56 protein-coding genes (2 of these 56 running past the window's edge) are annotated in these 55,512 nt (G+C 70.8%); 30 read left to right on the forward strand and 26 right to left on the reverse strand.

What is annotated here, in order from left to right; all coding sequences use genetic code 11:
• The 4 genes in view from JKJ07_RS51965 to JKJ07_RS35075 are tightly spaced (at most 19 nt apart) and all read left to right on the forward strand, a layout consistent with a single transcriptional unit that may run on beyond the window.
• Window positions 1-1,731: the 3' portion of a rhamnogalacturonan lyase gene (locus tag JKJ07_RS51965; RefSeq protein WP_202996245.1), read on the forward strand. 522 nt of this gene lie to the left of the window's left edge; only the last 1,731 of its 2,253 coding nucleotides appear in the window; the start codon falls outside the window, past its left edge; the stop codon is at window positions 1,729-1,731.
• Window positions 1,732-1,750: 19 nt separating this feature from the next.
• On the forward strand, window positions 1,751-4,438 hold the full coding sequence (locus tag JKJ07_RS35065) for a hypothetical protein (protein WP_202996246.1): 2,688 nt from the start codon (window positions 1,751-1,753) through the stop codon (window positions 4,436-4,438).
• Window positions 4,425-5,057, forward strand: a complete 633-nt coding sequence (locus JKJ07_RS35070; protein ID WP_202996247.1) for an ABC transporter ATP-binding protein — start codon at window positions 4,425-4,427, stop codon at window positions 5,055-5,057. Before JKJ07_RS35065 ends, JKJ07_RS35070 begins: the two co-directional genes overlap by 14 nt.
• 15 nt (window positions 5,058-5,072) lie before the next feature.
• Entirely contained in the window at window positions 5,073-5,747 is a 675-nt protein-coding gene (locus tag JKJ07_RS35075) for a maleylpyruvate isomerase family mycothiol-dependent enzyme (protein ID WP_202996248.1), read from the forward strand.
• Here the strand turns inward: JKJ07_RS35075 and JKJ07_RS35080 are convergent, their stop codons facing one another.
• From JKJ07_RS35080 to JKJ07_RS35105, 6 genes are all read right to left on the reverse strand, one after another.
• Entirely contained in the window at window positions 5,748-6,521 is a 774-nt protein-coding gene (locus tag JKJ07_RS35080) for an SDR family NAD(P)-dependent oxidoreductase (protein WP_202996249.1), read from the reverse strand.
• Between the two features lie 58 nt (window positions 6,522-6,579).
• Window positions 6,580-7,215: a TetR family transcriptional regulator gene (locus JKJ07_RS35085; protein ID WP_202996250.1), complete on the reverse strand. Its 636-nt coding sequence runs from the start codon at window positions 7,213-7,215 to the stop codon at window positions 6,580-6,582.
• Window positions 7,212-7,874 (reverse strand): hypothetical protein, encoded by a 663-nt coding sequence (locus JKJ07_RS35090; RefSeq protein ID WP_202996251.1) that lies wholly within the window; start codon window positions 7,872-7,874, stop codon window positions 7,212-7,214. The genes JKJ07_RS35085 and JKJ07_RS35090 overlap by 4 nt, the downstream gene beginning before the upstream one ends.
• 59 nt (window positions 7,875-7,933) lie before the next feature.
• Window positions 7,934-9,445, reverse strand: a complete 1,512-nt coding sequence (locus JKJ07_RS35095) for a glycosyltransferase family 2 protein (RefSeq protein WP_202996252.1) — start codon at window positions 9,443-9,445, stop codon at window positions 7,934-7,936.
• Complete coding sequence (locus JKJ07_RS35100; RefSeq protein WP_236030397.1) at window positions 9,442-10,089, reverse strand: hypothetical protein; 648 nt, start codon at window positions 10,087-10,089, stop codon at window positions 9,442-9,444. The genes JKJ07_RS35095 and JKJ07_RS35100 overlap by 4 nt, the downstream gene beginning before the upstream one ends.
• Window positions 10,090-10,181: 92 nt before the next feature.
• A complete protein-coding gene (locus tag JKJ07_RS35105; protein ID WP_202996253.1) occupies window positions 10,182-11,114 on the reverse strand; it encodes a helix-turn-helix transcriptional regulator in 933 nt (310 codons plus the stop codon).
• 61 nt (window positions 11,115-11,175) lie between these two features.
• Between JKJ07_RS35105 and JKJ07_RS35110 the strand changes: the two genes are divergently transcribed.
• The gene (locus JKJ07_RS35110) at window positions 11,176-11,574 is read left to right on the forward strand and encodes a VOC family protein (RefSeq protein ID WP_202996254.1); all 399 of its coding nucleotides are present in this window, start codon (window positions 11,176-11,178) and stop codon (window positions 11,572-11,574) included.
• 116 nt (window positions 11,575-11,690) lie between these two features.
• Here JKJ07_RS35110 and JKJ07_RS35115 read toward each other — a convergent pair whose 3' ends face one another.
• Window positions 11,691-11,975, reverse strand: coding sequence for a hypothetical protein (locus JKJ07_RS35115; RefSeq protein ID WP_202996255.1), 285 nt, complete (start codon window positions 11,973-11,975; stop codon window positions 11,691-11,693).
• A 22-nt stretch (window positions 11,976-11,997) separates the two neighbouring features.
• Here JKJ07_RS35115 and JKJ07_RS35120 point away from each other — a divergent pair, with 22 nt between their 5' ends.
• On the forward strand, window positions 11,998-12,339 hold the full coding sequence (locus JKJ07_RS35120; RefSeq protein WP_202996256.1) for a ParB N-terminal domain-containing protein: 342 nt from the start codon (window positions 11,998-12,000) through the stop codon (window positions 12,337-12,339).
• On the opposite strand, the gene JKJ07_RS35125 is transcribed toward JKJ07_RS35120, so the two are convergent.
• From JKJ07_RS35125 to JKJ07_RS35140, 4 genes are read right to left on the reverse strand one after another with little or no spacing between them, the layout of a single operon-like run.
• Entirely contained in the window at window positions 12,263-12,790 is a 528-nt protein-coding gene (locus JKJ07_RS35125; protein WP_202996257.1) for a GNAT family N-acetyltransferase, read from the reverse strand. The genes JKJ07_RS35120 and JKJ07_RS35125 overlap by 77 nt on opposite strands.
• Window positions 12,787-13,482: a Clp protease N-terminal domain-containing protein gene (locus JKJ07_RS35130; RefSeq protein WP_202996258.1), complete on the reverse strand. Its 696-nt coding sequence runs from the start codon at window positions 13,480-13,482 to the stop codon at window positions 12,787-12,789. The genes JKJ07_RS35125 and JKJ07_RS35130 overlap by 4 nt, the downstream gene beginning before the upstream one ends.
• A gap of 51 nt (window positions 13,483-13,533) precedes the next feature.
• Window positions 13,534-15,300, reverse strand: coding sequence for a hypothetical protein (locus tag JKJ07_RS35135; RefSeq protein ID WP_202996259.1), 1,767 nt, complete (start codon window positions 15,298-15,300; stop codon window positions 13,534-13,536).
• 7 nt (window positions 15,301-15,307) lie between these two features.
• Window positions 15,308-16,399 (reverse strand): MerR family transcriptional regulator, encoded by a 1,092-nt coding sequence (locus JKJ07_RS35140; protein ID WP_202996260.1) that lies wholly within the window; start codon window positions 16,397-16,399, stop codon window positions 15,308-15,310.
• A 93-nt stretch (window positions 16,400-16,492) separates the two neighbouring features.
• Here JKJ07_RS35140 and JKJ07_RS51970 point away from each other — a divergent pair, with 93 nt between their 5' ends.
• Window positions 16,493-16,834, forward strand: a complete 342-nt coding sequence (locus JKJ07_RS51970) for a ClpX C4-type zinc finger protein (protein ID WP_202996261.1) — start codon at window positions 16,493-16,495, stop codon at window positions 16,832-16,834.
• On the opposite strand, the gene JKJ07_RS35150 is transcribed toward JKJ07_RS51970, so the two are convergent.
• Window positions 16,831-17,982, reverse strand: a complete 1,152-nt coding sequence (locus JKJ07_RS35150) for a hypothetical protein (protein WP_202996262.1) — start codon at window positions 17,980-17,982, stop codon at window positions 16,831-16,833. The two genes, JKJ07_RS51970 and JKJ07_RS35150, sit on opposite strands and share 4 nt — an antisense overlap.
• 103 nt (window positions 17,983-18,085) lie before the next feature.
• Between JKJ07_RS35150 and JKJ07_RS35155 the strand changes: the two genes are divergently transcribed.
• Window positions 18,086-18,736, forward strand: coding sequence for an ATP-binding cassette domain-containing protein (locus tag JKJ07_RS35155; protein WP_202996263.1), 651 nt, complete (start codon window positions 18,086-18,088; stop codon window positions 18,734-18,736).
• A gap of 214 nt (window positions 18,737-18,950) precedes the next feature.
• On the forward strand, window positions 18,951-19,718 hold the full coding sequence (locus tag JKJ07_RS35160; RefSeq protein ID WP_202996264.1) for an SDR family NAD(P)-dependent oxidoreductase: 768 nt from the start codon (window positions 18,951-18,953) through the stop codon (window positions 19,716-19,718).
• On the opposite strand, the gene JKJ07_RS35165 is transcribed toward JKJ07_RS35160, so the two are convergent.
• Window positions 19,642-20,823: an MFS transporter gene (locus JKJ07_RS35165; RefSeq protein ID WP_202996265.1), complete on the reverse strand. Its 1,182-nt coding sequence runs from the start codon at window positions 20,821-20,823 to the stop codon at window positions 19,642-19,644. The genes JKJ07_RS35160 and JKJ07_RS35165 overlap by 77 nt on opposite strands.
• Window positions 20,824-20,869: 46 nt before the next feature.
• Here JKJ07_RS35165 and JKJ07_RS35170 point away from each other — a divergent pair, with 46 nt between their 5' ends.
• On the forward strand, window positions 20,870-21,196 hold the full coding sequence (locus JKJ07_RS35170) for a helix-turn-helix domain-containing protein (protein WP_202996266.1): 327 nt from the start codon (window positions 20,870-20,872) through the stop codon (window positions 21,194-21,196).
• On the opposite strand, the gene JKJ07_RS35175 is transcribed toward JKJ07_RS35170, so the two are convergent.
• Window positions 21,174-21,581, reverse strand: a complete 408-nt coding sequence (locus tag JKJ07_RS35175) for a peptidoglycan-binding domain-containing protein (RefSeq protein ID WP_307834563.1) — start codon at window positions 21,579-21,581, stop codon at window positions 21,174-21,176. The genes JKJ07_RS35170 and JKJ07_RS35175 overlap by 23 nt on opposite strands.
• A gap of 144 nt (window positions 21,582-21,725) precedes the next feature.
• A complete protein-coding gene (locus JKJ07_RS35180) occupies window positions 21,726-22,730 on the reverse strand; it encodes a LacI family DNA-binding transcriptional regulator (protein ID WP_236030398.1) in 1,005 nt (334 codons plus the stop codon).
• A 174-nt stretch (window positions 22,731-22,904) separates the two neighbouring features.
• Between JKJ07_RS35180 and JKJ07_RS35185 the strand changes: the two genes are divergently transcribed.
• The 4 genes from JKJ07_RS35185 to JKJ07_RS35200 all read left to right on the forward strand — a co-directional run bounded on the left by JKJ07_RS35185 (window position 22,905) and on the right by JKJ07_RS35200 (window position 28,260).
• Window positions 22,905-24,188, forward strand: coding sequence for an ABC transporter substrate-binding protein (locus JKJ07_RS35185; RefSeq protein ID WP_202996372.1), 1,284 nt, complete (start codon window positions 22,905-22,907; stop codon window positions 24,186-24,188).
• A 106-nt stretch (window positions 24,189-24,294) separates the two neighbouring features.
• Window positions 24,295-25,068 (forward strand): carbohydrate ABC transporter permease, encoded by a 774-nt coding sequence (locus JKJ07_RS35190; protein ID WP_307834564.1) that lies wholly within the window; start codon window positions 24,295-24,297, stop codon window positions 25,066-25,068.
• A 2-nt stretch (window positions 25,069-25,070) separates the two neighbouring features.
• The gene (locus tag JKJ07_RS35195) at window positions 25,071-25,889 is read left to right on the forward strand and encodes a carbohydrate ABC transporter permease (protein ID WP_307834565.1); all 819 of its coding nucleotides are present in this window, start codon (window positions 25,071-25,073) and stop codon (window positions 25,887-25,889) included.
• Window positions 25,890-26,256: 367 nt separating this feature from the next.
• On the forward strand, window positions 26,257-28,260 hold the full coding sequence (locus tag JKJ07_RS35200) for a glycoside hydrolase family 127 protein (RefSeq protein ID WP_202996270.1): 2,004 nt from the start codon (window positions 26,257-26,259) through the stop codon (window positions 28,258-28,260).
• Here JKJ07_RS35200 and JKJ07_RS35205 read toward each other — a convergent pair.
• Window positions 28,195-29,091: a helix-turn-helix transcriptional regulator gene (locus tag JKJ07_RS35205; protein WP_202996271.1), complete on the reverse strand. Its 897-nt coding sequence runs from the start codon at window positions 29,089-29,091 to the stop codon at window positions 28,195-28,197. The two genes, JKJ07_RS35200 and JKJ07_RS35205, sit on opposite strands and share 66 nt — an antisense overlap.
• Window positions 29,092-29,193: 102 nt before the next feature.
• On the opposite strand from JKJ07_RS35205, the gene JKJ07_RS35210 reads away from it, so the two are divergent.
• Window positions 29,194-30,117, forward strand: coding sequence for an alpha/beta hydrolase family protein (locus JKJ07_RS35210; protein WP_236030399.1), 924 nt, complete (start codon window positions 29,194-29,196; stop codon window positions 30,115-30,117).
• Window positions 30,118-30,187: 70 nt separating this feature from the next.
• Here JKJ07_RS35210 and JKJ07_RS35215 read toward each other — a convergent pair whose 3' ends face one another.
• Entirely contained in the window at window positions 30,188-32,164 is a 1,977-nt protein-coding gene (locus tag JKJ07_RS35215; RefSeq protein WP_202996272.1) for an AAA family ATPase, read from the reverse strand.
• 85 nt (window positions 32,165-32,249) lie between these two features.
• Here JKJ07_RS35215 and JKJ07_RS35220 point away from each other — a divergent pair, with 85 nt between their 5' ends.
• Genes JKJ07_RS35220 through JKJ07_RS35240 form a run of 5 tightly spaced genes read left to right on the forward strand, consistent with a single transcriptional unit; the run spans window position 32,250 to window position 37,337 of the window.
• Window positions 32,250-32,765 (forward strand): RNA polymerase sigma factor, encoded by a 516-nt coding sequence (locus JKJ07_RS35220; protein ID WP_202996273.1) that lies wholly within the window; start codon window positions 32,250-32,252, stop codon window positions 32,763-32,765.
• Entirely contained in the window at window positions 32,762-33,850 is a 1,089-nt protein-coding gene (locus tag JKJ07_RS35225) for a hypothetical protein (RefSeq protein ID WP_202996274.1), read from the forward strand. Before JKJ07_RS35220 ends, JKJ07_RS35225 begins: the two co-directional genes overlap by 4 nt.
• A 46-nt stretch (window positions 33,851-33,896) precedes the next feature.
• Window positions 33,897-34,424: a PadR family transcriptional regulator gene (locus tag JKJ07_RS35230; RefSeq protein ID WP_202996275.1), complete on the forward strand. Its 528-nt coding sequence runs from the start codon at window positions 33,897-33,899 to the stop codon at window positions 34,422-34,424.
• A 28-nt stretch (window positions 34,425-34,452) separates the two neighbouring features.
• Window positions 34,453-35,139 carry an ABC transporter ATP-binding protein gene (locus tag JKJ07_RS35235; RefSeq protein ID WP_202996276.1) on the forward strand — a complete coding sequence of 229 codons (687 nt, stop codon included), beginning with the start codon at window positions 34,453-34,455 and terminating at the stop codon, window positions 35,137-35,139.
• Window positions 35,136-37,337, forward strand: coding sequence for an FtsX-like permease family protein (locus tag JKJ07_RS35240; RefSeq protein WP_202996277.1), 2,202 nt, complete (start codon window positions 35,136-35,138; stop codon window positions 37,335-37,337). The genes JKJ07_RS35235 and JKJ07_RS35240 overlap by 4 nt, the downstream gene beginning before the upstream one ends.
• A gap of 13 nt (window positions 37,338-37,350) precedes the next feature.
• Here JKJ07_RS35240 and JKJ07_RS35245 read toward each other — a convergent pair whose 3' ends face one another.
• Complete coding sequence (locus tag JKJ07_RS35245) at window positions 37,351-37,806, reverse strand: SRPBCC domain-containing protein (RefSeq protein WP_202996278.1); 456 nt, start codon at window positions 37,804-37,806, stop codon at window positions 37,351-37,353.
• A 15-nt stretch (window positions 37,807-37,821) separates the two neighbouring features.
• Complete coding sequence (locus tag JKJ07_RS35250) at window positions 37,822-38,673, reverse strand: helix-turn-helix transcriptional regulator (RefSeq protein ID WP_202996279.1); 852 nt, start codon at window positions 38,671-38,673, stop codon at window positions 37,822-37,824.
• Window positions 38,674-38,776: 103 nt separating this feature from the next.
• Between JKJ07_RS35250 and JKJ07_RS35255 the strand changes: the two genes are divergently transcribed.
• Window positions 38,777-39,679, forward strand: coding sequence for an SDR family NAD(P)-dependent oxidoreductase (locus JKJ07_RS35255; protein WP_202996280.1), 903 nt, complete (start codon window positions 38,777-38,779; stop codon window positions 39,677-39,679).
• A gap of 73 nt (window positions 39,680-39,752) precedes the next feature.
• Window positions 39,753-40,466 (forward strand): copper homeostasis protein CutC, encoded by a 714-nt coding sequence (locus JKJ07_RS35260; protein ID WP_202996281.1) that lies wholly within the window; start codon window positions 39,753-39,755, stop codon window positions 40,464-40,466.
• Here JKJ07_RS35260 and JKJ07_RS35265 read toward each other — a convergent pair.
• Window positions 40,435-42,654, reverse strand: coding sequence for a putative bifunctional diguanylate cyclase/phosphodiesterase (locus JKJ07_RS35265; protein WP_236030400.1), 2,220 nt, complete (start codon window positions 42,652-42,654; stop codon window positions 40,435-40,437). The genes JKJ07_RS35260 and JKJ07_RS35265 overlap by 32 nt on opposite strands.
• An 82-nt stretch (window positions 42,655-42,736) precedes the next feature.
• Between JKJ07_RS35265 and yiaA the strand changes: the two genes are divergently transcribed.
• Window positions 42,737-43,159 carry an inner membrane protein YiaA gene (gene yiaA / locus JKJ07_RS35270; protein ID WP_202996282.1) on the forward strand — a complete coding sequence of 141 codons (423 nt, stop codon included), beginning with the start codon at window positions 42,737-42,739 and terminating at the stop codon, window positions 43,157-43,159.
• Here yiaA and JKJ07_RS35275 read toward each other — a convergent pair.
• From JKJ07_RS35275 to JKJ07_RS35290, 4 genes are all read right to left on the reverse strand, one after another.
• The gene (locus tag JKJ07_RS35275; protein WP_202996283.1) at window positions 43,156-43,953 is read right to left on the reverse strand and encodes an SDR family oxidoreductase; all 798 of its coding nucleotides are present in this window, start codon (window positions 43,951-43,953) and stop codon (window positions 43,156-43,158) included. The two genes, yiaA and JKJ07_RS35275, sit on opposite strands and share 4 nt — an antisense overlap.
• Window positions 43,954-43,962: 9 nt before the next feature.
• The gene (locus JKJ07_RS35280; protein ID WP_202996284.1) at window positions 43,963-45,009 is read right to left on the reverse strand and encodes an aldo/keto reductase; all 1,047 of its coding nucleotides are present in this window, start codon (window positions 45,007-45,009) and stop codon (window positions 43,963-43,965) included.
• Window positions 45,010-45,084: 75 nt separating this feature from the next.
• The gene (locus JKJ07_RS35285) at window positions 45,085-45,654 is read right to left on the reverse strand and encodes a TetR/AcrR family transcriptional regulator (RefSeq protein WP_202996285.1); all 570 of its coding nucleotides are present in this window, start codon (window positions 45,652-45,654) and stop codon (window positions 45,085-45,087) included.
• 37 nt (window positions 45,655-45,691) lie between these two features.
• Window positions 45,692-46,030: an ArsR/SmtB family transcription factor gene (locus JKJ07_RS35290; protein WP_202996286.1), complete on the reverse strand. Its 339-nt coding sequence runs from the start codon at window positions 46,028-46,030 to the stop codon at window positions 45,692-45,694.
• A 244-nt stretch (window positions 46,031-46,274) separates the two neighbouring features.
• Here JKJ07_RS35290 and JKJ07_RS35295 point away from each other — a divergent pair, with 244 nt between their 5' ends.
• From JKJ07_RS35295 to JKJ07_RS35305, 3 genes are all read left to right on the forward strand, one after another.
• The gene (locus JKJ07_RS35295; protein WP_202996287.1) at window positions 46,275-46,646 is read left to right on the forward strand and encodes a hypothetical protein; all 372 of its coding nucleotides are present in this window, start codon (window positions 46,275-46,277) and stop codon (window positions 46,644-46,646) included.
• Window positions 46,647-46,752: 106 nt separating this feature from the next.
• A complete protein-coding gene (locus JKJ07_RS35300; protein WP_202996288.1) occupies window positions 46,753-48,384 on the forward strand; it encodes a fatty acyl-AMP ligase in 1,632 nt (543 codons plus the stop codon).
• Window positions 48,385-48,495: 111 nt separating this feature from the next.
• Window positions 48,496-48,711 (forward strand): DUF397 domain-containing protein, encoded by a 216-nt coding sequence (locus tag JKJ07_RS35305; RefSeq protein ID WP_202996289.1) that lies wholly within the window; start codon window positions 48,496-48,498, stop codon window positions 48,709-48,711.
• A 53-nt stretch (window positions 48,712-48,764) separates the two neighbouring features.
• On the opposite strand, the gene JKJ07_RS35310 is transcribed toward JKJ07_RS35305, so the two are convergent.
• Window positions 48,765-49,508, reverse strand: coding sequence for a class I SAM-dependent methyltransferase (locus JKJ07_RS35310; protein ID WP_202996290.1), 744 nt, complete (start codon window positions 49,506-49,508; stop codon window positions 48,765-48,767).
• 212 nt (window positions 49,509-49,720) lie between these two features.
• On the opposite strand from JKJ07_RS35310, the gene larE reads away from it, so the two are divergent.
• The 4 genes from larE (at window position 49,721) to JKJ07_RS35330 (ending at window position 54,233) form a co-directional block, all read left to right on the forward strand.
• The gene (larE, locus tag JKJ07_RS35315; RefSeq protein ID WP_307834566.1) at window positions 49,721-50,578 is read left to right on the forward strand and encodes an ATP-dependent sacrificial sulfur transferase LarE; all 858 of its coding nucleotides are present in this window, start codon (window positions 49,721-49,723) and stop codon (window positions 50,576-50,578) included.
• A gap of 382 nt (window positions 50,579-50,960) precedes the next feature.
• Window positions 50,961-52,133, forward strand: coding sequence for a nickel pincer cofactor biosynthesis protein LarB (gene larB, locus JKJ07_RS50435; RefSeq protein ID WP_236030402.1), 1,173 nt, complete (start codon window positions 50,961-50,963; stop codon window positions 52,131-52,133).
• Window positions 52,130-53,383: a nickel pincer cofactor biosynthesis protein LarC gene (larC, locus tag JKJ07_RS35325; RefSeq protein ID WP_307834567.1), complete on the forward strand. Its 1,254-nt coding sequence runs from the start codon at window positions 52,130-52,132 to the stop codon at window positions 53,381-53,383. The genes larB and larC overlap by 4 nt, the downstream gene beginning before the upstream one ends.
• A gap of 10 nt (window positions 53,384-53,393) precedes the next feature.
• On the forward strand, window positions 53,394-54,233 hold the full coding sequence (locus tag JKJ07_RS35330; RefSeq protein WP_202996292.1) for an alpha/beta fold hydrolase: 840 nt from the start codon (window positions 53,394-53,396) through the stop codon (window positions 54,231-54,233).
• Window positions 54,234-54,724: 491 nt separating this feature from the next.
• Here JKJ07_RS35330 and JKJ07_RS50440 read toward each other — a convergent pair whose 3' ends face one another.
• Window positions 54,725-55,512 carry the 3' portion of a mannitol dehydrogenase family protein gene (locus JKJ07_RS50440; RefSeq protein WP_307834568.1) on the reverse strand. The gene runs 472 nt beyond the window's last position, so the window shows 788 of its 1,260 coding nt (coding positions 473-1,260); its start codon lies beyond the right edge, outside the window; the stop codon is at window positions 54,725-54,727.

A 55,512-nucleotide genomic window follows, 5' to 3' on the forward strand; every position in this document is an offset into this window, starting at 1 on the left:
GTAGTCAAGTGGGACCCGTCGAACTCCAAGGACGTCTCGCAGGTCGGCTACACCGGCCCGGTCCTCGTCGACACGTACGAGCTCGACGGCACCCTGCGGCACCGCATCGACCTCGGCGTCAACATCCGGGCCGGCGCGCACTACACGCAGTTCCTGGTCTACGACTTCGACGGCGACGGCCGCGCCGAGATCATGATGAAGACGGCGCCCGGCACGCGCACTTTGCGCAACGGCCGGTCGCGCTACATCACCATGCTCGCCGCCGATCTGAAGGCCGGCTACCGCAACACCGACGACTACCGATTGAGCGCCGCCGACTACTACGCACACGTGGTCGAGATGTTCCGCGGCTGGGCCCGGCACCCCGAGGTCGTAGCCAAGCGATGGCCGGCCACCCCGGAACAGGCCCTCGGCATCGAGCCCCTCCCGAGCGCCGAGGCCGTCGCCGACTACTTCATCGACGTCTACGCACCTTCGCGCAGCACTCGCAATCAACTTCGCGCATTCCAGGGCTTCATAGTCGACGGCCCCGAATACTTGACCGTCTTCGAGGGCGCCACCGGCCGCGAGCTGCAGACGGTCCGCTACAAGCCCGGCCGCACCGACGACGGGTTCATGTGGGGCGACTACGCCATGCCGCGGATCGAGCCCGCCAACCGGGTCGACCGTTTCCTGGCCGGAGTTGCGTATTTGGACGGCCGGCACCCGAGCGCCGTGTTCGCGCGCGGCTATTACACGCGATCGACCTTGATCGCGTACGGCTGGAACGGACGGAGGCTGACCGAGAACTGGTACGTGGACAGTGGCTGGGTGCCGATGTCGAACCCGTTCAACGACTCGCCGCACGGACGCGACGGCACCGATCCGCGCTTCAGGACGCTGACGACGCAGGGCTTCCACTCGCTCAGCGCGGCCGACGTGGACAACGACGGCAGGCAGGAGATCGTGTACGGCTCGGCCACGATCGACGACGACGGCAGCCTGCTCTATTCCTCGTACGACGTCTTGCCGCCGGGCAGCGCGGCGCCGGGTGAGCGGGTGCGGCTCGGCCACGGCGACGCCATGCACGTCACGGACATCGACCCCGGCCGCCCCGGCCTCGAGATCTTCACCGTACACGAGAACGGCACGATGGCCCCGTACGGGATGGCGATGCGCGATGCCCGTACGGGAGAGGTGTTGTTCGGTTCTTACTCCGGCCGCGACACGGGACGGGGCATGGTCGGCGACGTGCTGCCCGACGTGCCCGGGGTCGAGTCGTGGGCCAGCATGCCGGGCGGCTCCGAGGCGCTGGGCCTGCACACGGCGAAGGGCGAAGTGCTGCCGGGCGCCATTCCGGGCACCAACATGAGCATCCGCTGGGCGGCCGACCTGACCACGCAGATCGTCAACGGCGCGGGCGACGTCACCCCGACGATCGACGACTGGCAACGCGGCACTGTCCTGGTCGCCGAGGGCACGCGAGCGAACAACGGCACGAAGGGCAATCCGAGCCTGGTGGCCGACATCTTCGGCGATTGGCGCGAAGAGCTTCTCGTACGCACCACTGACAGCTCGGCCGTGCGCATTTACCTGAGCACCGAGGTCACCGATCACAAGCTGTACACGCTGATGCAAGACGCGCAATATCGCGCAGAAGTCGCGCGTCAGCAGACAACGTACAACCAGCCGTCGTACCCGAGCTTCTATCTGGCCTCGGACACCGATTGGGGGCACGTGCCGCTGCGCTGATTAGGGCAGGATGGCTCGCATGCTGGTGAGGGCCGCGTTCGGTGCGCTGTTTCGCGCCGGTCTGTGGTCGGTGCTGGTCGTCCTGGCCTTCGTGGTGGCCGGCACTGCCTGCGCCGCCCCGGCCATGTTCGCCGAGGCCGGGCGTAACGCGGCCTTCCAGGCGGGCCGCGACGCGGTGCCCGGCACGGCCAGGCAGGACGACGCGGCCCTGGTCCGGCTGACCGGCTCCCGCTCCCCGCGCAGCGCCGGCCAGCAACGGCTGCTCACCGAGCTGCGCACAATCCCGCACCTGTCCGAGCCACGGCTCGACGGCGGCTCGGCCGGCAAGGAGCTCTCCTGGTCCAAACCGTGGTCGTCGACAGTCGAGACCGGCGCGAAGAAGGAGCAGGCCCGGCTCTACGCGGTCACCGACCCCGCCGCCGAGCTGGTCGTGGCCGACGCCGGCGGACCCCCGGGCGGTGTCTGGCTCCCCGAGCCGCTGGGATTCCGCCCCGGCGAGACTGTCACGATCACGGTCGACAAGAACCGCGCCACCGCCACAGTCACCGGCCTCTACACGGTCGTTCCCGGCGGACGCCGCCCCGCCGACCTGCCGGGCAGCCAGTCGTGGGCCCTGCGCGACCGTGACCTGCCGTTCGACTCGAAGTCGACCTCGGTCAAGGCCAACCTGATCATCGCGGACGTGCCCACCACCGAGCGCCTGGCCGAGCAGATCCACGACCAGATCCTGTGGTCCGCCGAATCCACCCTCGATCCGGGCGTCACCCTGGAGGAGGCGCGCGAGACCGGCCGCGGCGTCGCCCAGCTGCGGCGGCGGGTGGCCGGGCAGAGTTTCGACGGCGGGCAGGACGCGGTCGAGGGCCGGCTCGCCAGCGGCATCGGCACCATCGCCGAGCAGGCCCGCGTGGCCTCCGAGACCGTACGGCAACGCACGCGCCCGATCGAGTGGGCCGCCATCACCGTCGCGCTCGGAACCGTCCTCGCGATGGTGCTGCTGTCGGTGCGCCGCCGCGTCGTCGAGGTGCGGCACGCGGTCGGCTCCGGGGTCGTGCCCGCCGCCGTGGGCGGGCTGTGGCTGGCCGAGCATCTGCTGCCCGCCCTGCTCGGGTCGGCCGCCGGCTGGGGTGTCGCCTGGCTGCTCGTCACGCAGGCTGGGCCGCCGGGTCCGGTCACCGCCACGTCGATGCTGCCCGCGCTCGGCGCGGCCGGGCTCGCGGCCCTGGCCGGGCTCGTCATCGCGGCCGTGGTGCCCGCGCTGGCCGCGGCCCGGTACGTTCGCCCGCTGCCCCCGGCCACCCCGCGCCGGCCGCTGCCGTGGGCGACCCCGGTGCTCGTGATCGCGCTGGCCGCGGGCGCCGGGCTGGCCGGGTCGCAGGATCAAGCCGTACGGAATGTGGATCTGCTCGTGCCTTTGCTGGCCCTCGCGGCCGCCGGTGTGCTGGCCGGGCTGCTGCTGACCCGGCTGACAGGATTGCGCCGCTCGTTCCGCGCCGGTCGGCTGCGTGGGGCCGGCTGGCTGACCCGGCGGCGCCTGGCCGACAACTCGGGCGAACGACGGCTCGCGGTGGCCGTGATGACCGCCGGGCTGGGCATGCTGCTGTTCGCTTTGTGCGCGATGACCGCGGCCGCCACGACTGTCGACGATCGGGTGGCCGTGCAGGCCGGCGCCGAGTTCGTGGCGGTCCTCGACGGCGGCTCGGCCCAGCTCGACCCCGGCGCGGCCGAGGTGCCGGAAGAGCCAACCAAAGATCCAGTTCCCGGCGTACGCACCCCGCCGCTGCCCGCGTACGCGACCGTGGTCTGGCGTTACGACCTCTACTCCGACCTCGACGGCACGCAGCGCGACCTGCTCGTGGTCGACCCGGTCAAGTTCCGCGAGCTCGCCCTGTGGGGCAGCGGCCCCGACCTGGCCCAGGCCCGCGCCGCGCTGGCCCGGCTCGAAGCCGCCCCGGAGGCCGGCCGGATCCTCGCGATCGCCGCCGCCGACCCGGCCGCGGCCACCGAGAGCCGCCTCCCCGCCGACACCGGCTCCTGGAAGGGCATGCTCGACGTCGTGGCCCACGTCGCTGCCTTCCCCGGGCTCGACGCCAAACCCACGTACGTGGTCTCCGAAAGCTCTTTCTTCCCGCACCTCGGCTCGGCCGACCCGCGCCTGGCCGCGCGCGACCCCAACGCCGCCGACGGGGCCTTCGTCCGTACGCTGATCTGGAGCTCGCAGGGCATCGACAAGCTCGACGTCCAGCCGGAGAGGGTCAACACCGCGGCCGCCGTACGCCAGCGCGACATCTACGTGGCGGCGAACCGGGCTCGCGGCTATCAGGTCGCCGTCGCCGCCTACCTCGCCCTGCTCGCCGTCCTCGCCCTCTGCGTGCACGCCCAGCGCACCGCCGCCACCCGCCGGGCCAGCGACCTCATGCTGATCCGGGTCGGCCTCGGCCGTGGCCGTGCCCTGCGCGCCCGCCTGCTCGAACTGTCCCTGCTCGCCGCCGTCGCCCTGGCCGGTGCCGTCGCCGGCGTGGCCGCGCTGCTCCCCCTGGGCACCCGCCTGCTCGACGACGAGCCCCTCCGTCTCCCGCCGCTCCACTTCGACCTGACCGTTCCCGCGCTGGCCATCACCGCCGCCGTGACCATGGCCGCCGTCTTCCTGGCCGCCCTGTTCACCACCAGCCGCTCTGCCGAGGAGGCCTCCTACCGTGACGACGGCTGATCTCGTACGCCTCGACCAAGTCACCCACGTGCGCGGCGCCACCACCGTGCTCAGCGACGTCTCGTTGTCACTGCCGTCGGCCCGCCTCGCCGTCCTGGCCGGCCGCTCCGGCTCGGGCAAGTCCACCCTGCTGCACCTGATGGCGGGCGTCATGCCCCCCACCTCGGGCACGGTGCTGGTCGACGGCAAACCCGCGGTCTCGCACCACGAGTGGGACAGGGTGGCCCTGCTCCCCCAGCGCCCCGCCCTGGCCCCCGAGCTCACGGTCGCCGAAAACGCGCACCTCCCCGCCCGGCTGCGCGGCCGCACCCCACCTCCCGACCTGCTGACCCGCCTCGGCCTCGACCCCCTGGCCGACCGCCCCACCCACGACACATCCCTCGGCGAACAACAACGCACAGCCATCGCGCGCACCCTGGTTCTGACCCCCGCGGTCGCCCTGCTCGACGAGCCCACCGCCCACCAGGACGACGAACACGTGTCCCTGGTCCTCGACGCCCTCACGTCGGCGGTCACCGAGGGCACCCTGGTGCTGGTCGCCACGCACGACCAACGCATCATCGACCTGGCCGACGACCTGCTCCCCCTGCACTCGGGCCGCCTCGAGGTCCCCGCCTAGCGATTGCGAGAACCCATGGCCCTCGACCATCTGGCGCTCCTGCACGACGAGCTCGCCGCCTTTCAGAACTGCCTGACCGGCGACCTCTCGGCTCCCGTCGAGCATTGTGGCGACTGGACGCTGCGCGATCTCGTCGTGCATCTGGGGCAGGAGAACCTGTGGGCGGCCACCGCGGTCAGCGAGCGCCGGGGTGACTACGTCGCGGAACCGCCGCCGGCCGACCTCGTGGGATGGTTCGCCGGCACGGCCCGTACGCTCACCGCCACGCTCGCCGTGGACCCCGCGACCGAGGCGTGGACGTTCTTCCCGCCGAGCACGGTCGGCTTCTGGCGACGCCGCCGCTGCCTCGAGACGCTCGTGCACCGCTGGGACGCCGAGCAGGCCCTCGGCCGGCCGGGCCCGCTCGATCCCGAGCTGAGCGGCGACGGCATCGCCGAGGTCGTCGACGGCTTCGTGCCCAGGCAGATCCGGTTGCGCCGGATGAGTCCGTTCCGGGCCGCCGTCCGGCTCAACGCCACCGATCTGCCGGCGTACTGGATCCTGGGGCACGGTGACCCGGTTGCCGAGCTCTCCGGGACGGCGGCCGACCTGCTGCTGATGCTCTGGGGTCGCCGGCCCGTGCCCTGGGACAGCCTGTCCGGCGACGAGGCGGCCGCGCGTGAGGTGCTCCGCGGTCCGCTCGTGCCCTGATCAGCCGCCGAACGTGCGGTTGCCCATCGCGAGCACCATGCGCCGGGGCGCGAACCGGGAGCTGTTGGCCACCACCGCGTTGAGCATGCCGTCGATCCGGCTCGGGCGGCCACGGTCCAGCGCCTGCATGGTGCTGGCGACGACCTGTCGCACGTTGCGGCGGCGGCCGAACGCGGCCTGCTCGCCGGCCACCTCGAAGAACTGGGTCTGCGTGGCGCCCGGGCTGATTGCCAGGACCCGTACGCCGGACGGCTTGACCTCGGCGTGCAGCGCCTCGGTGAAGGACAGGACGAACGCCTTGGTCGCGGCGTAGACGGCCAGATGCGGCACCGGCTGATAGGCGGCCGTGCTGGCCACGTTGATCACCGTGCCCCGGCGGCGGGTCACCATGCCGGGCAGCAGGCGCCGGGTCAGGTCGACCAGCGCCACGCAGTTGAGCTGGACCATGGTGGTCAGCCGGGCCGGGTCGGCGTCGACCAGGTCGCCGTGCAGCCCGAAGCCGGCGTTGTTGACCAGCACGTCGATGGCGAGGCCGAGCTCCTCGACCTGGCCGCCCAGCCGCTCGGCGGCGCCGGGGACTCCCAGGTCACTCGCGATCACCTCGACCTTGCGGCCGTACTCCGAGCGGATCTCCTCGGCGAGGCGGTGCATGACCTCCTCGCCGCGGGCGACCAGCACGAGGTTGGCGCCGCGGGCGGCGAATTCCTTCGCGTACGCGGCGCCGATGCCGCTCGACGCGCCAGTGATCAGGGCCGTCTGTCCGGTGAACTGCATGATGCTCTCCTTAGAAACCGGGCGGTTGGTATGTTTTTTGGGTACGGGAAAGCCCCGCTCAACGGGGCACGACTAACGCCAGCTCCACGAGGGACTGACAGGTACGAATCCGGGCGGCGAAAGCGGGGCCACCCTCGGCGCCGGGCTCGAGGACGTCGGTCAGGTCCTTGATGCCGTCGAACGCGCCGACCAGCACGGCGGCGATCTGCTCGGGATCGAGCCCGGAACGCAGGTCACCGTCGGCCTGCCCGCGACGGACGATGTCGGCGATCAGCGCGACCCACTCGGCCGGCGTCTTGGCCACCTCGGCCGCCAGCGCCGGATCGGCCGCCAGCTCGCGGGTCAGCCGGGTGATGCTCCAGGCGGCCGGCTCCCGCTCGTGCAGATCGAGCATCGCCGGCACAAGCGCGCGCAACTGCTCGACAGCGGTGGGTTCGGAGAGGACGCGCTCCCCCACCTGAACCAGCCACCGCCCCTTCTGCTCGCGCAGCACGGCCAGTGCCAGCTCGGCCTTGCTCGCGAAATGGAAGTAGAACGCGCCTTTGGTCAGCCCGGCCGCGGCGATCAGGTCGCTCTGCGTCGTCGCCACATAGCCACGCTCGGCGAAGATCCGCCCCGCCGTGCGCAGCAGGTGCGCCCGCGTCGCCTCCCCCTTGGGGGTTGCCGGTGCCCGCAGGGCCCTGTCCGCTGTCATGCCCCCAGTCTAAAACCGACCGGCCGGTTTGTACATACCGGCCGGTCGGTTTTTTTGGCTAAGGCCGGGATCTCCCGCGCGGGCAGAAGGCCGCTCGCGCGCAGGGCCGTGACCACCCCCGGCGCGATGAAGTGGACGAGGCCCTCATTACCGCCGGTGTAGAGGGTGTGAGCGCGTACCGACGTGAGCGGTTCGAGGAGCTGGTTGACCGTCGCCAGCGGCCGGACCGTGGCCGTCGCCCAGGCCTCCCTGGTGTCCCAGTCCGCCTGGGTCCAGACCGTGCACTCGATGCCGTTGATCGTCACAACGTACGTGTCATCGATCCGGATCGTGGACGCGTCGACCGTCAGGCCCAGGCGGGTCAGAACCGGCGCGAGCGAGGCCAGGAAGCGCTCGACCCCGCCCTCGGCCAGCGACTCCCCGTCCGCGAAGAACGTGATCCGCTCGAACAGCAGGTCGAAGTCGAACGGATAGCAGCCGGTCGCGACGTCCGCCCGGGCCGCCGCGCGCTCCGCGGCTGGGAGGTGGTCCCAGAGCCCGTGGCGGTCGAGTTGCGCGGCGAGTGCACGATGGCGTTCGTCGCCCGTCCACGAGCCGGCCGGTATCGAACGGGAAGAGCCACTGACGAACAGGGTCGAGCCGTCCTTCGAGCGGAACATGGCCAAAAGATAGCCCGGCCGATCGAACCGATCGGCCGGGCTACGGGGAACAGCGAGGATCAGACGGCGAAGCCGCGGTGGCGGCGCACCAGCTTGCGGAGCATGAAGATCGTCTGGGCGATCGTCGCGATGTACAGGATCGGCCAGCCCAGCGACAGGATCGCCGACTGCACGCCCACGCTCTGCTGGGTCCAGGCGAAGACCGCGCCGCCCATGATGGCCAGCAGGACGATCAGCGGCATGACGTAGGCCGAGCCCTTGCCCTTCTCGGCGTTGGCCTGCGCGGCCCAGTTGTCCTGGTCGGTCTTGGCCAGGAACTGCGCCCAGGCCGAGACGAAGTGACCCATGCGGATCCACATGTACAGCTCGGCGGGCACCATCAGGGCCGCGTACAAGAGGTCCGAGGCGCTCTTGTCCTTCATGGCCAGGGCCAGGCGCAGGTTGAGCAGGATGGCCACGGCCGGCGGGATCAGCCAGATCGGGTTGAAGACGAAGGCGTCGATCGACAGCGCCGCCACGAGCAGCAGCAGGAAGCCCAGCCGCGAGGCGATGTTGAAGGCCATCGAGATGTTCTCGAACCAGCGCAGCCGCAGGTTGGGGTGCAGCGGCTGGCCCTTGCTGTCGCCGCGCTGGCCGGGCCAGAACAGGTCGATGGCGCCGAAGTTCCACTTGACCTGCTGGCCGTGCAGCGCGCGCAGGTTGGTCATCGGGCCGACGAACGCGCGGGCGGTGGCGCTGATCTTGGTGCTGTAGCCGGCGTCCTTGATCTGCAGGGACAGCTTGCTGTCCTCGACCTCGGAGTCGCGCACCCACGGCGCCTGCTGGTGGTGGCGCACCATGACCATCTCGAGCGCGCGCATGTTGAACAGGCTGCACTGACCGCCGAGCACGGCCATGTTGCGGCCGCGCAGCAGGTTGTCCATGTTGAACGCGGCGAACTGCGCGCGCTGCCCGGCGACCAGGAACCGCGCCATCAGACCCTTGCGGTTCTTGTCGATGGTGTAGATGGCGCTCAGGCCGCCGATGCGCGGGTCGTCGGTCATCTCCAGCTCGAGCCGCTCGACGGCGTCGCGGGCCAGCGTGGTGTCGCCGTCGACGCCGAGGATGAAGTCGTAGCCGCGGGACAGGAAGTAGCCGTAGTTGAGCGCGCCGACCTTCTTGTCGGGGTTGACGCCCATGTCGTGCACGTGGATATGCGTGACGAACTCTTCGCCCTTGACCGAGCGGGTGTGCTCACCCTCGAAACTCCGGGCGATCTCGGGGGTGTCGTCGTCGGTGTTGTTGATGATGACGTGGATGACGTCGGGCAGCCGGGTCTGGGCCAGCAGGCTCTTGAGGACGTCGGCGATCGTGTCCTGCTCGTTGTAGCAGGGGATGATGCAGCTGATCGTCGCGTGCCGGGGCGCGTTGGCGGCCCGGGCGGCGAGCTCGCCCGACACCGTCTCGACGGTCTCCAGGTCGGTCAGCTGCGGGGTGGCCGGCGGCAGGGCCAGCTGTCCCGCCCGGGCGCTGCGCGGCAGCAGTTTCTGGCGGTCGGAGGCCCGGCGGAAACCGGGAACGGTGTCGGTCACTGGGTGTCACCATTCGTGAGCAGCGGCAGGGTCAGGGTGTCGAGGGCCGTCGAGCGGTAGTAACTGTTCGACTTGGGTGCGGTCTCCACGAGGAGATCCAGCCGGATGGTCAGCGTGAGCGTCTTCGCTCCCGCGGTGGCCGCCGGCAACGTCACGACCGTGTTGTAGGGATACGGCGGGGTGACGTCGAACTTGCCGCTGTCGGTGGCGACCTCGGCCCGGGTGGTGCCGTCGTCCTGCGTCACCTGGAACGTGGTGAGCCGGACCCGGTGGGTGCTGTCGGTGTCCTCGATGTGCGCGGCGACATTGATCGTCTTCTGCGACTCGGCGGTGTAGAGCTTCGCGTTGTCGGACGTCCAATAGGTCAGCGCGACCGAGAAGGTGCCCTGCTTGAGGCTGTGGGTGACGGTGCCCGTGTCGAGCGGCCCGCTGGCCCGGGCGGGCAGCTTGACCGCCTGGGCCGGGGCGGACGCCGAGGCGGACGGGGACGGTGAGGTGCTGCTGACCGAGCCGCCGGGGAGAAGCGGCTTGCTGCTGCTGGTGACCTCCTTCAGGCTCGCGCAGCCGGTCAGGCTGCCACAGAGCAGGGCGGCTGCCATGCCGAGGGGAAGAGCGGCTTTTACACCGGCGAAGCTACGAGTCATTCGTCCTGTCCCGCGGGGGTTCGGTTCGGGTCTGGGGACGTTGCAGATCGGCTGCCGGGCCGCGTTGTTGAGCAGTCGAGCTGTGACCGTCGTCACTCAGCGGCGTACCGGGCGCTCAACTCCGCACCGATACGAGCAAGTTCCGCCCGTACGGAGGCAGGTTCGAGCACTTCGACCGTCGCGCCCCACCCGGACAGCGTTCGCGCGACATCGAGCGGTGTGGGCGCACCGACCCGGACGCGCACCCGGCCGTCCGCCAGTTCGTCACCCGCGTGGCAGTGCCGCCCGAAGTGGTCGCGCAACACCCACACGAAACGCGCAGGAATGAGCACTGTGGCCCACGTCCGCGACCGCCTTTCCTCCATCGCGCCGACCACCTCGCCCCACGCCGCGTCGAGGTCGAAGCCGTCCGGCCGCGCGAACGTCTCGGCCGTCACCTCGAGCCCGGCCAGCCGGTCGAGCCGGAACGTGCGCTGCCCCTTCGCGGTGCCGGCGATCAGATACCAGACCCCGTCCTTGTCGATCAGTCCCCACGGATCGGCCGTCCGCGCCGCGCCCCGATAGTCGAACCGCACCCGCTGCTGCCCGACGACCGCCGCCTGCAACTGCCGCACCTCGTCCGGCCGCTCCCGCGAAACCGCACCCCAGCGCGCAGGATCGATCAGGGTGGCGTCCGCCGCGGCCTGGGCCGGCGTCCGATACGTCTCCGGCAGCGCCCGCATCAGCTTGCGCAGCGCCGCCTTGACCTCCTCCGACGACTCCGCCGCCGGCCCGGCCAGCAGGAACAACGCCTGCGCCTCGCGGGCCGACAACCCGCTCAGGTCGGTCCGAGCCCCGCCCACCAGCTGCCAGCCGCCATGCCGCCCCGGCTGCGGATAGACCGGGATGCCGGCCGCCGACAACGCCTCGAGGTCGCGCCGGGCGGTCGCCACCGAGATCTCCAGCTCCGCGGCCAGCTCGGCCGCGGTCACCCGCCCCCGCGTCTGCATCAGCAACAGGGTCGCCACCAGCCGGTCCGCACGCATGCCCAAATCCTGCCCGGAAAAGTGCTCAGAAGGTGAGCACTTATTGTCCGAGGATGAGCACATGACCGCACTTCGTGGATTCACCACCGTCACGTTCTTCGCCGACGACCTCGACGCCGCCCGCGAGTGGTACACCCGCGTCTTCGAGCTCGAGCCCTATTTCGTCCGCGACGGCGCCTACCTCGAGTGGCGCGTCGGCGACTACGAGCACGAGTTCGGCATCCTCAACGCCGCCTACGCCCCGCACCCGCACTCCCCCGCGGCGGCCGGCGCCATCCTCTACTGGGCCGTCGACGACGTCGAAGCCGCCTACCGACGCCTGCTCTCCCTCGGCGCCACCGACCACGACAAGCCCACCGAACGCGGCCCCGGCTTCGTCACCGCCTCCGTCCAGGACCCGTTCGGCAACATCCTCGGCGTCATGCTCAACCAGCACTACCGCGACGTCCTGGCCCGATAACCCCTTCCCCGTACGCCACGTCGCCGTCCCCAACCGCACTGACACCGAACCGGGGGCTCCTCGCGACGTACGGGAAACGCAAGGCCGTAGCGCGACCGCCGGGACGTTGCCGGTGGTCACGCGGGCGGCAGTCCCCCGTCGATCACCAGCGTGCGCCCGACCGGGTCAACCGCAAGCCAGTCGCTCGCCTCCTCGCCCGGCAACAACGCGGCCCAGTCATCGCGCCCGTTCCGCCGGAGCGTGAACCGCCACGCCTCCTGCCCGCTCGCCCCGCACCAGGCCCGGCCCCGGATCTCGTCGGCGTCGTACTCCTCCGCGACCAGCCCGTCACACCACAAGAACCCGGGCAGCTCAGCACTGACCAGATACTCCAACCGCCCCCAGAACTCCCGTTCCTCCACGTCCCCTGTTTAGCATCGCCGCATGGCGCACACAGTCTCGCTCGGCGACCGCGGCTGGCACGTCGAGACGATCTGGCGGGCGGCGAGTGGCCTGCCGGTCCACGACCTGCCGCTCGAGACGATCCCCGAGCTGGACACGGACTGCTGGTTCAACGGCCACCCGCCCACGGTCCGCGCGATCATCGACCACACGCGCCGCATCCAGGAGGCCGACCTGACCAGGCCGGTCATCCTCTCCGCCGGCGGTCAGGTGCTCGACGGCATGCACCGCATCGCCAAGGCCGTCCTCATCGGCCGGGCGACCGTTCCGGCCCAGCGCCTGCCGGCCGACCCGGAGCCGGACTGGTGTCCCGAACCGGCATGACCAGCGTCCGCACGAACTCGGCCGCACCTTCGCGCCGATAGAACCGGACGGCGTCGTCGTTGCCGGCCAGCACGGAAATCCTCATCACCGTGACGCCCAGCCCGGCCAAGTGTTCGCGGGCGGCCCGCAGCAACTCCCGCCCGACCCCCGTGCCGCGCCCCTTCTCGTCGACGACCAGGGTCTCCAGCACGCCGACGTCGTCACCCCACTGCCACGAGCCCGGGGCGTGCACGACGCGGACCATCGCGTAGCCGATCGGCCGGTCCTCGTAGCGCGCGATCAGTAACGCCGTCCGGGGATCCCGTTGCCACTCCAGGTATTGCGCCCGCCGGAGCCGCCACGACTCGTCCGGGGTGCGCGCGGCGCCGAACTCTTCCAGATGCGCGGCCGCGGCCCGGTGATGCAGGTGGAGCTGGCGCCAGAGCGGCTCGATCAGGTCGACGTCGCTCATGCGGCCCGGGCGGCCGTGATCGCCGTTTCCGCGACGGCCTTGTCGACGCCCAGGCCGGAGAGCACGCCGGCGCCGTCCTCCAGTTCGAGCAGGGCGAGCAGGATGTGCTCGGTGCCCACCTGGGTGTGGTTCATCCGCAGCGCCTCCCGGAAGGTCAGCTCGAGGGCCTTCTTGGCCTGCGCGTCGAACGGGATCAGCGCGGGCACCGACTCGGCCGCCTCCGGCAACGCCACCGCCGCCCGTACGGCGTCGAGGGTCACCCCCTGCGAGACGATCGCCCGGGCGCCCAGCGCGGCCGGGTCGGCGGCCAGGCCGAGCAGCAGGTGACCGACGAGGATCTGGTTGTTGCCGCGGTTGCGGGCCTCCTCCTGCGCGGTCACGACGACCTTGCGGGCCCGCTCGGTGTACCGGCTGAACGCGTTGCCCGCGCCGAGATCGTTGTCGCTCTTGGGCACGAACCGCTTCTGGGCCGCCTGCTTGGTGACGCCCATGCTGGCCCCGATCTCGGTCCACGAGGCGCCCGAGCGGCGCGCCTGGTCGACGAAGTGCCCGATCAGGTGGTCGGCCACGTCGCCGAGGTGGTCGGCCGCCAGCACCGCGTCGCTGAGCTGGTCGAGCGGGCCGGTGTGCGTCTTCTTGATGGCCGCGATCAGGTCGTCGAGCCGGACCGCGTTGCCGATGGCTTCCGTCATGCGTCAACCATAGGTTGACGTCATCCCGACCGTCAACCCGAAGTTGACGCTCTACGTACGCCGCTTTCGCTCATCTTCGATCGCCGGAATGACCTCCTCAACGCGCAACCGGCGATATTCGTAGTTGTCGCCGTGTCCGCGATCGATGTCGAACAGGCTGAACGTGTGCTCCCAGCCGTGACCGGTGAACGCCTCGTCGCGCTCGTGGCCGTCCGAGGTGGCTGATCGGCGCACCACTTGCACGGTCTTGTGCGTCATGTCGCTCACGACGGCGTAGTACTGGTAGATCTTCGGCGCGTCGGGCGCCAGCAGCCGGCGCACCAGGGCGATGTCGTCCGCGGCCGCCGCCAGCACGGTCGGCCAGGGCAGCCGCAGCGCGTCGCCGGGAGCGGTCAGGGCCGGCCACAACGTCATGCCGGGCTCCTCGGTGAGCACGCCGAAGACGAACGCCCGCGTCGCGAAGCCGGCGTCCCCGGGTTCGAGGGCCAGGCCCAGCAGCAGCCGCAGCAGGTGCCGGGCGTCGCCGAAGCGCATCGGGCCGCCATCGGTCAGGGCGGCCGGCATCGGATCGGCCCGCACCGCACCGCCCGGCTCCGGGGTCAGGGCGAGCAGCGGGCCGGCCGGTCCGTCGGCGGCCAGCACCGTCTCGCCGGTCCAGGTCGCGGCGACGGCGGGATCGCGCGGCCACTCGGCCCACACCTTGTCGCCGAAGCCGAGCACGTAGCGGCCGGCCGGGTCACGCAGGACGACGTCGGGACGGCCGAGATCGCGAGCGGCGGCGGCGAGCCGATGCCGGCGCAGGGCCGCGGCCTCATCCCGTACGGGAACCAGGGTTTTGCGCCATGTCCGGGCCACCTCGCCCGACCAGCTCGTGACGGCCGTGATGAGATCGGCCGCGCGAGCCCGGTCGAGGTGCGGCTGCGGCGGCTCACGGCCGATGATGCGCGCCGACGAGTCCTGGAACATCAGGAAGGCCAACCGGCTCGCGGCGGCGGTCCAGGGCTCGACGCGCGGATCGTCGCGGTCCATGTCGCGGGCGGCCGCCCGCAGGGCGATGATCTCGTCGGCGGCCCGCTCACCCCGGTCGGCAGGCACGACGACCTGGTCGAGCAGTCGTCGCAAGGGCTCGGGCGGCCGGGGCGGACGCGGCCGGGCCGCCAGATACCAGCCCTCGGCCCGGTCGGGCAGGCGCGCATGACCGGCCAGCAGCTGCTCCAGCACGATCTTGTGCTCCCGGGCCAGGGCGGCCCAGGCCAGCGGGTACGACTCCGGCAGGCCGCCCCGCATCGCCGTCAGCAGCAGGGCCTCGCTCCGGCCCCACTTCTTGCTGTCCGGCACCGTCACCGTCCGCCCGCGCTCGGCCAGCACCGCGCGAGCCGTCTCCACCGTCGCGGTGCCGCCGGCCCAGATCGGCAGGTCGGCGCCCAGATTCCGGCCGATCTTCGACGCCCCGTGCCGGCCGCCGCCCAGGTCGACGAACTGCGGTGCCCGCACGCGGACGAACGGGCCGGCCGCGCGTTCGTGGGCGAGGTTGTCGAGGTAGACGGTGTCGGGCTCGACGAACAGCGTCGCGGGCCAACGCTCCGGGGTCAGCAGCCGGCTCAGCAGCTGACCCTCGACCGACTGGAAGAACACGTACGGGCCGTCGTCGAGCCGTACGAAATAAAGCACCGGCCCGTAAGCGGTCTCCCAGAGAATGACGTAAACGGTCACGTCCACCCCGTCGGCCGTGATCTCGAGCAGGTCGTGCACCACCTCACGCGGCCGCCGCTCGTGACGAACTCGGCGGGTCAGCCACGGTGCGCGCGAATCGGCCATCACCCCATCATGCAACGAGCAGGCGAAGCCCCAGCTCGGCCGCGTCCAGGGCGGCGACGTCGCGGTTGCGCTCGGCCCACCGGCCGCTCGCCAGGTCTTCGCGGAGGGCGTCCACGGCGCGTTGCTCGGCCTCGGGCCCGACGATCGTCCACACCGATGCCGCACGACGCACGGAAGTGTCCAGATAGGCCTCGGGCCGGCGCCAGTACGCCTCGAAGAAGCCGTCCGCGCAGTCCCACGGGATCAGCACCGGTTCCGCGCGGCCACCGATCGCGCCGGTCAGGTCGGCCAGCGACGGCCAGTTCACGAGCAGCTGAGCGAACTCGGGCAGGTAGTCGCGGGTGAGCCAGAACCTGCTCGCATCCGCCTCATGAGTGAGCACGACCACGCGGCGGGCCACCCGGCGCATCTCGCGCAGCCCGGCGAGCGGATCCGGCCAATGATGGACGGTGCTGACCGCCATCGCCGCGTCGAACGACTGGTTCTCGAACGGCAGGCTGCCCGCCGCCGCGGCCACGCACGGCGCCGCGTCCGGTGGACGTTGCGCGCGCATCACGGCCGACGGCTCGACCGCCGTGACGTCACGGTCGAGGGGCTCGTACGAGCCGGTGCCCGCCCCGACGTTCAAAACTGTGCGTGCGTCGCCCAGCGCCGCCCAGATCTGCGCGGCGATGCGCGGCTCGGTGCGCCGCGTCGCCGGGTAGGCCGATCCGATCGTGTCGTACAACATTCTCAACTGCTCCTCCGGTGTAGTCCTGATGCCCCGGGCCCGCGCGTCCAGCTCACGGTCGATCGCCGTCACCATCGCGGCCGCCCGGTCCCGCTGATCCGCCAGCAGCCCCCGCAGCCGCCGCAGGTGCGCGACCGCGTCGGTGGCCGGGTCGTCGACCAGGTCGGCGATCTCCCGCAGACCGAACCCCAGGCGCCGGTACGCGAGCACTTCGCGCAGCCGTTCCACATCAACCGCGGCGTACGCCCGATGCCCGGCCCCCGACCGCGCGGTCGGCCGCAGCAGCCCGATCTCGTCGTAGTGATGCAGCGTGCGCACGGTGACCCCGGCCAGCTCGGCCACCCGCCCCACACTCAGGTGCTCTTCCACAAGCCCGACTATGGCCCCTGACGCGACGTGAGGCGCAAGAGCTTGTCCTCACGGATGCGTCAGGGTTAGCCTGACGATCGATCGGAGGTTGCCATGGAATTAGAGATGCGGTGCTCCTTCTGCGGCAAGAAGCAGGAAGAGGTGGCCCAACTGATCGCCGGCCCCGGTCCGGCCATCTGCGACGAGTGCGTGCGGCTCTGCAACGACGTGCTCGCGGGCAAGCGCCTCGAGGGCGTCCGCCTGTGGGAGGACCAGACCGACGAGGAGCTGATCGCGACCATGGTGCGGGTCGCGTCGCTCAAGCAGCACGTCGACCGGGCGGTCGGGCGTATTGCGCGTTTGCTGCGAAGCCGGGGCACGACATGGACGGCCATCGGCGAGGCGCTCAGCATCACCAAGCAGTCGGCCTGGGAACGATTCTCCGGCGAGGACTAGCGCACCAATGTCCGATAGACCGCGTGCACGAGGATCGGGCGGCGGATGCTGGCCAGCACCGGCTCGAAGAACTCCTTGCGGTATTCCGTGTTCGTCATCGAGGTCGTCGAGAACGACACCCCACCGAACGAGGCGAGCAGCGCGGCCAGCTTGAACAGCGCCATCGGCAGGCCGAGCACACCCGACGGTTCCGGTTCGGCGCCGATCCAGGCGGCCGCCGTCTCCGGTTGCACGGTGATCAGGCCCAGCGTGGCGAAGAAGAGGAACAGGCCCAGCCCGATCACGGCGGCCTGCACCAGCTGCCGGACCGTGAGCAGCACCAGCACGTTGAGGGCCTGCCGGTCGGCCAGCGGCTGCACGTCGACCGGCTCGATCTCGACGTCGGCCAGCGGGGTGCCGGCGCAGGCCTCGACCAGGTCGTCCCGGGTCGGCGGCGGCCCGACCGGATCCTCGTCGTAGCCCCGCACGACCCGCCACGTGGCCAGGGCGACGATGACGGTCAGCAGGGCCAGCACGAGCCAGACCCGGGGCCAGGGCAGGGCGTCCAGCAGCTGCCAGAGCTCGCCGGTGAAGAACAGGAACAGCGTGCCGAACAGCACCACCGGCAGCGAGCGCCCGAACGAGCGCGGAATGTCGGCCAGCCCCTTGGCCAGGTCACCGACGGCGTGGCGGAGGGCGGCGAAGACCCCGTACGAGGTGGCCAGGAACCCGCCGGCGAACGTCACCCCGAAGGCGAACAGGCCCCCGACCCCGACGAGCAGCCACGTCTGTCCTTCGGCCGCCACCTCCAGGCCGAACGCGCCCGGACGCACCCGATAGAGCAGCGAGCCCCCGGCGATGAACACCGCCGCGAAGAACACGCCCACCCCGATGGTCCCGGCCCGCCCCAGCCGCGGCGGCCGGCGCCCGTTCAGTCCCCCGGTGAACGGCCAGACGAGTGCGGTCACGAGCAGCGGAACACCCAGCGAGACGAGCGTCCCCACGGAGGCGGCCTGCAGGAGCCAATAGAAGGAGGCGCCGGTCAGGAACGGCAGCATCCGCGGCACGACCTGCTCGCGTGCGGTGAAACCCGAGATCAGCTGGGGCAGGCCGGCCTGCACGAACCAGCGCTCGGTGCGGTTGATGGTCGCCGCCGATGATCCGCTCACCGGTTGATCGAACCATGATGACGCCCGCCGGTGGACAGCCGCCCGCAATGCCTACTAGTTTAGTGGGCGTTACGGGGGAACGGCGCGCGGAACAGAGGTCGGCATGAGCATGCGGGTGGAGTTCGACCGGGCGTCGGTCACCAGAGACGGCCGTCGCATCCTGCACGAGACCACCCTGACACTCGAACCCGGCACGCTCACCGTGGTGGCGGGCGCGGCCGGTTCGGGCAAAACGACGCTGCTCGACCTCGCGGCCGGCCTCGCTCCCACTGCCGGCGTGGTGAAATTCGACGGCACATCCGTACGCGACCTGGCCGCCGACAGTTTCCCGAGGGGCGTCACGGTCGTCACCGCCACCCCGTTCCTGGTCGCCCCGTCGATCCGGCAGAACCTCGCGCTCGGGGCCGCGTACGAGGAAACGGCTCTGTGGCAGGCCCTGCGCGTGGCCGCCATCGAGGACCTGCCCGACGGCCTCGACGCCGCCGTCGTCGACCCCTCGCTCCGCCCCCGCCTGGGCCTGGCCCGCGCCCTCCTTCGCCGCCCCCGCCTGCTGCTGCTCGACGACCCCCTGGCCGCCCTGGACGAGCGAACCGAGCGACAGGTGCTGGAGTCCCTGGCCGCCCTCGACATCACCGTCCTGGCCACCACAACCCGCCCGGCCGTCGCCGAAGCAGCCCACCAGGCAGCGCTGCTGGAAGCCGGCCACCTGACCCCGATCAGCACCCCCTCCAGACCCACGTACGCCGCCGCCTGATCACCCGCAAGCGCCCCCCAACCGCACTACACGCCTCCCCAAGCGCATTACCCGCCCTCCCAGGGGGTCCCCCGACCCCCGGCTTCGGCTCCCTCGTCGTGCTCGGAGCGAATCGATTCTGGCGCAAAAGGCCGATCTTGGCGGACGTGCCTGTGGATAACCGTGCAATGTGGATAACCCCGGAACCCGGCCCGCCGAGCCCTAAACTGCGGCGATGAAGCTGGACGACAAGACGATCGTGCTGACCGGTGCCACCAGCGGCATCGGCCTGGCCACGGCGCACGCCCTGGCCGGCCGGGCGGGGCGGCTGATCCTGCACGGCATCGAGGAGACGTCACCGCTGGCCGAGGGCGGCAACGTCGCCTACTTCCAGGCCGACTTCTCGTCCCTGCGGGCGGTGACCGAGCTGGCCGAGCGCATCCGCGCCACGGCGGGCCGGGTCGACGTGCTCGTCAACAACGCGGCCCGCCCCGGCCCCGAGCTCCGCACGATGTCCGGCGACGGCCACGAGCTCACGTTCCAGACCAACTACCTCGCGGCGGTGGCCCTCACCCAGCAACTCGGCACGCCGGACAGGGTCGTGAACGTCTCCTCCGCCACCCATCTCTCCGCGACCCTGCACCTCGACGACGTCGACCTGACCCACCATCGCTACGCGCCCGAGATCGCGTACGCCCAATCGAAGCTCGCCCTGGTCGCCGAGACCTGCCGGCTCGCCGCGACGCTGAAAGACACCGGACGTACGGCCGTGAGCGTGCACCCGGGCATCATCAGCACGGCCCTGCTGCACGCCATGTTCGCCATCCGCGGCGACACCACCGAACAGGCCGCCGCCACCCTGGTCCACGTCATCACCCGCGAGAACGACAACGGCACGTATTACGACGAGCGCTCCCCCGCCGCCCCTAACCCGATCGCCCTCGACCCGGTCTTCCAGCAGCGCCTGCGTGAGCTGACCCAAGCGGCGATCGGCGATCGATGAGAGCGCCCGCCGCGAGCAGGCCGCAGCCCAAGACCATCACGCTGAAGGCGTTCAGCGCGACCCCGAGCGTGGTCATCGAGACAACCAGCGCGGCCGCCAGGGCACCGCCCACCGCGGCCACGGCATCGCTCGCGTAGAAGGTGGCGGCCACCCGCCCCAGCACGGCATCCGGGGTGTCAGCCTGCAGCCGGTACGTGATGGCGACCGTCGCGATCACCCCCGGCACCCCGGCGAGGGTCGCGGCCACGACGGCCACCCCGATCGTGGTGGCGTTCACCATGACCAGAAAGCAGAGCCCGACGGCCGAATACGCGACTGTCAGGATGACCCGGGTGCCACATCGCCGGAGAATGCGGCCGCTGATGGCGGACCCGGCGACGTAGCCGACGCCGAGACCCGCGATCAGATAGCCGAGCGCCGCCCCGGAACCGTGCAGCCGGGTGACGGTGAACGGAACAAGCAGGGCGGTCAAGGCGGCGTTGCCGGTCCAGTAGACCCAGCTGGTGGCCAGCATCCCCCGCAGCAACGGCGACGCCAGCACCTGCCGCACCCCCACCGGTGTCGCGCTCAATGCCGACGGCGTGAGGGCGAGCCCCGCAATGATCACCGCGGCGACGACATAACTCATCGCGTCGACGATCACGACGAGCTCGAACCACCCCCGCGCGGTCAGAAACGTCCCGATCACCGGCCCGATCATTCGCAGCACACTGTCGCTGAAGGCGGTCAGCGCGTTGGCCGAGGCGAGATCCGACGTCACCGCGGGCAGAACGGCTCGCAGCGCCGGCCGCAGGAAGCACACGGCCACGCTCTCGCCGAGCAGCCCCGCGAAGACGAAGCCGACGTGCCCCGGCAGCATGAGACACACCGCCCCCGCGGCCGCCAGGTTGGCCCCGACCAGGATCGTCCGGCGCGGCCAGCGGTCGATCACCACCCCGGCCCACGGCCCGATCAGCACGGCCGGCGCCGCCTGCACGGCCAGGGCCAGCCCGGTCGACATGGCCGAGCCGGTCAGCCGGTAGACCTGCACCGGCACGGCCATCACCAGCAGCCACGACCCGAGCGAATCGATCGTCGTGGCCATCCACAGACGCCGGAAGCCCATGCGCCGAAGCTATTCCCACAGAACACTTCGTGGCAAGATGTGTTCTGTGGAGATAGCCGAACTTGGCGAGCAACTGAAGCAGAAGCGAGTGGAGAGTGGCCGGACGATCGCTTCCGTGGCGGCGGAGGCCGGCCTCTCGGTGCCCTACATCGCCAACCTCGAGAACGGCCGCGGCAACCCCACTCTCGCCGCTGTCAACCGCCTGGCCGAGGCCCTGGGCCTGCGTCTGTCCATCATCGACACCCCGGAGTCACGGCTCCTGGAGGTCATGACCCAGCTCAAGGGCAGTCCGCTGAACGAACGCGACCGCCAGCGCCTGCAAGACGTGACGACGCTGATCGCCGGCGCGATCAGCCCAGATACATCCCGCTGATCAGCGACTGCCACGTCATCGGCCCGACGATGCCGTCGACGGCCATGGCCGGCTCGTCGTTGTCGCGCAAGAACTCCTGCCAGCCGACGACGGCGGTCTCGGTTCTGGGCCCGAAGACGCCGTCGACCAGCGGCGCGTTGTTCGGGTCCTCCGACTGGTTGCGCGTCTGGAACTCGTCCTGCACCGCCTTGACGGCGTCGCCGGTGTCGCCCCGGCGCACGGTCACCACCAGCGCCTGCCACGTCTTCGGGCCGACGATGCCGTCCACGGTCAGCTTCGCCTGCTTCTGGAACGCCCGCACGGCGGCGTCGGTCAGCGGCCCGAAATCGCCGTCCACGGTCACGGTGAAACCGCGCGCCCGCAGGTGATACTGCAGACTCGGCACCGGATGCGCCTTCTCGCCCTTCCTGATCTGCGGCCACGGTTGTAAGGCCATCACGACCATCTCCTCCCCATCACCGCCATCCTCACGCGGGGTAGTTCAGGTCCAAGCTCTGAGTCACACTGCCGACACGCCGTTGGCACGTCGTCACCGCAGCGGGGCGGTCGACTCCCTGGTGACGAGCTTGCCCGGGAACTTCTCGATCCCCGAGCCCAGCGTGCCCCCGATGGCCGCGAACAGCCGCTGGGCGGCGACCCGGCCCAGCTCCTCGAGGTTCATGTCGACGGTGGTCAGCGGCGGACGGGCGTTGGCGACCAGGATGTTCCAATTGTCGTAGCCGACCACGGCCACCCGGCGGGGCACGTCGAGGCGTTCCTCGTGCAGCACGTCGAGCACCCCGCGGGCGATCTCGTCGGAGCCGGCGAAGATCGCGTCGACGTCGGGGCAGCGCTCCAGCAGCATGCGGGTCGCGCCCCGGCCCCAGGCCTCCGACCACATACCGAACCAGACCTCGCCGCCCGCGATCTCGAGCCCCTCCTGCGCGAGCCGGCCCAGGGCGCCGCGTGCGCGATCCTGCGCGGCGCCGTAGGTCGCGTCGCCGGTGATGTGCGCGATCCGGCGCCGGCCGCAGCGGATCAGGTGGTCGACGGCCAGCCGGCCACCGCCCTCGTTGTCGCTCACGAGCGACAGGTCACGCGGGTCGTCCGAGGGCGCGTACGCGTAGATGACCGGAACCGGAAGATCCCGGCCGAGCGAGGGACGGCTGTCGGGCCGCGCGCCCACGACGATGAGCCCGTCGACCCGGCGGGACAGCAGCGCGCGCAGGTGATGGCGTTCGCGGATGTTGTCGCCGCGCGCGTCGCACAGGAACACTGACGTCTGATCGGTGCCGAACGCGTCCTCCGCGCCCATCAGGATCGGGATCGAGAAGCGGCCCTCCAGGTCGGACGTGAGCAGCCCGACCGTTCCCGTGCGCTGGGTGATCAGCCCCTGCGCGAGGGTGTTCGGCGAGAAGTCCAGTTGCGACGCTGCCTGCATCACACGTTCCCGGGTCGACGCGCGCACCTGTGGTTGCCCGTTGAGCGCCTTGGACGCGGTGGCGACCGACACGCCGGCCAGTCGCGCGACGTCGCGCAGGGTCACTCGCTCCAAACTCGACCACCCCCAGAGGAAAAACCTTGACAGCAAAATACCCGCCGGATTACGTTCCTGAAAACCTTTTCGGCACGGCTCGGCCCGGACTAGGAAACGGGATGAGCTGGCGAAACAAGCTGTCACCATACTCCCCGTGGTTCATCCGACGAAAACGGAGGATCACTCTTGAGAATGCGGAGAACGCTGGCCGTCGTGGCGATCGCGGGCCTGCTGGCCTCGGCCGCGGCGTGCGGCGGCGATGACGACAAGAACGCGAGCGGTGGCGAGATCACCGCCGAGGGCGTCGACGACGGCACGGAGCTGGCACTGTGGACTCGCGCGCCGCTGGAGCTGCAGGCGAGAAAGCTCGTCGAGGCGTACAACAAAAGCCACAAGAACCAGGTCAAGCTGACCATCGTCCCGAACGACGACTACGTCGCGAAGGTGGGCGCGGCGGCCGGCAGCGGCGATCTGCCCGACCTGTTCGCCGCCGACATCGTCTACGTCCCGAACTGGACGAAGGCGGGCCTGTTCGCCGATCTCACCGATCGGATCAAGCTCCTCCCGTACGCCGACAAGATCAATAAGGGACACCTGACGGCCGGCACGTTCGAGGACAAGCAGTATGTGCTCCCGTTCGTCCTCGACCTCTCGGTGATCTTCTACAACAAGAAGCTCTACAAGGAAGCCGGGCTCGACCCGTCGAAGGGGCCGACCACCATCGACGAGTTCAAGGAGCAGGCGTTGGCCGTCCAGAAGCTCGGCAAGCCGGGCGTCTTCGGCACCTACTTCGGCGGCAACTGCGGCGGCTGCAACGTGTTCACCTGGTTCCCGATGATCTGGGCCAGCGGCCAGGACGTCATGAACCCCGAGGGCACCCAGTCCCTGCTCGACGGCGCGGCCGCGCAGAAGGTCTACGCGACGTGGCGTGAGCTGCAAGAAGCCGGCGCGATCGCCCCGGGCGCCAAGGACGAGACCGGCGCGACCTGGGTGGCCGCGTTCCAGCAGGGCAAGGTCGGCGTGATGCCGTACCCGGCCACGCTGCTCTCGACGGCGGCGAAGACGGTCGATGTCGGCGTCGTCGGAATCCCGGGCGTCGACGGGGGCGCCTCGACATTCGTGGGCGGCGACGGCATCGGCATCTCGAAGGACTCGAAGAAGAGCGAACAGGCCTGGAACTTCCTGACCTGGCTGACGTCCGAAGCCGCACAAGTGGACGTTCTCGCGGCCAATGACAGCACGGTTTCCCGTACGGACCTGGCCGACAACAAATATGCGCAGAAGGACCCGCGGGTCGTCACGGTCAACCAGGTCGCCGCGTCGGCGCAGAGCAAGACGCCGGTAGCGGTCAACTTCCAGCAGGCCTTCAACGCCCCCGGCAGCCCCTGGATGACCCTGGTCCGCAACCAGGTCTACGGCGATCCCTCGACCCTGGGCAAGGACAATGCCGCGCTCACTGACTCTCTCGCCCAATAGGGCGGAGGTGGCACCGACGCGCATCCGGTCCGCGAGCCGCTCCCGTAGGGCGTGGACCGGATGGGCGTACGCCGCTCCGACCGCATTGTTCGTTGTTGTCTTCTTCGTGCTGCCGATCGTGCTCGTCGGGCGCATGTCAGTGTCGGACTGGGGCCTGTTCGCAGGCAACCGCGGCTGGAACGCTCCCGAGAACTTCACCGAAGCCGTGGGCGACCGGCTGTTCTGGCCCGCGGTCTGGTTCACGGTGAAGTACACCGTGGTGACGACCGTGATCCTGCTCGGGCTCGCCCTCGGCCTGGCCCTGCTCGTGCAGGAGTCGTCGCGATGGACCGGCATTCTCCGTACGTCGTTCCTCGTGCCCTCGGCGCTCGGCCTGGCCTCGGCGTCGTTGCTCTTCTACGCGCTCTACTCGCCGCAGGCCAGCCCGTTCCCCGGCCAGATCTCGTTCCTGGGCACGCCTTCGTCGGCCCTGTGGTCGACCGTGGCGCTCATCGTGTGGCGGTTCGCCGGCTTCTACATGCTGCTGTTGCTGGTCGGCCTGCAAAGCATCCCCGGCGACGTGTACGAAGCTGCGCGTTTGGACGGCGCCGGCCGCTGGCAGACGTTCCGGCACGTGACGCTGCCGCTGCTCAGGCCGTCGCTCGCTTTGTGCACGATCCTGTGCGTCACCGGTTCGCTGCTCGCCTTCGACCAGTTCTACATTTTGACCAAGGGCGGGCCGGACAACAGCACGGTCACCATCGTGCAGCTCGTTTACAACATGGCCTTCCAGGGCCAGAACGACCTCGGCCGCGCCGCCGCCCTCTCCATCGTGGTGCTCGCGGCGCTGCTCGTCGTCAACCTCCTCCAGTTCCGCACCCTGCGCGGGAAGGAGCGCTGACCGTGTCCCGACTGCTCATGCGGACGCCGCAGCACGTGCTCGCCGGCGGGCTGGCCCTCATCTTCCTGTTCCCGCTGGTCTGGGCGTCGCTGGCCTCGGTCTCCCCGCAGGCCGGCACCCAGCAGACGGACGGCTGGGGCTTCGCCAACTACGCCACGCTCGCTCACTATCAGGCAGGAATCTGGCGGTACTTGTTCAACTCGCTCGCCATCTCGCTCATGACCGTACTGTTCACTTTGCTCGCCTCGGTCACCGGCGGCTACGCGTTCGCGATGTTCCGCTTTCCCGGGCGCAACGCGTTGTTCCTGCTCACTCTGGCCATCCTCATGGTCCCGTACGCGACCCTGCTGATCCCGCTGTACGTCCTGCTCAACAGCCTGGGCCTGCAGAACTCGCTCATCGGCCTCGCCCTCGTACTCTCGATGTTCCAGCTGCCGTTCGCGACCTTCATGATGCGCATCTCGTTCGAGGCCGTCCCGGGCGAACTGCGCGAAGCTGCCCTGATCGACGGCTGCGGCTCGTTCCGGGCCCTGCAACGCGTGCTCATCCCCGCGGCCAAGCCCGGCCTCATCACGGTCGGACTGTTCGCCTTTCTGGCCGCGTGGAACGACTTCATCACCCCGCTGGTGCTGATCAGCGACTCCGACAAGGTCCCCCTCCCCCTGGCCGTAGCCAACCTGCGCGGCCAGGTGATGGGCATCGTCGACTACGGCGCGACCGAGGCCGGCGTGGTCGTCCTCGCCCTGCCCTGCATAGTCCTGTTCCTAGCCCTCCAGCGGCACTACGTCCGCGGCTTCATGTCCGGCGCTCTCAAGGGTTGATGCTCCCGTGACTGCTTCCCACCCAGCCGCCCCCGGCGGCTCCCCCACCACGCCCACAACCAGCCAAACCCCGGAAGGCGCCCCCACCACACCCACGGACAACCCCACTCCGGGCCCAACCCCGAACAGCCCCCGCGTCACCGCCACCGACAACCCCGCCCAGGCCCCGGACTCGGACAACGCAATCGCCACGGCCACCAACACCTCCGACCGGGCTCCTACTCCGGGCGGCACCCTCGCCGCGGCCACCAACAACCCCAGCCGAACTCTCATCCCGGCAGGTACATCCGCCGCGGCCTCGAACAATGTTGCGCGCGGCGGTGCGTTCCTGAGCGAAGGTGACTGGGCTGCTCGGGGTGGGTCGCCCGTGGTGCCGTCGGCCGGGCGGCTGCGGCCGTTGGGGTTGGGTGAGGTCTCGCTGCGGACGGCCGGCTTCTGGGGTGAGCGCCAGCGGGTGAACCGGGCGGCCACCTTAGATCACATCGAGCACTGGCTGGAACGGGCGGGATGGCTCGGCAACTTCGCGCTCGAAGGTGAGCGACACGGACGCGAGTTCTCCGACACCGAGATCTACAAGTTCCTGGAGGCGCTCGCCTGGGAGTACGGGCGAACGCGCGACCCGAGCACAAACGAACGGTTTCGAGCGATCGCCGCGCGCGTGGCCGGCGCCCAGCAGCCCGACGGGTACCTCAACACCAACTTCGGCCGCCCGGGGCAGCAGCCGCGCTACAGCGACCTCGAGTGGGGGCACGAGCTCTACTCGTACGGGCATCTGATCCAGGCTGCCGTGGCCCGCGCCCGCACCGTGGGGCTGGACGACCAGCTTGTGCAGGTGGCGCTCCGAGCGGCCGACCATGTGTGCGAAGTGTTCGGAGTTGGCGGTATCGAGTCGGTCTGCGGGCACGCCGAGATCGAGCCCGCGCTGGTCGAGTTGTATCGGGTCACCGGCGACTCGCGCTATCTCGAACAGGCCCGGCTGTTCATCGAACGGCGCGGGCATCATGTGCTGTCCGATATCGAGTTCGGCCGGTCCTACTTCCAGGACGACGTGCCCGTGCGGGAGGCGACTGTTTTCCGCGGTCACGCCGTACGGGCGATGTATCTGTCGGCGGGCGCCGTGGACGTCGCCGTCGAGACCGGCGATGAGGAGTTGCTCGAAGCTGTCGCGCGACAGTGGCGCAATACGATCGCGCGGCGCACGTATCTGACCGGCGGCATCGGAGCCCGCCACCAGGACGAGGCCTTCGGCGACGACTTCGTGCTCCCGCCCGACCGCGCGTACTCGGAAACCTGCGCGAGTGTCGGTTCGGTCATGCTCGCTTGGCGTTTGTTGCTCGTTTCCGGCGACGCCCGTTACGCGGACCTGATCGAACGCACGCTCTTCAACGTCATCGCCACGTCGCCGTCGGCCGACGGAACACGCTTCTTCTACACGAACACGTTGCATCAACGCTCACTCGGTGTGCAGCCGCCACCCGACGAAATCGTCCCCCGCGCATCCTCGAACTTGCGCGCACCCTGGTTCACGGTGTCGTGCTGCCCGACCAACCTGGCCCGCACGTTCGCCAGCCTGGCCGCCTACCTGGCCACCACCGACGATCACGGCGTCCAGATCCACCAGTACGCGGCCTCGACCGTCGACGCCGGCCCGATCGCTTTGGACATCGACACCGACTACCCGTCGAACGGCCGCATCGCCATCCACATCCGCCGCACCCCGGACACTCCGTGGACGCTCACCTTGCGCGTTCCTGCTTGGGCCACCGGCGCGTCCTGCACGGTCGAGCAAAACCCGTCTCCGAACCCGGCGGAAACGGCCGCCCAGCCTGCACAAAACGCGGATTCGGGGTCGCACAACGCCACCGTCCCGAGCGCTGACCTCACCGCAGTTCCGAAAGCAGAACACGCCACAATTCCCAGCGCGGGCCCCGCCGCTGCCGGGTGGCTGCGGCTCGAGCGCCGCTTTGCCGTGGGCGACACCGTCGTCCTGAACCTGCCGGTGACGCCCCGGCTGACGTTTCCCGACCCGCGCATCGACGCGGTGCGCGGTTGTGTCGCGGTTGAGCGTGGACCCGTCGTCTACTGCGCGGAATCCGTCGACCTGCCACCCGGCACATCGGTCGACGCAGTTCGGCTGGACCCGGCGGTCCCGCTCATCGACTCCCCCGGCGCCGTGACGGCCGGCGTCCGGATCCAAGAACTGGCCGACGGCGACTGGCCGTATTCCTCGTCCGGGTTCGAGCCGGCGAGCGAGAAGGCCGAGCTCATCCTGCGCCCGTATCACGACTGGGCGTCGCGCGGGCCGTCAACGATGCGGGTCTGGCTGCAGCTCGACTCGCCCGGTGACGGTGTGGCTGGCCAGCAGGGCTAGCGCGTCGGCGTCCGGGCTGCCCGGCTCGGCGTGATAGACGGTCAGCGTCTGCCCGCTGCCGTCCTCCAGCCGAAACGTCTCGTACTCGACCGCGAACTCGCCGACTACCGGGTGCCGGAAAGCCTTGCGCCCGGTCGACTTGGCCCGCACGTCGTGCTGGGCCCACAGCCGGGCGAAGTCGCGGCTCTTCAGCGTCAGCTCGCCGACGAGCGAGGCCAGCCGGGCGCTGTCCGGGTCGGCCTCGGCGCGCAACCAAGCCACCGCCGTACGGGCGGACTGCTCCCACTGCGGAAACAGCCCGCGCTCATCGGCGTCGAGAAAGAACGCGCGCAGCAGGTTGCGGTCACGCGCCAGGCCGGGGTGGATCGCGCCGGCCAGCCGGTTGTAAGCGAGCACATCCGCGCATCGGTTCTGCACGATCGCCGGCGTATCACGCCACAACTCGAGCAGTCTGCGCACTCCGGCCGACACCTGCTCGCCCGCATCCACCCGCCCGCCCGGAGACGAAAAGCCGGGCAATGAAGAGCCGATTCGCGGCGGCAGATCGGCGCCGAAGCGCGTCCCGGCCAGCCGCCGCAGATGGGCCATCGCGTCGCCGTCGAGGCCGAACACCCGGCCCAGCGCGCCCAGCACCTCGTCCGACGGGTTCCGCTCACGCCCCTGCTCGAGGCGTACGTAGTAGTCGGTGCTCACGCCCGCGAGCACCGCCACCTCGTCGCGGCGCAGCCCCGGCACCCGCCGCCGCCCACCCGACGGCATGCCGACCGTCTCCGGCCGGGTCGCCGCGCGGCGGGCGCGCAGGAATTCCCCGAGCGCATTGCTGCTGGTCATCCACCCATGCTAAGAGGCCCACCGCAGCGGCAGGGTAGGTGTGAAACTCCTATGAAAGACGCGGCCTCGGACAATGCCCACGGCCCCGCCACCGTTGACGGCATGGAAAACGTACTGGAGCAGATGGCCGCCGGTTACAGCGTCCTGCACGAACGCTCACCGATCCTGCACACCCCCGCCGAGGCGGGCCTTGCGTACGAGGACGTCACCTTCCCGTCGGCCGACGGAGTGCCGCTCGAGGGCTGGTTCATCCCCGCGCCCGGCTCGCGACGGGTCGTCATCGCCAACCACCCGCTCGGTTTCACCCGGGCCGGCCTGCCGTCCCACCTCGAGCCGTGGCACTCGCGGTGGGCCCCCAGCGGCAACGGCATCGAGGTCGACTTCATCCCCGACTACAAGATCCTGCACGACGCCGGCTACCACGTCCTGGCGTACGACATGCGCAACTTCGGCCACAGCGGAGCCGCCAACGGAGGCGTGGTCGCCGCCCGCTACGCCGCGCGGGACGTGCTCGGCTCCCTGGCTTATGTGCGTTCACGCGCGGACTTGCGCGATGCCGCAGTCGGCCTGTTCAGCCGGTGCATGGGCGCCAACGCCACCTTCTCCGCGATGGCCCAGCGCCCCGAGGCGTTCGCCGATGTCCGCGCCCTGGTCGCCCCCCAGCCCCTCTCGCCTCGGGTCACGCTGGAACGCTCACTCGAACTGCTCGGTGTTGACGCCGCGGACACCATAGAGCAACTCGACGAGCTGATCCGGCGGCAGACGAGCCTGAGCCTGGACGACCACTCGCCCGTCGAGATGGCCAAGGCGGTCACCGTCCCCACGCTGCTCTACCAGGTCCGGGACGACATCCTGACTCGCCCGGACGACGTGCAGTCGATGTACGACAACATTCCGATCGCGGACAAGGAGCTGTTCTGGATCGAGGGCAGTACCCGCCGCTGGGACGGCTACCTGCAGTTCGCCAAGGACCCCAGCCGTATGCTGGCCTGGTTCGACCGCCACCTGCCGGTCACCGGTCGCTGAGCAACCTCGTTCGACCGTCACCTGCCGGTCAGCGGTCGCTGAGCAACCTCGTTCGACCGTCACCTGCCGGTCAGCGGTCGCTGAGCAACGCGAGCAGCCGCGCCGACTCGTTCAGCTCGTCCTGCATGCCGGTGGCCGAGGCCAGTTCCCGCGCCTCGGTCACCGCGCCGCGGGCCTCCTCGTACTCCCCCTGGTCGATCAGGACCACGGCGAGCCGGACGAGCAGGGTCGCCACGTTCGACACGCTGCCGTGTTCGCGAGTGAACAAGAGTGCACGCCGCAACATGTCCGTCGCGGCGGCCAGGTTGCCCCGTCGATGCTCGACGACTGCGCGGTTGCCGATCAACCCGAGCGACCGCTCGAGCTCCGACGCCGGCTGGTGCCCGCCCGCGATCGCCCCCTGCGCCTCGTCGAAGTCGAACACCAGGCTCGCTGCGCCGAACCACAGGTCCGCCTCCTCCCAGTCGCCGTCGTCGCGGGCGATCTTCCCGCGCTCGAAGGCGACGTTGGCCCGATGGGCCGCGACCACGACCGGGTCGAGCTGCGGCAGCACCAGATCGGCGAGCTTCACGAAAGCCAGCGCGTCGTCGCGCTGCCCGGCTCGCCGGGACGTCTGGGCGCAGCCGAGCAGGTATTGGATGCGGTGAACGGGCGTCGTGATCGAGCCGGCCGCCCGCTCGAGACTGGCCCGGGCCGCCTCGAACTCCCCGCGCTGCCCGTAGACCCAGTTCAGCGCCCACACGGCATCGGACACCGCGTCGTCGTCCCCCGCGGTCCGGCCGTACGACTCCAGGTCGCCCGCGACGTCGACCAGGTCGTCCCACCGGCCGACCACGTCGTAGTAGCCGATCAGGGCGGCGGCGAAGGCGGCCAGCGCGTACGCACGCCGCGGGTTCTGCGTCATCGCGTACGCGGTCTCGAAATGCGGGCCAACCGTGCGCAGCCGGGCCCGGTCGCGCCACAGCACGTTCGACCCGCGGTAGTCGGCCGCGACGGCCAGCATGGCCCGGAACCAGTCGTCCTCGGCCTCCCGCCACAGGCCGGGCCGCTCGCCCAGCAACCGCAGCGTGTACGTCCGGGTCAGCGGCAGCAAGCTGAACCCGCCCGGCCCGCTGTTGATCAGAGAAAGCTGGATCAGTCGTTGCAGCGCGTCGTCGCGGCCGATCACGTCGGAGCCCAGCCCCGCCGCCTGCCCGAGCAGGTCACGGCCGACGGGCGCCTCGAACAGGGCGGCCGTCACCAGCATCTTCAAGGCGTCACCATCGCCCAGCGCCTCGACGCTGCGGTCGAAGCAGAACTCGGCGATGTCCCCGGTCCCCGAGCCGAGCCTGCGCAGCACCGATGCCGTGCCGTGGCCCAGGCTCATCAGCCCGAGGCTCCAGAGGACGGCCACCGGCACTCCCCCGCTCCGGCGGGCCAGCCCGGCCACTTCCGCGTCGGTCAACGTCAGCCCGCGCAGGCCGGCCTCGGAGCGGATCAACTCCTCCGACTCGGCCGGGCCGAGCCCCTCCAGCCGGATCGAGAGTGCGACGTCGATCCGGTGCCGGGACGTGACGATCGCCTTGGCCGGGGTGGGCAGGTCGCGCAGGAACGCGGTCACGCTCTCGTCGTCGACAGTCTCCAGGTTGTCCAGCACGAGCAGGACGCGCCGGGGCCCGCCGAGCAGGGTCCGGATCAGCGTCCGCTGCTGTCCCTCGGGCAGTTGGGGCAGGTCGGGACGCCCACAGACCGAGCCGATGGCCTCGAAGACGTCGCGCAGGTTCACGAAGTCGGCCCGCCGGGGCAGGATGCCATGCGCGGTCAGCGTGTCGCGTTTCGCGGACACCCACACCACGAAGTCGAAGCGGCCGGGCCCCTCGCTCAGCCGGTACGCCGCTTCGAGCGCGAGGCTGGTCTTGCCGACTCCGCCGATGCCGTCGACCACCACTACCCACGTACGGTCGTCGGGGCTCATCCGGGCCAGCAGGCTCGCCAGTTCGGCCGCGCGCCCGACGAACCGCTCGTACGGGCGTTGCGGCAGGTTGCTGGTAGTGACCGGCGCCGTCACCCGCTCACCGTACCGTCCACACACGATCTGCCGGCGCGCCGAAAACTCGTCGGGAGCGTCTGGGGCCGCCCGCGCGTCTACCGGCATGGAAACTGACATCGTGGCGGAGACGCGCGACGATCCGCCGGCGGCGGCCGAGGACTTCGAGAGCTTCTACGCGTCGACGTCGGACCGGGTCTACCGCGCGCTCGCGGTGGCGCTGGGCGACGTCCACCTGGCCCGGGAGGCCGCCGACGAGGCGATGGCGCGCGCCTTCGTGCGGTGGCGGCAGGTGAAGGTCGTCGACAACCCGGCCGGTTGGGTCTTCCGGGTCGGCCTGAACTGGGCCACCTCGTGGCGGCGGAAGCTGCGCCGCGAGCGCGCGTTCCCCGAGACCGAGCACGGCCTGCCCGGCTTCGAGCCCGGACTGCCCGACGGTGACGCCGAGGCCGCGCTGGCCCGCTTGCCCATTCCCACCCGCGCGGTCGTCGTCTGCCGCGTGTTGTTCGGCTTGTCGACGGCCGAGACCGCCGCCGTGCTCCAGATCGCCGAGGGCACCGTTCGTAGCCGCTTGTCCCGCGCGAAGTCGGCGTTGCGCGACAGCCTGGAGGAGAAGCCGTGAACAACCTCGACCACGCCGTCCGCACCGCCGCCGCCCGGGTCCCGTCGGCCCCGCCGAATCTCGGCGCCGTCCTGCATCGGGCCCGCAGGGTCAAGCGCTGCCGTACGGTCGGCGCCGCTGCCGCGGCCGTCGTCACGGTGGCCGCCCTGGCCGCCACGGTGCCGCAGTACCTCCCCCGCCGTAACGTGATCGTCGGCGACCCGCTGGGCGGCCCGTCGATCGGCCTGTGGCTCGACCGTGAGATCCTGCCGAAGACGCAGGGCCTGCCTTCCGGGAAGCATGTTCCCGGCTCGTCGGGCGAGGTCGGTGCACAGTTGCGCACGGTTGACGGAAAGCCGGCGATAGTGGTGGCCGCCGATCCGCAGCCCGGACTCAGCGGCCTCACCCGTTTCGGCCCGGCCCCGCTGCCCGGGGGCGGGCTGGCCACCATCGGTGTCTCGGCCGACCAGAAGAGCTTCCGGGTGGTCGTCACCGACGCCGCCGGCCGCGTGGCAAGCAACAAGCCGTTGCCGGACCTGAAGACCGACGTCAGCCGCGGAATGCAGATGACCGGCAACGGCACATCGCTCTTCTGGTGGGAAGTCCGGGCGGAGAAGGGCAACAAGTCGCGCCCGGTGCTCATCACGTACAACATCGCGCAAGGAACACTGAGCGAACGCACACCGAGTGCCGCCCTGACCGGCGGGGAGCTGCCGTACTTCGGCATGCAGGCCACCGAGAGCCGCATCGTCGAGTGGCCGGCCGAGTTCGGCCGGACCTGCTCGTTCGAGCTTCTCGACGCGGCCACCGGTGAGCGCGTCGCGAAGTTCCGCCCCGACATCGCCGGTTGCAGCGACGTCTACTACGCGCTCTCCCCCGACAACCGCCACGTCGCCGCCCTCGTCACCACGCGCTCCGGCGGCGAACGCACCCAGCGGGTCGTCGTACTGAACGCCCGCACCGGCAAGACCGTCACAACGTTCGACACCCCCGGCCCCGTCACGGAGAGCCTGTACGGCCTGGCCTGGGCCGGCCACGACGCCATCCGGTACGCCCGGGGCGATGAGGGTGGAGCCGCCCCGCTGGTGCTGACCATGAAGCTGTGAAAGTGGGTCTACTCCGAGCGTATACTCCCGGCGTATAGTGCTCGGCATGACGGTGCCACTCACGCTTCTCGGCCTGCTCGAACGCGAGCCGCGCCACGGCTATGACCTCAAGCGCGACTACGACGCGTTCTTCGGCCGCGACAAGCCGCTGTCGTTCGGGCAGGTCTACTCCACGCTGAGCAGGCTTGCCCGCGACGGCAAGGTCGTCATCAGCGACCTCGAGGCGGGCGCCGGCCCCGATCGCAAGCGGTATGTCATCACCGACCGCGGCGCGACCGAGGTCAGCGCCTGGCTGACCGAGCCGGTCGCGCCCGAGCCGCACCTGCAGACGGTCCTGTTCGCCAAGGTGACCCTGGCCCTGCTGCTCGACCGTCCGGCCGAGCAGTATCTGGACACCCAGCGCGCCGCCCACATGCAACGCATGCGCGAGCTGACCCAGGTCAAACGCACCGGCAGCCTGGTCGACTCGCTGCTGGCCGACCACGCGCTGTTCCACATCGAGGCCGACCTGCGCTGGATCGAGCTCACCGCCGCCCGTCTCGACGCCCTCGCCCAAGAGGTCAGAGCCCGATGAAGAACGCCTCGCCCAGGAGGTCAGAGCGATGAAGAACGCCCTGCTGCAGGCCCGCGAAGTACACCTCTCGTTCGGCACCACGCCCGCCCTGCGCGGCGCCGAGATCACCGTGCGCGAGGGCGAGATCCTGGCCGTGATGGGCCCGAGCGGCTCCGGCAAGTCCACATTGCTGCACTGCCTGGCCGGCATCCTCGTGCCGGAACAGGGCGAGATCCACTTCGACGGCCGCCGCATCGACCGGATGAACGAAGCCGAGCGGAGCAGCCTGCGCCGCGACACGTTCGGGTTCGTGTTCCAGTTCGGGCAGCTGGTTCCCGAGCTCAGCGCCGAGGAGAACGTCGCCCTTCCCCTGCTGCTGGCGGGCGTACGCCGGGGGAAGGCGCTCACCGAGGCCCGCTCCTGGCTCGACCGGCTCGGCCTGGACGGGCTGGGTCACCGCACGTCCGGCGAGCTCTCCGGCGGCCAGGCCCAGCGGGTTGCCCTGGCCCGCGGCCTGGTCGCCCGGCCGCGCGTGTTGTTCGCCGACGAGCCGACCGGCGCGCTCGATTCGCTCACCGGCGAACAGGTGATGGACCTGATGGTGAGCGCCGCGCACGACGAGGGCACGACAGTTGTGCTGGTCACGCACGAGCCGCGCGTGGCCGCGTACGCGGATCGGGAAGTGATTGTGCGCGACGGCAAGGTGCTGGCCCTGACGGCGGAGCCGGTCGGATGATCCGCTTCGGGCTGCGTCTCACGCTGGCGGGGGGACGTGAGGCACTCGTACGGCTGGTGGTCATCTCGGTGGCCATGGCGCTCGGGGTCGGGATGCTGCTGACCGCGCTGGCCGGCCTGGGCGGCGTCACCGCGCAGGCCGATCGCTACGCATGGCTGAACTCGGCCAACGAACCGGCCGCCCAGCAGGGCCCGGACCCGCTGTGGTGGCAGCTGCGCACCGACGTGGTAGGTGACGAGGTGGCGGCCCGGATCGACCTGGCCGCCACCGGCCCGCGATCGCCGATCCCGCCCGGCCTGGACCGCCTGCCCGCACCGGGCGAGTATTTCGCGTCGCCCGCGCTGGCCGAGCGGCTCGCCGGCAGCCCGGCCGACCAGCTGGGCGACCGCTACCCGGGCCGGCTCGCGGGCATCCTCGGCGACGCCGCCCTGCCCGCCCCGGACGCGCTGATCGCCGTGGTCGGCTACTCCCCCGCCGAGCTGTCCCAGCGCCCCGACGTGGCCAGGATCGGCACGATCAGCGCGAAGCCGCCCGGCCACTGCCGGACGTGGTGTTTCAGCGGCGTCGACCCGGCCGGGGTCAAGCTGATCCTGGCGGTCGTGGCCGCCGCGCTCATCTTCCCGCTGTTCATCCTGATCGCCACGACCACCCGGCTGTCGGCGACCCGGCGCGAGCAGCGGTTCGCGGCCATGCGGCTGGTCGGCGGCACGCCCCGGCAGATCGCCGTGGTCGCCGCGGCCGAGGCCACCGTGTCGGCGATCGCGGGCGCGCTCGGCGGTTTCGCGGTCTTCTTCGCGCTGCGCGGCACGGTGGCCGCGATCCCGTTCACCGGCGCCCCGATGTTCGTCTCCGACCTGGCCCTGACCGTGCCGATCGTGCTCGGGGTCGCGCTCGGCGTGCCCGCGCTGGCGGTCGTGGCGGCGCTGCTGGCCCTGCGACGCGTGCAGATCTCGCCGCTCGGTGTGACCCGCCAGGTGCGCCCGCGCCCACCCCGCGCGTGGCGGATCGTCCCGCTGGTGCTCGGGCTGGCCGAGCTCGCGTACTTCATCGGCCGCCGCCCGCCCACGACGAACGGGCAGGTCGCCGCGTACCTCTCCGGCATCTTCCTCACCATGATCGGGCTGCTGGTCGCCGGTCCGTGGCTCACGATGGCCGGCGCGCGCCTGGTCGCCCGGCGGGCCGGCGGCACCGCGTCGCTGATCGCCGCCCGCCGGCTGGCGGCCAACCCGAAGGCCGGTTTCCGCTCGGTCAGCGGCCTGGTGATCGCCTTGTTCGTCACCACGGTCGCGGTCGGGATCATGGGCTCGATCGCCGCCGGCCGCAGCCCGGCGGTCCCGGACGCCGACCGGACGATGCTGATCACGATGATCCGCGGCAAGCAGACCGACCCGGTTCCGGACGCGCTGCCCGGCACCCCGGGCGTACGGGAGGTCGCCGTGACTCGGCAGCCTCCGGAATCGATGCCCGTGCCGCCCGCCGAGATCAACGACTGGGGTTTCCCGTCCTCGCTGGCCGCCTGCGCCGACATCGCGCGGATGCCGTCCAACGGCCGGTGTGCCCCGGGCGCCGAGGTCGCCTGGACCTGGCACGACATGCTCGGCCCGGCCGGCTGGAACGGCACGTGGCCGACCGCCGACATTTCCGCCGCGGCATTGCCGGCGTTGCGCGCCGACGCGTTCATCACGCTCACCGACGGCACGCCCGCCTCGGTGGCCCGAGCCCGTACGGTCATCGAGAACGCGCTGCCCGCCGCGATGCCGCCGTACACCGATGCCGAGGGCCGCACCGAGGACGCCCGCGTCTTCGACGGCTGGAAGCGGCTGGCCGACGTCGTGGTGCTGGCCAGCCTGGCCATCGCCGGGTGCAGCCTGGCCGTGAGCATCGCCGGTGGGCTGAGCGAACGCAAACGGCCGTTCAGCATGCTGCGGCTGACCGGCGTCCCCCTGGCCACGCTGCGGCAGGTCGTGGCCCTGGAGAGCGTGGCCCCGCTGGTGGCCGCCTCGGCTGTCGCATTGTGCGCAGGATTGCTCGCGGCGCACTTGTTCCTGCGCGCGCAAATGAACATGTCGCTGCAGCCGCCGGGTCTCGCGTTCTACGCCGTCGTGCTCACCGGGATAGCCGCGTCGCTCGGCGTGATCAGCCTGACCCTGCCGCTGCTGCGCCAGATCACCGGCCCCGAGGTGGCGCGCAACGACTGACGCGCACGATCGATCAGCGGTCGGAGTATTCGGCGTCGGGGAACTTGTCGTACATCAGGTCGCCCTCGACGCCGTGCTCCAGCCACTGCTTCAGCGAGGCCAGCACCAGCGTGAACCCGGACATGGTCTCGACGGCGACCGCGGCCCCGTCCTCGCCGTCGAACCCGGTCACCAGCACCCCGACGAGGGTGCCGTCCGCGCGCGCCTCGAACGTGAAGCGCACCGGCTGACCGCCGTCCCAGCGCAGGTCGAGCAGCTTGCCGGGCTCGGCCGAGACCACCTCGACGCCGGTCTCGGCGCCGGCGATCTTGAAGACCCAGTGCACCTTCGCCCCGGTCTCCAGCCGTCCCGACGAGCTCGCCAGCCAGAACTTGCGGATCGACGCCGGGTCGGCGAAGGCCTCGTACGCCTCGGCGGCCGGGCGGCGGATGAGCATGTTCACGTCAACGACGGGTTCCCACATGGCCATAACCGCACCACAGGCTCACCCCGCGGTCAACGACTGCGTGCCCAGGACGGTGGCCAGCGCCAGCCGGTCGGCGTCCTCGGTGCCCGGCTCGGCTGTGTAGATCATGATGCGCAGGTCGTCGAGCGAGACGACCAGCGTGTCGCAGTCCAGCGCGATCCGGCCGACCGCCGGGTGGTCGACGGTCTTGTGCTTCGACGTCTCGCCGGGCGCCGGCGGCGGGGCGTCGCTCTCCCACAGCTCGGCGAAGCGCGAGCTGGCCTGCGCGAGCTCGCCGACCAGCCGGCGCAGGGCCCGGTCGGCCGGGTAGCGCGACGCGGTCAGGCGCAGGTCGGCGATCAGCCGGGCCACGTGCTCGGCGTGCTCCTGCGGGGTGTGCACGACCCGCGAGGCCGGGCCGAGCAGGTTGCGCCAGATCGCGTTGCGCTCGATGCCGTGCCAGCTGGTCGTCTCGCCCATCAGCGCGTCGTACGGCGCGTTGGCGAGCACAAGCGTCCAGGTCGCGTCATAGACGACCACCGGGGTGTGGCCGAGCCGGTCGAGCAGCCGTTGCACGCTCGGCGTGACCCGCGACTGCACGACGTCGAGCCCGGGGGCGGCGTGCCCGGCCAGCTGATAGAGCAGGTCGCGTTCGGTGTCCGCCAGCCGCAGCGAGCGGGCCAGCGCCTCCACGACCTGGGCCGAGGGGGCGGTCGCGCGACCCTGTTCGAGCCGGGTCAGGTAGTCGGCCGAGATGCCGGCCAGCCCGGCCAGTTCCTCGCGGCGCAGGCCACTGGCCCGGCGCCGGCGGCCCACGGGCACGCCCACGGCCTCGGGCGTCACACGGTCACGCCAGCGGCGCAGCGTCCGGCCGAACTCCCACGACTCCATGCTCCGAGTCTGCTCGCCCCGCGCGCCGGTTGTCCTGGCCCTGGTAGTCCTACGAAAACCGCACGACTGCCTGCCCCTCGAAAAGAACCGCACGCTCAACGGCATGACAACCGTTCTGATCACCGGCCCCACCCGTGGTCTGGGCCGCGCCACCACCCTCGCCCTGGCCGCCCGCCCGCAGGCCGAGCGCCCCGATTTGCTGCTGGTCGGACGACCCGGCCGCGCGCTGACCGCCGTCGCTGCCGAGGCCCGGGCGCTGGGCGCGACCGTCCACGAGCTCGGCGCCGACCTGTCCCGGCTGGCCGACGTGCGGGCCGCGGCCACGACCGTACGGGAAATGGTCGAAACGCGCAGGGTGCGACAGCTTCGCGCATTCATCGCCAACGCGGGCGCCATGACGGCCGACACGCGCAAGGCGTCGGCCGACGGGTACGAGCTGACGTTCGCCGTGAACTACCTCGCGCACGCCCAGCTGATCGGCGACCTCGTGGACGTGCTCGAGCAGCCGGCGCGCATCATCCTGCTCGGCTCGAACACCTATCACGCCAACTTCTGGCGTCGCCTGTTGCACGTTCCCGAGGCGAAGTGGGCCGACCCGATCGACATCGCGCAGCCGGCGGCGGGCTCGCCCGGCGTCGCCTACTCCAACGCCAAACTGGCCCTCCTCTACTACGCCCACGAGCTGCAACGACACGTCGGCGCCGGCATCAACGTGTCGGTATTCGAGCCCGGCTGGATGCCCGGCACCGCCCTGGGCCGCGACGCCCCCGCCGCCGCCCAGGCCGTCGCCCGCGGCATCGCCCGCATCCCCGGCGTGGCCACCCCCGAAAGCTCCGGCCCCCAGCTGGCCTCGCTGGCCCTCGACGCCAAGTGGGCAAACCTGCGCGACGGTGCGTTCGTCGTCCGCGACCGCCTGACCGAGGTCAAGCCGATCGCTATCGACCGCGCCCGCGAACGCCGCCTGTGGTCCGCCACCACGGAACTCCTGCAACGCGCAGCGGCCTGACACCGGTTCCGAAGAGATCGATGAAATACTGGGCCGGTTCCGTCCCGCCTAGACAAGTGGAGAACGCGCCCTGATGGTTGCCTTCGAGTTGGCTGTTCAGGACGCGCACGGGCTGGCCGTCGCGGCACGTCCCGGCGTCGATCGCATCGAGTTGTGCTCCGCTTTGCCGTTGGGCGGGGTCACGCCGTCGCTCGGGTTCATCGAGGCGGCCGTGGCGACGCCGGGCATCCCGCCGGTGCACGTGCTGGTGCGGCCGCGGCCGGGCGGCTTCGACTACTCCCCCGACGAGGTGGCGACGACCCTTTCCGACGTACGGCATGCGCTCGCGGCCGGTGCGTCCGGTGTGGTGATCGGTGGCGTACGGGACGGAAGGGTCGACGCCGAGCTGGTCAGCCGGGTCGTCGAGACGGGCGCCGACGTGACCTTCCACCGCGCCTTCGACGCCCTGGCCGATCCCGCCGAGGCCATCGACGACCTGGTCAAGCTCGGGGTGCGCCGCATCCTGACGTCGGCCGGGGCCTCCCGCGTGGCCGACGCCCTGCCCGCGCTGGCCCGCCTCGTCAGCACGGCCGCCGACCGCATCGAGATCATGGCCGGCGGCGGGGTCCGCCCCGATGTCATCGCTGCGATCGTGCAGACCGGCGTTCCGGCCGTGCACGCCTCGGCCAAGCGCACCCTGCCCGGCACCGGCGGCGTCTCGCTGGGCACGGCCGACGCCGGCCGGGAGACCACCGACGAGGCCGAGGCCGCCCGCATCATCGCCGAGATTCAGTCAGCGAGGCAGTGAAGCCGGGGTCGGGCACCGGCCGGCCGAAGAAGTAGCCCTGCCCGTACTGGTAGCCGAGTGAGCGCAGGTAGTCGGCCTGGCCGGCGGTCTCCACGCCCTCGGCGACGGCGCTCAGGCCCAGCCCGTTGCTGACGTGGATGAGCGCGTCCACGATCACGGCCCGCCCGCTCGAGCCGGTGATCTCGTCGACGAACGACTTGTCGACCTTGAGCACGTCGACCGGCACCGTCCGCAGCAGGCCCAGCGACGAGTGCCCGGTGCCGAAGTCGTCGAGCGCGATCCGCACGCCCGCCGCGTGCAGGGCCTCGACCGCCTCGATGGCGACGCCGCCGCCGAAGATCGCCGTCTCGGTCACCTCGACCAGCAGCGCGCGGGGCTCCAGCCCGTTCTCGGCCAGCACGGCGGCCACCACGGCCGGGAAGCCGGGCTCGCTGAGCTGCCGGGCCGACACGTTGACGCTGATGTAGCCGGGCGCGGCCCCGCCCAGGTCGCGCCGCCAGTCGGCCAGCTGCCGGCACGCGGCCCGCATGATCCACTCGCCCAGCTCGACGATGAGCCCGTTGTCCTCGGCCACGGGGATGAACGCGGCCGGGCTCACGAAGCCGCGCACCGGGTGCGTCCACCGGACCAGGGCCTCGACCGCCACCGTACGGCCGTCGCGCAGGTCGACGATCGGCTGGTAGACGACGTGGAAGTCGCCGTCCTCCAGGCTGTGCCGCAGGTCGGCCCCGAGCCGTTCGGCCGCCTCGGCCCGCTCGTCGAGCTCGGCGCTGTAGGTCACCAGGTGCCCGCCCGCCGCCTTGGCCGCGTACCGGGCGGTGTCGGCCCGGCGCACCAGCTCGGCGGCCGGTTCGCCGCCGCCCGAGGAGACGCCGACCCGCGCGCTGAGCAGCAGTTCGTGCTCGCCCGCGTGCACCGGCCGGCGCACCAGGTCGGCCAGGCGGGCGGCCACCGCGTCGGCCTCGCCGGGCCGGGTGTCGCGCACCAGCACGGCGAACTCGTCGGCGCCCATCCGCGCGACCAGGTCGCCGTCGCGGACGCTGTCGCGCAGCAGCCCGGCCACCGCCACCAGGGCCTGGTCACCCGTGGCGCGGCCCAGCCGGTCGTTGATGTGCTTGAAGCCGGCCAGGTCGAGCATCACCACCTGGCACGCCTCGGTCCGCACGATCGCGCCGGCCAGCCGCTCGAACTCGCGGCGGTTGGGCAGGCCGGTCAGGTCGTCGCGGGTGGCCTGGTCGCGCAGCTGCCGGGACTGGCGGTCGACGCGGGAGACGTACCCGTAGAGCCGGGTCGCGACCAGCAGGAACAGGGCCATGGAGCCGTACGCGACCGCCTGCCAGCTCTCGTGGGTGGCGCCGCGCCGGCCCTGCACGAGCAGCAGGGCCGGGACGAGCAGCATCGAACCGGTGAGCACGGCGAGCCGGGCCCGGCCCAGGCCGTCACTGTCGACCCCGGCGGTCAGCACCGGGGACGGATGCGCGGCGGCCGCGGCGAACAGGGCGTACGCGAAAAGGTAGCCCGCGTAGACCAGCGGGCCGAAGCCTGTCGTGAGGCCGGGCATGAGGCTGTAGACGGCGTTCAGGAGCAGGGTGATGCCGCTGCCGACGGTGAGCATCCACAGGCTCGGCGTGCGGCGGCCACGCCGCAGCAGCAGTGGCACCACGACCGCGCAGAGCAGAACGCCCGCGCTCGGATAGCCGGCGGTGGTCAACCGGGCGAGCAGCGGGACGGACTCGTCGGTCAGGATCGGGTCGATCACGAGCACCCAGTAGACGATGCCCACGGCGACGGCGATGATCGCCGAGTCGATCAGGGTGCCCGACCAGAGCGGTCCCCGCTGCCGGGTGAGCCGGAACAGCGCCGTGGTCATGAGCGGATAGGCGGCCAGGTAGCAGGCGTCGGCCCAGGACGGGTACGAGATCGTGCCACGCGCGCTCTGCACGCCGTAGATGACGTCGCCAACCATCCAGACAAACGTTCCGCCGGCGAAGGCGTACCACGACGTCGCCACGGACCTGCCCCGCGCGGCGATCACAATCGTCGCGCTCGACCCGATCGAGACCAGGGCCGACAGCACCAGCGGGGCCCAGCCGACCGGCAGCAGCGGGTACACCAAGGTCGCCACGCCCCCGAGGGCCAGCCACGCGGCCCACCAGCGAGCGGACACCATTCTCGGCACGACAACCATTTCGGCCGGATCCGCCGGAAATTGAGCGGATGCCCGTTGCGCGGGTGCTCAAGAACGAGGTTCCGTTACCGATGGACGGGCCGTGGCTTATCACCAACCTGTCCCGCCGCCGGCCCCGCCGACGGCCCGGCCGACTCCCGCTTTTGTCGGCGCTTCCTGGGCGGCCCTGCTGCTCGGCATCGTCACCTTCGGCATCGGGCTGTGGAACGCCGACCTCCAACTGAGCGAGAAAGGCTTCTTCGCCGTTCTGCTCGTGCTAGGGGCGTTCGGCGCGGTCTCGCTGCAGAAATCGGTGCGCGACCGGGCCGAGGGCATCCCCGTTTCCGGGCTCTATCTGGGCCTGGCCTGGGGCGTGGTCGGCTTCTCGGTGGTGATGCTGGCCGTCGGTCTGGTCAACAGCTCGATGACGTTGAGCGAGAAAGGCTTCTACGGGCTGGCCTTCGCCATGACGCTGTTCGCGGTCATCGCCGTGCAGAAGAACGTGCGGGACGCTCTGCGCTCCTAACGGGCCAGGTCGTGCCGCTTGTGCGTGAGCTTTTCGACCAATGCCGTGGGCACCAGCCGCCGCAGCGGGAAGACTACTGCGGCGTTGCTGCCCACGGCGTACCGTTGCTTGGGTCTGCTCGCCTCGATCGCGCCGGCAATGGTGGCCGCGACCCTCTCCGCGGACACCCCGGCCGCCTCGTTGCGGTTGAGGGCGGCCAGCATGCGCTCGTATTCCGCGCGGTGCGGCGAATCCGGGTCGATATAGCTCGTCCGGCGCTGGCTGATGCCGGTGGCGATCGCGCCCGGTTCCACCGTGGTCAGCCAGACCCCGTACGGCGAATATTCGTGCCGGGCCCCGTTGGCGAACCCCTTGATGGCCGCCTTGGTCGCCACGTACGACGACCGGTAGGACAACGGGAACGACGCGAGCATCGAACCGACCATCACCACCCGGCCGAAGCCCCGCTCGCGCATTCCGGGCAGGGTCAACTGCGCCAGCCGTACGGGGCCGAGGACGTTGACTTGGAAAATGCGGCGCAACGCCTCGCCCGGCAACTCCTCGAACGGGCCGGATTGGCTCTCGCCGGCGTTGTTCACGAGCACGTCGACCGTTTTCAGCGGCCCGGCCAGCGCCTCGATCGACGCCGGATCGGTCAGATCGAGCGGCAGATATTCGACACCCTGAACCGGCCGTTCCACATTTTCCGGGTGGCGGCTCGTGCCGAGAACCCGATAACCCTTCGCGACGAGCGCGGCGGCCGTGGCCAGGCCGATGCCGGACGAGGCGCCGGTGACCAGCGCGGTGCGATCCATCGCAGCACCCTATCGGGTGGCGGCGATGACCCCGTTGATCGACGTGCTTCCCTGCTGGGCCGGGACGCCGAAGTCGCGCAGGAAGCCGGCCGGGAAGTCGAGCTCCGGCATGGTCAGACTGTTCACTTCGCTCAGATCGCTCAGCTCGACGTCCAGCGACGCCAGGTTGGCCTCCAGTTGCGCGATGGTGCGCGCTCCGATCACTGTCGACGTGACCAGGGGCTGCTGCCGGACCCGGGCCAGGGCGACGGCGGCGACCGTCGTTCGGTGCTCGTTCGCGATCGAAGTGAGCATGTCGATGAGCGCGAAGGTGCGTTCGTTCAGGTGACGGCCGACGAACAGGCCGCGGCCGGCGCCGTCCGGGTTCGGGTTGCCGCGGGTGTACTTGCCGGTGAGCACGCCGTTGGCCAGCGGGCTCCACGGCAACACGCCCAGGCCGAGTTCCCTGGCCGCGCCGAAGAGCTCCCCTTCCGCCGTACGCTCGAGCAAGTTGTATTCGACCTGAATGGCGGCGACCGGTGTCCAGCCGCGCCATTCCGCGAGGGTCGCCATCCGCGCGACGGCCCAGGCCGGCGTGTCCGAGAGGCCGATGTAGCGCACTTTCCCCTCCCGCACGAGGTCGTCGAGCGTCGACATGGTCTCCTCGAGCGGGGTGTGCTGGTCCCAGTTGTGCTGCCAGTAGAGGTCGAGATAATCGGTGCCGAGCCGGCGCAGCGATTCCTCGATGTGGTGCCGGATCGCCTTGCGTCCGGTGCCGCCGTTGTTGGGGTCGTCCGGCTGCATGCTGAGCGCGAATTTGCTGGCGATGACGAGCCGGTCGCGCCGATGACGGTTCTTGCCGAGATAGGCCCCGAGCACTTCCTCGGAGCGCCCGCCCATGTAGGCGTTGGCCGTGTCGATGAAATTGCCGCCGGCGTCGAGATAGCGCTCGAGAATGGCGGTGGACGTGTCGTCGTCCGCGCCCCACGACGAATCCCCGAACGTCATGGTGCCCAAGGCGAGCGGGCTGACGCGCAATCCGGTGCGGCCGAGGGTGCGGTAATCGGTGAGACTCACAGAGCTGCCCTTCAACTAAACCAACTGGATGGTTGAGTTGGACCGTAGGCCGCCGACGCACGCCAAGTCAACCATCTAGTTGGTTTTAAAGGCCCGGCACACCGCGTCGACCGCCGTGATCAACGCCTGCCGATGGGCCTCGCGCCGGGCCCGCGCGGCGCCGCCCGAGGCGGAGCGCAGGGAAACGGGCATGGTCGCCCACGTCATGCTCATGGCGATCACGAGCTCCAGCACGTCGGTGGCCAGGGCCTCGTCGGGCAGGCCGAGCGCGTCGCGGACGGCGCGGGCCTTGTCGAGGTGCGACTCGATCTCGCCGGGCGTAGCGTCGCCCCGCTCCAGACGGATCCACTGGGTCAGCCGCAGCACGCCGGGCGCGTCACCCAACGCGTCGAACAGCGCGGCCGCATAGCCGACCAGGTCGTCCGGATCGAACGGCGCCTTGTCGGCCAGCACGCTCAGGCGGGCCGCGAGCACCGCGTCGTACAGGGCGTCCTTGGAGCCGAAGTAGCCGTAGATCGCCTGCTTGTTGGCCTTGGCCGCGGCGGCGATGCGGTCGACCCGGGCGCCGGCCAGGCCCCGCTCGACGAACTCGTCGAAAGCGGCGTCGATCAAGCGCGCCCGCGTCGCGGCGGAGTCATAACCCATGGTCCGAGCGTAGGCAACCAACTGGATGGTTGACAATTCAGCCGGCGGGCGGGTGCGCGTTCAACTCGGCCAGCAGCCCGTCGCGGTCGGCGAGCACCGCACCCAGGATCCGTCGCCCCGCGGCCAGCAGCTCCGCCACATCCGGCGTGCTCAGCGCATACATGACCAGCCCGCCGTCGCGAAACGACACCACCACCCCCGTACGGCGGAGCACGGCCAGCTGCTGCGACAAGTTGGACGGCTCGACGTCGATCTCGGAGAGCAGTTCCCGTACGGGCCGGGGCCCGGCCTGCAGCAGTTCCAGCACCCTGATCCGTACGGGGTGGCCCAGCGTGCGGAACATCTCGGCCTTCGCCTGGTAGAGCGGCACTGACATCGGACGTCTCCCCCACCTGAATGCGTGCCGGCAATCGTACGGAATTGACTTGGCGGCCCCACGGAGGCCCGGCCACGATTTTCCGAAATTGGCGACCTGCCGAATTGCAGAAGTCTTCAATTCGGGTCCCATACAAAATAATCTTGATGCCCCCGTACGCCGTGACGACGGACTCGCTGTCCGATCGACATCCGCCGCTGCGGGCCATGCTGGGGTCCAGGCCGACGAAAGGAGCACACGGGGCATGGCCGAGATGGACGTGGCACTCAAGGACGCGCTGGAGGTCGACGGGGCGATCGCGGTCGCGATCGTCGACTGGACCAGCGGCATGGCACTCGGGACGGCGGGCGGCGGATTCGGGTTCGACGTCTCGGTCGCGGCGGCCGCGAATACGGAAGTGTTGCGCGCGAAACTGCGTACGCTGGAAATGCTCGGAATGCGGGACACCGTCGAGGACATTCTCCTCACGCTGGACTCGCAATATCACCTGCTGCGCCCGGTCACGTCGCCGGACGGCCGCGGCCTTTTCGTCTATCTCGCGCTGCACCGGGATCGCGCCAATCTGGCCATGGCCCGGCATCGCCTGCGCCTCATCGAGCAGCAGTTGGAGATCTGAGGAACCATCGACGGAACGCGATCTTGAGGGCGGCCGCGTAGCGTGAGGACCGGATCCACAGCCGTCGTGACGGCCCGGTCTCGAGCCGTCCAGCTTGGGAGGTCGCGTGAGTCGTTTCGTGGAGGGCGTGGTCGCGACCGCGGCCCGGGCCCGCACCGGCATGGTGACCGGCGAGCCCGGCGAGGCGGTCCGGCGCACCTGGTCCGAGCTGCACGCTCAGGCGCGCCGCGTCGCGGGTGGACTGATCGCGAACGGTCTGCGGCCGGGCCAGGCGGTGGCGGTGCTGGCGGGGATGCCGGCCGACATCGCGCCGGTCGCCCAGGGCGTCTGGCTGGCCGGCGGCAGCATGACGATGCTGCACCAGCCCACGCCGCGCACCGACCTGACCGTCTGGCGCGACGACACCCTGCGCGTCCTGCGCATGATCGACGCTCAGCTGGTGGTCGTCGGCGCGCCCTTCGAGCAGATGGCGCCGATCCTGGATGCGTACGGGATCAGGCACTTCGCCCCGGACGAGCTGGCCGGTGGGGAGGAGGTCGCGCCGGTCGACGCCGATGAGGACAGCCCCGCGCTGCTCCAGCTGACCAGCGGCTCGACGGCCGAGCCGAAGGCCGTCCGCATCACGCACCGCAACCTGTTCGCCAACCTGACCGACTCGAGCAACCACCTGAGCTGCGGCGAGGACGGCGTCATGGTGTCGTGGCTGCCGATGTTCCACGACATGGGCATGATCGGCTGCCTGGCGCTGCCCATGCTGAGCGGCCTGGAGCTGGTCAGCGTCACGCCAGCCGATTTCCTGGGCCGGCCGCTGCTGTGGGCCGAGCTGATGAGCAGATACGGCGGGACGATCACCACCGCGCCCAATTTCGCGTGGGCGGTGCTCACCCGGCAGCTGGCCCGGGTCGAACCGGGCGCCCTCGACCTGTCCACTCTGCGCGTCGCGTGCAACGGCGCCGAGCCGATCGATCCGGCCACGATGCGGGCGTTCGTCACCGCCGCGTCCCGGTTCGGCTTCGATCCCGGCGCCGTGAACTGCTGTTACGGCGCCGCCGAGAGCACGCTGGTGATCTCACTGTCCGAGGTGTCCGACCCGATGACGCTCGACCGGGTCGACCCGGTCGCGCTCGAACGGGACAATCTGGCCAAACCGGGCCCGCGCGAGATCCCCATGCTGGGCCGCCCTTTCCCGAGCGTCGAGGTGCGGGTGGTCGACGACGACGGCAAGCCTCTCGGCGAGCGGCAGGTCGGCCGCCTGCAGCTGCGCGGGGAGTCGGTCACCGACGGTTACATCACGCCCGGCGGGTTCGAGCCGGCCCGCGACGCGGAGGGCTGGCTCGACATCGGCGACGAGGGCTACGTGGCCGACGGTCAGATCGTGGTGTGCGGGCGGCGCAAAGACGTGATCATCATGGGTGGCCGCAACATCTATCCGACCGACATCGAGCGCGTGGCCGCGACAGTTCCCGGCGTACGCGAGGGCAACGTCGCCGCCGTGCGCCTGCTCGCCGGGGACGGGGTCGCGCGCGAGACGTTCGCGGTGCTGGCCGAGTCCCGCCAGGCCGGCGACGCGCAGGACGCGGGCCGGATCGCCAAGGAGGTCACCGCCCGGGTGGTCGCGGAGATCGACGCCCGCCCGGCGTCGGTGCGCATCCTGCCGCCCGGATCGCTGCCCAAGACGCCCTCCGGCAAGCTGCGCCGGGCGGCCGCGCGGGCCCTTCTGGGAAATACAAGTGATTGACTGCGATTAATTGACAGTCGGTTACCGGACAGTCGCTGGACATAGCGCCACTCCGTTTACTCCATACGATGGGCTGGGGCGAACCGATCCGATCCCTGGAGGTGGAGAGTCATGCGGCGGCTTGATTTCCGATCGGCCCACTGGCGCAAGTCGAGGAGCAGCTCCGAGACGAACTGTGTCGAGGTGGCCCTGGTCGACGGGGTCATCGGGGTGCGCGACTCGAAGAACCCGGGCGGGCCCGTGCTGGCGTTCACCCGGTCGGAGTGGACAGCCTTCCTGAGCGGCGTCCGGGGCAACGAGTTCGAGCTCGAGGAACTGGCACGCTAGGCCCTTTTCACAGCAATCACCGCGGAATCGTCCACTCCGGTTGGTGAATGGCGTCAGGCGAGGCCGGTGAAAAGCCAGGCCGCGCGGCGCAGGACGATCCGATCACGGCCGTTCAGGTCGTCGAGCAGGCGCGTGCGAAACTCGGCCCGCCGCTCGGCCGGCAGGTCGTCGAGAAACTTGCGCGACCCGTGCGTCTGGAACCACCGCCACAAGGTCTCGGCGTCGGGAACAGTCAGCTCGACGCGCAGATCGGTCTCGGCGACACCGGTGAAACCGGCCGCGGCCAGGGTCGCCGACTCGTCGAACGCCACGCCCATGCTGCCGGCCGGTGGCAGATAGGCGGAGAACTCGGCGAACAGCTCGTTGGCGCGGTCCGTCATCGCGAACCCGTCCGGGTTGGGGCCAGGCACCGTGAAGGCGAACAGCCCGCCCGGTTTGAGCACCCGGCGCGCTTCGCGCACGGCGGACGCCGGGTCGTCGAGGATGTGAATGACCAGCCCGGCCGTGACGACGTCGAACGTGCCGTCGGGGAAGCGCAGGTCGGCGGCGTCCATGAGGTGGGCGTCGAGGGTTGCGGCGAGCCGATCGACCATGCCGGGCGCGGCGTCGGTGGCGGTCACCGTGTAGCCGCGGTCACGGGCGGCGTGGGCGACCGCTCCCCGGCCGGCGCCGACGTCGAGCAGACGGGCTCCCGGGGCCGGGAGTGGCAGGCGGTCGGCCGTCTGCCGGCCGAACTCGCGGAAGAACGGCAGCACCTCGTCGTACGATCCGGCGAGCCGGTCAAAGAGCTCAATCACGTCGGATGACATGGGTGTGAAGCTTGTCGGCTCGCTTCCACGCCCGCCAGCGAATTACGGCCTCGCGTTCGTGTCCGGCTTTGTTCGTCGTCCTGTGGTCGGCAGCGCCGGCGCGGGAGCGTCGGTAAAGTCCACAGGGCGTCGGTGATGTCACAGCCGCAACAAATGGCAACAGCTTGCCAGTGACCGGGATGGGCAGCGTGAATGACAGCGTGACAACTCCGGATCCACCCGACGTCGCACGGGCGCTGGCTCACGTGGCGGAGCAGCTGCGCGGGATCGGGCGGCTCGGCGTGGCCTTCTCGGGCGGGGTGGACTCCTCGGTGCTGCTGGCGCTGGCCGCCCGCACACTCGGACCCGATCGAGTGCTGGCGGTCCTCGGTGTGTCGCCGAGCCTGGCCGCCGACGAGCGAACCGCCGCCCACACGGTGGCCCGGCATATCGGCGTCCCGGTGGTCGAGGTCGAAACGCGCGAAGGTGAGCGCGACGCCTATCGCGCGAACGGCCCCGACCGCTGCTTCCACTGCAAGGACGAACTGTTCACGCGCATCGACGCGGCCGTCAGCGCCCAACATGCGCTCGACGCCGTCGCGTACGGGGAGAACGCCGACGACGTACGCCGCCACGACCGCCCCGGCGCGAAGGCGGCCGCGGCGCATCGCGTGCTGACCCCGCTCGCCGACGCGGGTCTCGACAAGGCCGCCGTACGCCGAATTGCCCGCGCATTCGACCTGCCGTGCGCCGACAAGCCCGCCGCACCCTGCCTGGCCTCGCGAATCCCCCACTTCGAGATCGTCAGTCCCCGCAAACTGAGCGAGGTTGAACGCGCCGAGGCGGCCCTGCGCCGACTGGGTTTCAACGACCTCCGCGTACGCCACCACGGCGACATCGCCCGGATCGAACTGCCCGCCGACGATCTCGTTCGGGCAGTGCAGGAACCGATGCGCCGCCAAATAACGCAGGCCGTGACCGACGCAGGCTTCCGCTTCGTCACCCTCGACCTGTCCGGCATCCAGTCAGGCGCATTCACCGGCGCCTACACAAGCAGCAACGCGCCCGACCAACCATGACCCCACCCAGCCGGCATCCCACCGGACGCATTCCCTGGCGCCCTCACCAGCAACAATGCACCCGACCAGCCGCGACTCAACCCGGCCGGCATCCCACCAGGCCCCCACACCCGCGCCCTCCCGAGCAACGACACGTCCGAACAGACATGGCCCCACCGAGCCGAAGTTTCATCGGGCGCACACGCCGACGCCTACATGAGCAACGATGCGCCCGAACAGACATGGCCCCACCCAGCCGAAGTTTCATCGGGCGCTCACACCGGCGCCTACATGAGCAACGATGCGCCCGAACAGACATAACTCGACCTGGTCGGCATCCCATCGGGCGCACACACCGGCGCAGTCGCGAGCGGCAGTGTGCACGAACGGACATGATGCGAGCATGACCGGAACACATGCGGAGGGCACGCCGGTGAGCGACGATCTGGCTTCCTATGCGGACCTGGATCTGGACCGGACCCGACGTCGTGGCTACCCCGAGGCCGTGTACTGCGCGGGCAAGACCGCCGACCAGGTCGCGGGCATCGCCGCCGCCCTGCGCGACCGATCGGACTGCACGACGTTATTCACTCGCGCGGCACCCGAACACGCTCGCGCAATCCAGGCGACCCTGCCCGGCGTCTTCCATGACCCGCTGGCCGGCCTGCTCGCCTGGCCGCCCCGCCCGCCCGAGCCGACCGGCGAGCGCGTAGTCGTCGTGGCCGCGGGCACGTCCGACCTGCCCGTCGCGCGCGAGGCCGCACTGACCGCCCAATATCTCGGCCGCACCACGGACCTGATCGTCGACGTCGGCGTGGCCGGCCTGCACCGCATCCTCGGCCACGTCGACCGGCTGCGCCAGGCTCGCGCAGTCGTGGTCGTCGCCGGCATGGACGGCGCCCTCCCCGGCGTAGTGGCCGGACTGATCTCGGCACCGGTGGTCGCAGTGCCGACCTCGGTCGGTTACGGCGCCGCGTTCGAAGGCCTGGCGCCCCTCCTGACCATGCTCAACGCCTGCGCCCCCGGCGTGGCCGTGGTCAACATCGACAACGGCTACGGCGCCGGCCACTTGGCCGCCCAGATCGCCGCCCCACCGACCACCACCAGCCCGGACACACCCGTCACGGTCGCCGAGACCTCCAGGCTCGAAGCGGCCACCTATAACCAAACGTCCACCACTGATCCACAAACAGCCGCCGACCACGCAGCCGACGCCAGTGCCGTAGCCACAGCCGGCACCGCAGCCACAAACGATGCCGGCACCGACCCCAATGACGATGCCGGGCCCGGTGCCGGTGCCAACGCCGCAGCCGGTGCCAACGCCGCAGCCACTGTCGGCACCGCAACCAAAAACGGTGCCGGTGCCGACCTCAATGACGATGCCGGGCCCGGTGCCAACGCCGCAGCCGGTGCCAACGCCACAGTTGATGCCGGTGCCGCAGCTGGTGCCGCAGTCACAGCCGGTGCCAGGCCCACGGCCGGTGCCGGTGGCGGTGCTGCAGAAGTTGTCGGCGCTGCGGGCGCTGAGCCGGTCGGCTTGGGTGCTCGGGCCGACAGGGGGCCGGGTCAAGCGTGAAGCGGCACGCGTGGGTCGACGCTTCGGCCGGGATTGCCGGGGACATGTTGCTGGGTGCGTTGCTCGATGCCGGCGCTTCGCTCACGGTCGTGCAGAACGCGGTGGATGCCGTCTCGGGCGGGACCGTCCGGGTGCGCCAGCGTGAGGTGACCCGCGGCGGGCTGCATGCGCTCAAGGCCGAGGTGGAGCCGCTCGTCGACGATCCGCCCCATCGCACCTGGGCCGATGTGCGCGACATGCTCGAACGCGCAGGATCGGACACTTCGACGGCCACCGCGGTGTTCCGCTGCCTGGCCGAGGCCGAGGGGCGGGTGCACGGCACGAAGCCCGACGATGTCCACTTCCACGAGGTCGGCGCGCTCGATGCGATCGCGGACGTCGTCGGTTGTTGCGCGGCCCTGGCCGACTTGGGTGTCGCCACGGTCTCGGCCGGTCCGGTGGCGCTCGGTTCGGGCACGGTCCGCACGCGGCACGGCCGGCTGCCGGTGCCCGCACCCGCGGTGGCCGAGCTGGCCAAGGGCTGGCAGGTGTCCGCGGGCGGCGACGGCGAACTGGCCACGCCGACCGGGCTGGCGTTGCTGCGCAGGCTGGCCCGCGCGTGCGAGCCGTTGCCGCCGATGACCCTGGAGGCGATCGGCGTCGGCGCGGGCACCCGCGACCCGGCCGGGCACGCCAACGTCGTCCGTGTGCTGATCGGCACCACCGCGGCTCAAGCGCCGGCTCCGGTGGTCAAACGAGCAGAAACGTCCACCCCGAGCGAGCCGGACGACCGGGCGGTGCTGCTCGAGGCGAACGTCGACGACCTCGACCCACGCCTGTGGCCGGGCATCCTGAACAGCCTGCTCCGCACCGGCGCCAGCGACGCGTGGCTGGTGCCGATCGTGATGAAGAAGGGCCGTCCCGCGCACACGTTGAGCGTTTTGTGCACGCCCGCGTTGGCCGACACGTTGCGCGATCAGATCTTCCGCGACACCAGCACGCTCGGGGTGCGGCACAGCCCCCGCGGCAAGGTGGCGCTGGAACGAGCGTTCGCCGACGTGACCGTGGACGACACGCGCATCCCGGTCAAGGTCGCGCATCGGGGCGGCACGGTCGTTCAGGTCATGCCCGAGTTCGACGATGTGGCCGCCCTGGCCCGCCGGCAGCAACGGCCGGAACGGCTCGTGCTGCAGGAGGCTCTGGCCGCCGCGGGCGGTGCGGGCCTGATCGTGGGGTCGGCCCTGCCGGAGAACCTGCGGCCCGCGCAGTAGGATCCCGACCATGAACAGCACCGTGCGGGCCGCGGACGGCCACACCATCGGCTACGAGGTCCGCCGGCCCGCGGAGGGCACCGAGCAGGGCAGCACGGTGGTATTCCTGCCCGCGCTGGGAGTGCCGCTGTCGTACTACTCGCGGCTGTTCGACGTCTGGACCGGGGCCGGGCGCAGCGTCGTCGGGGTCGAGCACCGTGGCCAGCCGATGAGCCCGATCGCCGGGATCCGCCGCGGCCGGTTCGGCTACAGCGACATCATCCGGGCCGACCTGCCGGCCGTCTTCGCGCTGCCCGAGGTGCGCGGATCCGAGCGTACGATCCTGATCGGTCACAGCATGGGCGGCGCGCTCGCACTGCTGTCGACGGCCGCGGGCACGGTCGAGCCCGACGCCGTGGTCACCATCGCGACCGGCACGAGCTGGTGCAGCGCCGAGTTCGGGACGCGTCGCCGCGTGCAGCGTTACGCGGGCATCCGCGTCGTGCGGACGGTAACGCGCACTCTCGGCTACTGGCCCGGCCACCGCCTCGGTTTCGGCGGTCGCCAGCCCAGCACAGTGATGCGCGACTGGGCGTACGAGGCCAGCCACGGCCGCTTCCGCTTGCACGGCGACACGTTCGACTACGAATCGGCGCTCTCCGAGCTCAAGACCCCACGCCTGATGCTCGACATCGAAGGCGACGACCTGATCAACCCGCGCGCAGTAGCGCTTCTGGCCAAACGAGCAGCCCGCGCCGACCGCATGCAGATCCGCTCAGCCGACGGCATCCGCGTCAACCACTTCACCTGGGCCCGCCGCATGCCCGCCGAGGTAACCACCCCGATCGACAACTGGCTGGCCACGCTCTAACTCCCACAGCACCGGAAAACTGGCTAGCCACGCTGACTCCCGCGGCCCTTCGGATTCCGCGCAACCGCGCGAAGTTGAGCGCATCTGCGCACGGTCGCTCAACTTGAAACACAGCCGGGCGAAGTTAAGCGCCACTGCGCACGGCCGCTCAACTCATGCGCAGCCGGCCGAAGTTAAGCGCATCTGCGTAGTGGCGCTCAACTGATGCGCAGCCAGGCGAGGTTCAGCGCCACTGCGCAGGGTCGCTCAACTCATGCGCAGCCGCGCGAGGCTGAGCACCACTGCGCACGGCCGCTCAACTCATGCGCAGCCGGGCAAGGTGAGCGCCACCGCGCACGGCCGCTCAACTCATGCGCAGCCGGGCAAGGTGAGCGCCACCGCGCACGGCCGCTCAACCTACACGCAGGCGCGCGGGTTGGCGGGTTCCTGGGTCGTTGCGCGAGGGGTGAGCGAGTTTGTGAAAAGGCAGGCCCAGATGGGCAGGACGAGGCCTATCTGTGCAGGGCGGACTCGACGGCTTTAAGTAGCTCGTCGTCGGTGGACAGGTCGGGGGCGAGGAGGGACACGACGTCGCGTGCGGAATGTGCGCGGTCGATGAAAGGCTGCGCGCCCGCGTCGGACACTGGAGCGCCAGAACCGCGCAAGTGGTCGATCCAGGCGGCCAGAACCCGTACGGCCCCCGTGGGGAGGCGGCCGGCCGAGCGCTCGCCGCGCAAAACGGGCAGCACGCGGATCGGGATCTTCTGGGAGCCGTCGGAGGCGATCTGCGCGAGCGTGTGGCGGATGCGCGGATTGGCGAAACGCTCAAGAAGCGCCACTCGATACGCACTCAGCTCATCGTCCGGCAGCGGCACGTGCCGGCATGCCTCGTCCCACCATTCGTCGAGCCAGCCACGGCAGACCGGGTCGGCCACGGCGGCCGCCACCGTCTCGTGGCCGAGCGCGCTGCCGGCGTACGCGAGCAGGGAATGACCCCCGTTGAGCAGCAAGAGCTTGCGCGTCTCGTGCGGCACGACGTCGTCGACGAACCGGGCGCCGGCCCGCTCCCAGGCCGGGCGCCCGGCCGGGAAGTCGCCGCTGAGCACCCACTCCGTGAACGGCTCGGTCACCACCGGCGCCGCGTCGGCCCACCCGCCGGCGGCCGCCACGTCGCGTACGTCGGAAGGGGTGGTCTTGGGGGTGATGCGGTCGACCATCGTGGTCACGAAGGAGACGTTGGCGGTGATCCACTCGTCGAGGGCGGGGTCGAGGCGCGCGGCCAGGTCGTGCACCACGCGCG

The organism is Paractinoplanes lichenicola, assembly GCF_016785085.1.
GTDB classification, from domain to species: Bacteria; Actinomycetota; Actinomycetes; order Mycobacteriales; family Micromonosporaceae; genus Actinoplanes; species Actinoplanes lichenicola.

What these genes read in the sequence shown, in the direction of transcription:
- JKJ07_RS35120 (WP_202996256.1), top strand. Translation starts at nt 11,998, where the DNA reads ATGGCGCACACAGTCTCGCTCGGCGACCGCGGCTGGCACGTCGAGACG.
- JKJ07_RS35295 (WP_202996287.1), top strand. Translation starts at nt 46,275, where the DNA reads ATGGCCGAGATGGACGTGGCACTCAAGGACGCGCTGGAGGTCGACGGG.
- JKJ07_RS35075 (WP_202996248.1), top strand. Translation starts at nt 5,073, where the DNA reads ATGGCCCTCGACCATCTGGCGCTCCTGCACGACGAGCTCGCCGCCTTT.
- JKJ07_RS35285 (WP_202996285.1), bottom strand. Translation starts at nt 45,654, where the DNA reads ATGGGTTATGACTCCGCCGCGACGCGGGCGCGCTTGATCGACGCCGCT.
- JKJ07_RS35210 (WP_236030399.1), top strand. Translation starts at nt 29,194, where the DNA reads ATGGAAAACGTACTGGAGCAGATGGCCGCCGGTTACAGCGTCCTGCAC.
- JKJ07_RS35100 (WP_236030397.1), bottom strand. Translation starts at nt 10,089, where the DNA reads ATGACTCGTAGCTTCGCCGGTGTAAAAGCCGCTCTTCCCCTCGGCATG.
- larB (WP_236030402.1), top strand. Translation starts at nt 50,961, where the DNA reads ATGACCGGAACACATGCGGAGGGCACGCCGGTGAGCGACGATCTGGCT.
- JKJ07_RS35275 (WP_202996283.1), bottom strand. Translation starts at nt 43,953, where the DNA reads ATGGATCGCACCGCGCTGGTCACCGGCGCCTCGTCCGGCATCGGCCTG.
- JKJ07_RS35090 (WP_202996251.1), bottom strand. Translation starts at nt 7,874, where the DNA reads ATGTTCCGCTCGAAGGACGGCTCGACCCTGTTCGTCAGTGGCTCTTCC.
- JKJ07_RS35080 (WP_202996249.1), bottom strand. Translation starts at nt 6,521, where the DNA reads ATGCAGTTCACCGGACAGACGGCCCTGATCACTGGCGCGTCGAGCGGC.
- JKJ07_RS35160 (WP_202996264.1), top strand. Translation starts at nt 18,951, where the DNA reads ATGAAGCTGGACGACAAGACGATCGTGCTGACCGGTGCCACCAGCGGC.
- JKJ07_RS35130 (WP_202996258.1), bottom strand. Translation starts at nt 13,482, where the DNA reads ATGACGGAAGCCATCGGCAACGCGGTCCGGCTCGACGACCTGATCGCG.
- JKJ07_RS35110 (WP_202996254.1), top strand. Translation starts at nt 11,176, where the DNA reads ATGACCGCACTTCGTGGATTCACCACCGTCACGTTCTTCGCCGACGAC.
- JKJ07_RS35085 (WP_202996250.1), bottom strand. Translation starts at nt 7,215, where the DNA reads ATGACAGCGGACAGGGCCCTGCGGGCACCGGCAACCCCCAAGGGGGAG.
- JKJ07_RS35105 (WP_202996253.1), bottom strand. Translation starts at nt 11,114, where the DNA reads ATGCGTGCGGACCGGCTGGTGGCGACCCTGTTGCTGATGCAGACGCGG.
- JKJ07_RS35165 (WP_202996265.1), bottom strand. Translation starts at nt 20,823, where the DNA reads ATGGGCTTCCGGCGTCTGTGGATGGCCACGACGATCGATTCGCTCGGG.
- JKJ07_RS35185 (WP_202996372.1), top strand. Translation starts at nt 22,905, where the DNA reads ATGCGGAGAACGCTGGCCGTCGTGGCGATCGCGGGCCTGCTGGCCTCG.
- JKJ07_RS35235 (WP_202996276.1), top strand. Translation starts at nt 34,453, where the DNA reads ATGAAGAACGCCCTGCTGCAGGCCCGCGAAGTACACCTCTCGTTCGGC.
- JKJ07_RS35240 (WP_202996277.1), top strand. Translation starts at nt 35,136, where the DNA reads ATGATCCGCTTCGGGCTGCGTCTCACGCTGGCGGGGGGACGTGAGGCA.
- JKJ07_RS35230 (WP_202996275.1), top strand. Translation starts at nt 33,897, where the DNA reads ATGACGGTGCCACTCACGCTTCTCGGCCTGCTCGAACGCGAGCCGCGC.
- JKJ07_RS35260 (WP_202996281.1), top strand. Translation starts at nt 39,753, where the DNA reads ATGGTTGCCTTCGAGTTGGCTGTTCAGGACGCGCACGGGCTGGCCGTC.
- JKJ07_RS35125 (WP_202996257.1), bottom strand. Translation starts at nt 12,790, where the DNA reads ATGAGCGACGTCGACCTGATCGAGCCGCTCTGGCGCCAGCTCCACCTG.
- JKJ07_RS51970 (WP_202996261.1), top strand. Translation starts at nt 16,493, where the DNA reads ATGGAATTAGAGATGCGGTGCTCCTTCTGCGGCAAGAAGCAGGAAGAG.
- JKJ07_RS35250 (WP_202996279.1), bottom strand. Translation starts at nt 38,673, where the DNA reads ATGGAGTCGTGGGAGTTCGGCCGGACGCTGCGCCGCTGGCGTGACCGT.
- JKJ07_RS35135 (WP_202996259.1), bottom strand. Translation starts at nt 15,300, where the DNA reads ATGGCCGATTCGCGCGCACCGTGGCTGACCCGCCGAGTTCGTCACGAG.
- JKJ07_RS35255 (WP_202996280.1), top strand. Translation starts at nt 38,777, where the DNA reads ATGACAACCGTTCTGATCACCGGCCCCACCCGTGGTCTGGGCCGCGCC.
- JKJ07_RS35205 (WP_202996271.1), bottom strand. Translation starts at nt 29,091, where the DNA reads ATGACCAGCAGCAATGCGCTCGGGGAATTCCTGCGCGCCCGCCGCGCG.
- JKJ07_RS35330 (WP_202996292.1), top strand. Translation starts at nt 53,394, where the DNA reads ATGAACAGCACCGTGCGGGCCGCGGACGGCCACACCATCGGCTACGAG.
- JKJ07_RS35245 (WP_202996278.1), bottom strand. Translation starts at nt 37,806, where the DNA reads ATGGCCATGTGGGAACCCGTCGTTGACGTGAACATGCTCATCCGCCGC.
- JKJ07_RS35155 (WP_202996263.1), top strand. Translation starts at nt 18,086, where the DNA reads ATGAGCATGCGGGTGGAGTTCGACCGGGCGTCGGTCACCAGAGACGGC.
- JKJ07_RS35290 (WP_202996286.1), bottom strand. Translation starts at nt 46,030, where the DNA reads ATGTCAGTGCCGCTCTACCAGGCGAAGGCCGAGATGTTCCGCACGCTG.
- JKJ07_RS35305 (WP_202996289.1), top strand. Translation starts at nt 48,496, where the DNA reads ATGCGGCGGCTTGATTTCCGATCGGCCCACTGGCGCAAGTCGAGGAGC.
- JKJ07_RS35065 (WP_202996246.1), top strand. Translation starts at nt 1,751, where the DNA reads ATGCTGGTGAGGGCCGCGTTCGGTGCGCTGTTTCGCGCCGGTCTGTGG.
- JKJ07_RS35265 (WP_236030400.1), bottom strand. Translation starts at nt 42,654, where the DNA reads ATGGTTGTCGTGCCGAGAATGGTGTCCGCTCGCTGGTGGGCCGCGTGG.
- JKJ07_RS35220 (WP_202996273.1), top strand. Translation starts at nt 32,250, where the DNA reads ATGGAAACTGACATCGTGGCGGAGACGCGCGACGATCCGCCGGCGGCG.